General features: G+C 70.3%; 56 protein-coding genes, 1 tRNA gene and 3 pseudogenes (2 of these 60 cut by a window edge). 37 read left to right on the forward strand and 23 right to left on the reverse strand.

What is annotated here, in order from left to right; translation table 11 throughout:
• Positions 1-1,338 carry the 3' portion of a phosphoribosyltransferase gene (locus tag ABZ848_RS01190; RefSeq protein WP_360824302.1) on the forward strand. The gene continues 1,119 nt to the left of window position 1, outside the view, so only the last 1,338 of its 2,457 coding nucleotides appear in the window; the start codon falls outside the window, past its left edge; its stop codon occupies positions 1,336-1,338.
• On the forward strand, positions 1,338-2,141 hold the full coding sequence (locus tag ABZ848_RS01195; protein WP_360823259.1) for an HAD family hydrolase: 804 nt from the start codon (positions 1,338-1,340) through the stop codon (positions 2,139-2,141). The genes ABZ848_RS01190 and ABZ848_RS01195 overlap by 1 nt, the downstream gene beginning before the upstream one ends.
• Here ABZ848_RS01195 and ABZ848_RS01200 read toward each other — a convergent pair.
• Entirely contained in the window at positions 2,138-2,350 is a 213-nt protein-coding gene (locus ABZ848_RS01200; protein ID WP_360823262.1) for a zinc ribbon domain-containing protein, read from the reverse strand. The genes ABZ848_RS01195 and ABZ848_RS01200 overlap by 4 nt on opposite strands.
• Positions 2,351-2,490: 140 nt before the next feature.
• Here ABZ848_RS01200 and ABZ848_RS01205 point away from each other — a divergent pair, with 140 nt between their 5' ends.
• From ABZ848_RS01205 to ABZ848_RS01215, 3 genes are all read left to right on the forward strand, one after another.
• The gene (locus tag ABZ848_RS01205) at positions 2,491-4,533 is read left to right on the forward strand and encodes a transglycosylase domain-containing protein (RefSeq protein ID WP_360823265.1); all 2,043 of its coding nucleotides are present in this window, start codon (positions 2,491-2,493) and stop codon (positions 4,531-4,533) included.
• 123 nt (positions 4,534-4,656) lie between these two features.
• Positions 4,657-5,943 (forward strand): hypothetical protein, encoded by a 1,287-nt coding sequence (locus ABZ848_RS01210; protein ID WP_360823268.1) that lies wholly within the window; start codon positions 4,657-4,659, stop codon positions 5,941-5,943.
• Between the two features lie 83 nt (positions 5,944-6,026).
• The gene (locus ABZ848_RS01215; protein ID WP_360824305.1) at positions 6,027-7,136 is read left to right on the forward strand and encodes an amidase domain-containing protein; all 1,110 of its coding nucleotides are present in this window, start codon (positions 6,027-6,029) and stop codon (positions 7,134-7,136) included.
• Here ABZ848_RS01215 and ABZ848_RS01220 read toward each other — a convergent pair.
• Both ABZ848_RS01220 and ABZ848_RS01225 read right to left on the reverse strand, forming a co-directional pair.
• Positions 7,133-8,584, reverse strand: a complete 1,452-nt coding sequence (locus ABZ848_RS01220) for a hypothetical protein (RefSeq protein ID WP_360823271.1) — start codon at positions 8,582-8,584, stop codon at positions 7,133-7,135. The genes ABZ848_RS01215 and ABZ848_RS01220 overlap by 4 nt on opposite strands.
• A gap of 80 nt (positions 8,585-8,664) precedes the next feature.
• On the reverse strand, positions 8,665-9,447 hold the full coding sequence (locus tag ABZ848_RS01225) for a DUF4097 family beta strand repeat-containing protein (protein ID WP_360823273.1): 783 nt from the start codon (positions 9,445-9,447) through the stop codon (positions 8,665-8,667).
• A 276-nt stretch (positions 9,448-9,723) separates the two neighbouring features.
• Here ABZ848_RS01225 and ABZ848_RS01230 point away from each other — a divergent pair, with 276 nt between their 5' ends.
• Together ABZ848_RS01230 and ABZ848_RS01235 are read left to right on the forward strand one after the other, a co-directional pair.
• Positions 9,724-11,304, forward strand: a complete 1,581-nt coding sequence (locus ABZ848_RS01230; protein WP_360824307.1) for an IS200/IS605 family accessory protein TnpB-related protein — start codon at positions 9,724-9,726, stop codon at positions 11,302-11,304.
• Between the two features lie 80 nt (positions 11,305-11,384).
• Positions 11,385-11,456: transfer RNA gene (locus ABZ848_RS01235), tRNA-Val, on the forward strand.
• 124 nt (positions 11,457-11,580) lie between these two features.
• Here ABZ848_RS01235 and ABZ848_RS01240 read toward each other — a convergent pair.
• Positions 11,581-11,925 carry a hypothetical protein gene (locus tag ABZ848_RS01240; protein WP_360823276.1) on the reverse strand — a complete coding sequence of 115 codons (345 nt, stop codon included), beginning with the start codon at positions 11,923-11,925 and terminating at the stop codon, positions 11,581-11,583.
• A gap of 140 nt (positions 11,926-12,065) precedes the next feature.
• On the opposite strand from ABZ848_RS01240, the gene ABZ848_RS01245 reads away from it, so the two are divergent.
• From ABZ848_RS01245 to ABZ848_RS01260, 4 genes are read left to right on the forward strand one after another with little or no spacing between them, the layout of a single operon-like run.
• On the forward strand, positions 12,066-12,932 hold the full coding sequence (locus ABZ848_RS01245; protein ID WP_360823279.1) for an alpha/beta hydrolase-fold protein: 867 nt from the start codon (positions 12,066-12,068) through the stop codon (positions 12,930-12,932).
• A 14-nt stretch (positions 12,933-12,946) separates the two neighbouring features.
• Entirely contained in the window at positions 12,947-14,224 is a 1,278-nt protein-coding gene (locus ABZ848_RS01250) for an MFS transporter (protein ID WP_360823282.1), read from the forward strand.
• Positions 14,221-15,153 carry an aminoglycoside phosphotransferase family protein gene (locus ABZ848_RS01255; RefSeq protein ID WP_360823284.1) on the forward strand — a complete coding sequence of 311 codons (933 nt, stop codon included), beginning with the start codon at positions 14,221-14,223 and terminating at the stop codon, positions 15,151-15,153. The genes ABZ848_RS01250 and ABZ848_RS01255 overlap by 4 nt, the downstream gene beginning before the upstream one ends.
• Before the next feature lie 9 nt (positions 15,154-15,162).
• Positions 15,163-15,681: a GNAT family N-acetyltransferase gene (locus ABZ848_RS01260; protein WP_360823287.1), complete on the forward strand. Its 519-nt coding sequence runs from the start codon at positions 15,163-15,165 to the stop codon at positions 15,679-15,681.
• Positions 15,682-15,724: 43 nt separating this feature from the next.
• On the opposite strand, the gene ABZ848_RS01265 is transcribed toward ABZ848_RS01260, so the two are convergent.
• Positions 15,725-16,627 carry a 2-dehydropantoate 2-reductase gene (locus ABZ848_RS01265; RefSeq protein WP_360823290.1) on the reverse strand — a complete coding sequence of 301 codons (903 nt, stop codon included), beginning with the start codon at positions 16,625-16,627 and terminating at the stop codon, positions 15,725-15,727.
• Between the two features lie 92 nt (positions 16,628-16,719).
• Between ABZ848_RS01265 and ABZ848_RS01270 the strand changes: the two genes are divergently transcribed.
• On the forward strand, positions 16,720-16,944 hold the full coding sequence (locus tag ABZ848_RS01270) for a DUF2277 domain-containing protein (RefSeq protein WP_360823293.1): 225 nt from the start codon (positions 16,720-16,722) through the stop codon (positions 16,942-16,944).
• 44 nt (positions 16,945-16,988) lie between these two features.
• On the opposite strand, the gene ABZ848_RS01275 is transcribed toward ABZ848_RS01270, so the two are convergent.
• A complete protein-coding gene (locus ABZ848_RS01275) occupies positions 16,989-17,600 on the reverse strand; it encodes a VTT domain-containing protein (RefSeq protein ID WP_360823295.1) in 612 nt (203 codons plus the stop codon).
• 246 nt (positions 17,601-17,846) lie between these two features.
• Between ABZ848_RS01275 and ABZ848_RS01280 the strand changes: the two genes are divergently transcribed.
• Entirely contained in the window at positions 17,847-18,386 is a 540-nt protein-coding gene (locus tag ABZ848_RS01280; protein ID WP_360823298.1) for a superoxide dismutase family protein, read from the forward strand.
• 68 nt (positions 18,387-18,454) lie between these two features.
• Here ABZ848_RS01280 and ABZ848_RS01285 read toward each other — a convergent pair whose 3' ends face one another.
• From ABZ848_RS01285 to ABZ848_RS01300, 4 genes are all read right to left on the reverse strand, one after another.
• On the reverse strand, positions 18,455-18,910 hold the full coding sequence (locus ABZ848_RS01285) for a DoxX family protein (RefSeq protein ID WP_360823301.1): 456 nt from the start codon (positions 18,908-18,910) through the stop codon (positions 18,455-18,457).
• Positions 18,911-18,979: 69 nt separating this feature from the next.
• A complete protein-coding gene (locus tag ABZ848_RS01290; protein ID WP_360823304.1) occupies positions 18,980-20,866 on the reverse strand; it encodes an FAD/NAD(P)-binding protein in 1,887 nt (628 codons plus the stop codon).
• A gap of 170 nt (positions 20,867-21,036) precedes the next feature.
• Positions 21,037-22,665 carry an alkaline phosphatase D family protein gene (locus ABZ848_RS01295; RefSeq protein WP_360823307.1) on the reverse strand — a complete coding sequence of 543 codons (1,629 nt, stop codon included), beginning with the start codon at positions 22,663-22,665 and terminating at the stop codon, positions 21,037-21,039.
• A gap of 72 nt (positions 22,666-22,737) precedes the next feature.
• Complete coding sequence (locus tag ABZ848_RS01300) at positions 22,738-23,382, reverse strand: HNH endonuclease family protein (RefSeq protein WP_360823310.1); 645 nt, start codon at positions 23,380-23,382, stop codon at positions 22,738-22,740.
• 355 nt (positions 23,383-23,737) lie between these two features.
• Here ABZ848_RS01300 and ABZ848_RS01305 point away from each other — a divergent pair, with 355 nt between their 5' ends.
• Both ABZ848_RS01305 and ABZ848_RS01310 read left to right on the forward strand, forming a co-directional pair.
• Positions 23,738-24,319, forward strand: a complete 582-nt coding sequence (locus tag ABZ848_RS01305) for a TMEM165/GDT1 family protein (protein ID WP_360823313.1) — start codon at positions 23,738-23,740, stop codon at positions 24,317-24,319.
• Positions 24,320-24,465: 146 nt separating this feature from the next.
• Positions 24,466-25,134, forward strand: a complete 669-nt coding sequence (locus ABZ848_RS01310; RefSeq protein ID WP_360823316.1) for an HAD family hydrolase — start codon at positions 24,466-24,468, stop codon at positions 25,132-25,134.
• A gap of 22 nt (positions 25,135-25,156) precedes the next feature.
• Here the strand turns inward: ABZ848_RS01310 and ABZ848_RS01315 are convergent, their stop codons facing one another.
• Positions 25,157-26,101, reverse strand: a complete 945-nt coding sequence (locus ABZ848_RS01315) for a peptidoglycan-binding domain-containing protein (protein ID WP_360823318.1) — start codon at positions 26,099-26,101, stop codon at positions 25,157-25,159.
• 200 nt (positions 26,102-26,301) lie between these two features.
• Here ABZ848_RS01315 and ABZ848_RS01320 point away from each other — a divergent pair, with 200 nt between their 5' ends.
• Positions 26,302-28,350, forward strand: a complete 2,049-nt coding sequence (locus tag ABZ848_RS01320; RefSeq protein WP_360823321.1) for an MDR family MFS transporter — start codon at positions 26,302-26,304, stop codon at positions 28,348-28,350.
• A 32-nt stretch (positions 28,351-28,382) separates the two neighbouring features.
• On the opposite strand, the gene ABZ848_RS01325 is transcribed toward ABZ848_RS01320, so the two are convergent.
• Complete coding sequence (locus tag ABZ848_RS01325) at positions 28,383-28,880, reverse strand: GNAT family N-acetyltransferase (RefSeq protein ID WP_360823324.1); 498 nt, start codon at positions 28,878-28,880, stop codon at positions 28,383-28,385.
• Between the two features lie 78 nt (positions 28,881-28,958).
• On the opposite strand from ABZ848_RS01325, the gene ABZ848_RS01330 reads away from it, so the two are divergent.
• The 3 genes from ABZ848_RS01330 to ABZ848_RS01340 all read left to right on the forward strand — a co-directional run bounded on the left by ABZ848_RS01330 (position 28,959) and on the right by ABZ848_RS01340 (position 32,325).
• Positions 28,959-29,678, forward strand: coding sequence for a YafY family protein (locus ABZ848_RS01330; RefSeq protein WP_360823327.1), 720 nt, complete (start codon positions 28,959-28,961; stop codon positions 29,676-29,678).
• Positions 29,679-29,777: 99 nt separating this feature from the next.
• Positions 29,778-30,176, forward strand: a complete 399-nt coding sequence (locus ABZ848_RS01335; RefSeq protein ID WP_360823330.1) for a nuclear transport factor 2 family protein — start codon at positions 29,778-29,780, stop codon at positions 30,174-30,176.
• 88 nt (positions 30,177-30,264) lie between these two features.
• A complete protein-coding gene (locus ABZ848_RS01340; protein ID WP_360823333.1) occupies positions 30,265-32,325 on the forward strand; it encodes an NACHT domain-containing protein in 2,061 nt (686 codons plus the stop codon).
• Positions 32,326-32,635: 310 nt separating this feature from the next.
• Here the strand turns inward: ABZ848_RS01340 and ABZ848_RS01345 are convergent.
• Positions 32,636-33,031: pseudogene (locus ABZ848_RS01345) on the reverse strand (class I SAM-dependent methyltransferase); the annotation flags it as partial.
• 194 nt (positions 33,032-33,225) lie between these two features.
• Here ABZ848_RS01345 and ABZ848_RS01350 point away from each other — a divergent pair.
• Positions 33,226-33,903, forward strand: a complete 678-nt coding sequence (locus ABZ848_RS01350) for a hypothetical protein (RefSeq protein WP_360823336.1) — start codon at positions 33,226-33,228, stop codon at positions 33,901-33,903.
• A gap of 5 nt (positions 33,904-33,908) precedes the next feature.
• On the forward strand, positions 33,909-34,547 hold the full coding sequence (locus ABZ848_RS01355) for a hypothetical protein (RefSeq protein ID WP_360823339.1): 639 nt from the start codon (positions 33,909-33,911) through the stop codon (positions 34,545-34,547).
• A 13-nt stretch (positions 34,548-34,560) separates the two neighbouring features.
• Here the strand turns inward: ABZ848_RS01355 and ABZ848_RS01360 are convergent, their stop codons facing one another.
• Positions 34,561-34,968, reverse strand: a complete 408-nt coding sequence (locus ABZ848_RS01360) for a DUF1992 domain-containing protein (RefSeq protein WP_360823342.1) — start codon at positions 34,966-34,968, stop codon at positions 34,561-34,563.
• 81 nt (positions 34,969-35,049) lie between these two features.
• Between ABZ848_RS01360 and ABZ848_RS01365 the strand changes: the two genes are divergently transcribed.
• Complete coding sequence (locus ABZ848_RS01365) at positions 35,050-35,439, forward strand: hypothetical protein (protein ID WP_360823345.1); 390 nt, start codon at positions 35,050-35,052, stop codon at positions 35,437-35,439.
• 109 nt (positions 35,440-35,548) lie between these two features.
• Positions 35,549-36,367 (forward strand): hypothetical protein, encoded by an 819-nt coding sequence (locus ABZ848_RS01370; protein WP_360823348.1) that lies wholly within the window; start codon positions 35,549-35,551, stop codon positions 36,365-36,367.
• A gap of 10 nt (positions 36,368-36,377) precedes the next feature.
• Here ABZ848_RS01370 and ABZ848_RS01375 read toward each other — a convergent pair whose 3' ends face one another.
• On the reverse strand, positions 36,378-37,049 hold the full coding sequence (locus ABZ848_RS01375; protein ID WP_360823351.1) for an O-methyltransferase: 672 nt from the start codon (positions 37,047-37,049) through the stop codon (positions 36,378-36,380).
• Positions 37,050-37,114: 65 nt separating this feature from the next.
• Complete coding sequence (locus ABZ848_RS01380; protein ID WP_360823354.1) at positions 37,115-38,239, reverse strand: DUF2330 domain-containing protein; 1,125 nt, start codon at positions 38,237-38,239, stop codon at positions 37,115-37,117.
• A gap of 225 nt (positions 38,240-38,464) precedes the next feature.
• On the opposite strand from ABZ848_RS01380, the gene ABZ848_RS01385 reads away from it, so the two are divergent.
• From ABZ848_RS01385 to ABZ848_RS01400, 4 genes are all read left to right on the forward strand, one after another.
• On the forward strand, positions 38,465-40,510 hold the full coding sequence (locus tag ABZ848_RS01385; RefSeq protein ID WP_360823357.1) for a bifunctional glycosyltransferase 87/phosphatase PAP2 family protein: 2,046 nt from the start codon (positions 38,465-38,467) through the stop codon (positions 40,508-40,510).
• An 81-nt stretch (positions 40,511-40,591) separates the two neighbouring features.
• Complete coding sequence (locus tag ABZ848_RS01390) at positions 40,592-42,724, forward strand: CHAT domain-containing protein (RefSeq protein ID WP_360823360.1); 2,133 nt, start codon at positions 40,592-40,594, stop codon at positions 42,722-42,724.
• Positions 42,705-43,136, forward strand: a complete 432-nt coding sequence (locus ABZ848_RS01395) for a hypothetical protein (RefSeq protein WP_360823363.1) — start codon at positions 42,705-42,707, stop codon at positions 43,134-43,136. The genes ABZ848_RS01390 and ABZ848_RS01395 overlap by 20 nt, the downstream gene beginning before the upstream one ends.
• Positions 43,137-43,307: 171 nt before the next feature.
• Positions 43,308-43,553, forward strand: coding sequence for a CD225/dispanin family protein (locus ABZ848_RS01400; RefSeq protein ID WP_360823366.1), 246 nt, complete (start codon positions 43,308-43,310; stop codon positions 43,551-43,553).
• 71 nt (positions 43,554-43,624) lie between these two features.
• Here the strand turns inward: ABZ848_RS01400 and ABZ848_RS01405 are convergent, their stop codons facing one another.
• Positions 43,625-44,860, reverse strand: a complete 1,236-nt coding sequence (locus tag ABZ848_RS01405; protein ID WP_360823369.1) for a cytochrome P450 — start codon at positions 44,858-44,860, stop codon at positions 43,625-43,627.
• Positions 44,861-45,105: 245 nt separating this feature from the next.
• Here ABZ848_RS01405 and ABZ848_RS01410 point away from each other — a divergent pair, with 245 nt between their 5' ends.
• Positions 45,106-46,275, forward strand: coding sequence for a steroid 3-ketoacyl-CoA thiolase (locus ABZ848_RS01410; protein WP_360823372.1), 1,170 nt, complete (start codon positions 45,106-45,108; stop codon positions 46,273-46,275).
• 48 nt (positions 46,276-46,323) lie between these two features.
• The gene (locus ABZ848_RS01415) at positions 46,324-46,551 is read left to right on the forward strand and encodes a hypothetical protein (protein ID WP_360823374.1); all 228 of its coding nucleotides are present in this window, start codon (positions 46,324-46,326) and stop codon (positions 46,549-46,551) included.
• Here ABZ848_RS01415 and ABZ848_RS01420 read toward each other — a convergent pair.
• Both ABZ848_RS01420 and ABZ848_RS01425 read right to left on the reverse strand, forming a co-directional pair.
• Positions 46,494-46,706, reverse strand: a complete 213-nt coding sequence (locus ABZ848_RS01420) for a DUF397 domain-containing protein (protein WP_360823377.1) — start codon at positions 46,704-46,706, stop codon at positions 46,494-46,496. The two genes, ABZ848_RS01415 and ABZ848_RS01420, sit on opposite strands and share 58 nt — an antisense overlap.
• A complete protein-coding gene (locus ABZ848_RS01425) occupies positions 46,678-47,514 on the reverse strand; it encodes a helix-turn-helix transcriptional regulator (RefSeq protein WP_360823380.1) in 837 nt (278 codons plus the stop codon). The genes ABZ848_RS01420 and ABZ848_RS01425 overlap by 29 nt, the downstream gene beginning before the upstream one ends.
• Before the next feature lie 94 nt (positions 47,515-47,608).
• Between ABZ848_RS01425 and ABZ848_RS01430 the strand changes: the two genes are divergently transcribed.
• From ABZ848_RS01430 to ABZ848_RS01440, 3 genes are all read left to right on the forward strand, one after another.
• Positions 47,609-48,019, forward strand: coding sequence for an ATP-binding protein (locus ABZ848_RS01430; protein WP_360823383.1), 411 nt, complete (start codon positions 47,609-47,611; stop codon positions 48,017-48,019).
• A gap of 65 nt (positions 48,020-48,084) precedes the next feature.
• The gene (locus ABZ848_RS01435; protein WP_360823386.1) at positions 48,085-48,549 is read left to right on the forward strand and encodes a hypothetical protein; all 465 of its coding nucleotides are present in this window, start codon (positions 48,085-48,087) and stop codon (positions 48,547-48,549) included.
• On the forward strand, positions 48,546-49,004 hold the full coding sequence (locus ABZ848_RS01440) for a pyridoxamine 5'-phosphate oxidase family protein (RefSeq protein ID WP_360823389.1): 459 nt from the start codon (positions 48,546-48,548) through the stop codon (positions 49,002-49,004). Before ABZ848_RS01435 ends, ABZ848_RS01440 begins: the two co-directional genes overlap by 4 nt.
• A gap of 30 nt (positions 49,005-49,034) precedes the next feature.
• Here the strand turns inward: ABZ848_RS01440 and ABZ848_RS01445 are convergent, their stop codons facing one another.
• Positions 49,035-49,481, reverse strand: coding sequence for a MarR family transcriptional regulator (locus ABZ848_RS01445; RefSeq protein ID WP_360823392.1), 447 nt, complete (start codon positions 49,479-49,481; stop codon positions 49,035-49,037).
• Positions 49,482-49,550: 69 nt separating this feature from the next.
• Here ABZ848_RS01445 and ABZ848_RS01450 point away from each other — a divergent pair, with 69 nt between their 5' ends.
• A complete protein-coding gene (locus ABZ848_RS01450; RefSeq protein WP_360823395.1) occupies positions 49,551-49,919 on the forward strand; it encodes a VOC family protein in 369 nt (122 codons plus the stop codon).
• Here the strand turns inward: ABZ848_RS01450 and ABZ848_RS01455 are convergent.
• Together ABZ848_RS01455 and ABZ848_RS01460 are read right to left on the reverse strand one after the other, a co-directional pair.
• Positions 49,897-50,076 (reverse strand): annotated as a pseudogene (locus ABZ848_RS01455) (hypothetical protein); the annotation flags it as partial. The gene ABZ848_RS01450 and the pseudogene ABZ848_RS01455 overlap by 23 nt on opposite strands.
• 61 nt (positions 50,077-50,137) lie before the next feature.
• Positions 50,138-50,593: a hypothetical protein gene (locus tag ABZ848_RS01460; protein WP_360823398.1), complete on the reverse strand. Its 456-nt coding sequence runs from the start codon at positions 50,591-50,593 to the stop codon at positions 50,138-50,140.
• A 143-nt stretch (positions 50,594-50,736) separates the two neighbouring features.
• Here ABZ848_RS01460 and ABZ848_RS01465 point away from each other — a divergent pair, with 143 nt between their 5' ends.
• From ABZ848_RS01465 to ABZ848_RS01480, 4 genes and pseudogenes are all read left to right on the forward strand, one after another.
• Entirely contained in the window at positions 50,737-51,759 is a 1,023-nt protein-coding gene (locus tag ABZ848_RS01465) for a D-isomer specific 2-hydroxyacid dehydrogenase family protein (RefSeq protein WP_360823401.1), read from the forward strand.
• Entirely contained in the window at positions 51,752-52,795 is a 1,044-nt protein-coding gene (gene vanA, locus ABZ848_RS01470; protein WP_360823404.1) for a D-alanine--(R)-lactate ligase, read from the forward strand. Before ABZ848_RS01465 ends, vanA begins: the two co-directional genes overlap by 8 nt.
• Positions 52,792-53,415, forward strand: a complete 624-nt coding sequence (vanX, locus tag ABZ848_RS01475; protein WP_360823406.1) for a D-Ala-D-Ala dipeptidase VanX — start codon at positions 52,792-52,794, stop codon at positions 53,413-53,415. Before vanA ends, vanX begins: the two co-directional genes overlap by 4 nt.
• Positions 53,415-54,044 (forward strand): annotated as a pseudogene (locus tag ABZ848_RS01480) (Mur ligase family protein); the annotation flags it as partial. The gene vanX and the pseudogene ABZ848_RS01480, both read left to right, overlap by 1 nt.
• Positions 54,045-54,075: 31 nt before the next feature.
• Here ABZ848_RS01480 and ABZ848_RS01485 read toward each other — a convergent pair.
• A protein-coding gene (locus ABZ848_RS01485; RefSeq protein WP_360823409.1) for a peptidoglycan bridge formation glycyltransferase FemA/FemB family protein crosses the window boundary here: on the reverse strand, positions 54,076-54,312 show its 3' portion. The gene runs 909 nt beyond the window's last position; 237 of the gene's 1,146 nt are visible here — the last part of the coding sequence; its start codon lies off the right edge, out of view — the gene reads right to left on this strand; it ends in the stop codon at positions 54,076-54,078.

Raw genomic sequence — 54,312 nt, forward strand, 5'->3', positions numbered from 1 at the left:
GGCCCCCGCTACGCGTACAACGTCGCCGGCGCCGACTTCGACGCGGTCGTAGCCGTCGTCGACTCGTCCGCGGACACCCCCGAACTGCACGCCCCGGACGGCCTGTTGGCCCAGCTGGCCGCCCACACCCCGCACGTCCTGCTGGCGGTCATACCGTCGTACGTCCCCGAAAGGCCCGCCATGCTGCCCGAGCCCCTCCGCGGCCCAGCCTTCTCCTCGTACGCCCCCGAAGAGGTCGGCTGGCTGCTCCAGGATCTCTCGGACGTGACCCTGGAGGCGCCGACCGAGGAGCGGGAGGAGGCCATCCAGAGCGGCGGCGCGCACTACGCGGAGTCGCTGCCGGTGGAGTACCAACCCAGCGAGCAGTACCAGGAGTTGTTCCACGCGGCGCTGGAGACGACGGCGACCCGCCTCGCGCAGGCGGTCGGCGCCGTCACGGAACTCGTGCTCGCGGAGAGATCCCCGCGCCCCGTCCTCGTCTCCCTCGCCCGCGCCGGCACCCCCGTCGGCGTCCTGATGCGCCGCTGGGCCCAGTTCCGGCACGGGCTCGACCTGCCGCACTACGCCGTCTCGATCGTCCGCGGCCGCGGTATCGACGCCAACGCGCTGCGCTGGCTGGCCGCCCACCACGACCCGCGGGACGTCGTGTTCGTGGACGGCTGGACCGGCAAGGGCGCGATCACCCGTGAACTCGCCGACGCCGTCAAGGAGTTCGAGGCCTCCGACGGAGTCACCGGCTTCGACCCGGAGATCGCGGTACTGGCCGACCCGGGCTCGTGCGTGCGGACGTACGGCACCCGCGAGGACTTCCTCATCCCCTCGGCCTGCCTCAACTCCACCGTGTCCGGCCTGATCTCACGCACCGTCCTGCGCTCCGACCTGGTCGGCCCGCACGACTTCCACGGCGCGAAGTTCTACCGCGAACTCGCCGGCGTCGACGTCTCCGTGGAGTTCCTGGACGCCGTCGCCGCCCGCTTCCCCGAGGTCGTCGAGGCGGTCGACGCGCAGGCCAAGGAGCTGCTGTCCGGCGACCGCGAGCCGACCTGGGAGGGCTGGGCGGCCGTCGAGCGGATCAGCGAGGAGTACGGCATCCACGACGTGAACCTCGTCAAGCCGGGCGTCGGTGAGACCACGCGGGTGCTGCTGCGCCGGGTGCCGTGGAAGATCCTGGCGCGGGCCGGGGCGGGCGCCGACCTGGACCATGTGAAGCTGCTGGCCGAACAGAGAGGCGTACCGGTGGAGGAAGTGGCCGAACTGCCGTACACCTGCGTGGGGTTGATCCACCCCCGCTTCACGCGCGGTGCGACGGGTGCCGACGGCAAGGCGGTGAACGTCTGATGCCGGTGCTGGTGGCGAGCGACCTCGACCGTACGCTGATCTACTCCGCGGCGGCCCTCGCGCTGACCATGCCGGACGCGCGGGCGCCGCGGCTGCTGTGCGTCGAGGTGCACGAGAGCAGGCCGCTGTCGTACATGACGGAGACGGCGGCGCAGCTGCTGACCGACCTCGGCGACGCGGCGGTCTTCGTGCCGACGACGACCCGGACCCGTAAGCAGTACCAGCGCATCAACCTGCCGGGCCCGGCCCCCAAGTACGCGATCTGCGCGAACGGCGGCCATCTGATGGTGGACGGCGTGTCCGACCTGGACTGGCACGCCCAGGTCACGACCCGTCTGGCCGAGCAGTGCGCCCCGCTGGACGAGATCCGCGAGCACCTGCTGGCCACGGCCGACCCGGAGTGGGTGCGCAAGCACCGGGTCGCCGAGGACCTCTTCGCCTACCTGGTCGTGGAGCGCGAGCTGCTGCCGGAGGAGTGGGTCAAGGAGCTGGCGGTCTGGGCGGAGAACCGCGGCTGGACGGTGTCCCTGCAGGGCCGCAAGATCTACGCGGTCCCGAAGCCGCTGACGAAGAGCGCGGCGATGCGGGAGGTGGCCCGCAGGACGGGAGCCGAACTCACGCTGGCCGCCGGCGACTCCCTGCTGGACGCCGACCTCCTCCTGGCGGCGGACCGGGGCTGGCGCCCCGGCCACGGCGAACTGGCGGACGCGGAGTGGACGGCCCCGGCGCTCACGGCACTGCCCGAGCGGGGAGTGCTGGCGGGGGAGCGGATCATCAGGGAGTTCCTGAAGGCGACGCGCTAGCCGCAGCACCCTCCACCACAGCACCCGCCGCCGGCCTTCGGTGCCGCGGCGGGTGCGTCGGCCGTGCCTCCCACCGCCACGGTGGACAGCAGCTTCACCGTGTCTCCATGCCCGGCAGGGCAGTTGGCGGGGTCGGAGGACTCGGCCATGGGGCGGCTCAGTTCGAACGTGTCGCCGCAGGTCCGGCAGCGGTATTCATAGCGAGGCATGCGACCAGGTTAGCGGCGCCCCACGGCCGCGAGTGTGATCCAAGTCTCAAGGCCGCCATGTTCCTTACTGATCGGTATGTGATCGTTCCTGTCGGATTTGGGTGTGGAGAACCTGCGAAGATCGTTGATATTTTTCGAGCGTGACCGGGACAGCACAGCCCAGTGGCCGGCCGGCTGACCACCGCCGCCCACGCCGCCGCAGGGCGGCACCCAAGCGGTCCCCCTGGAAGTCCTTACGGCAGCGTCTCGCCCCCGCGTTACGCCGCTTACGCCCCGCCTACCCCCGCCCGGACAGAACCGGCCCGCGCCGCTGGCTGCCCTCCCCGCGCCAGTGGCTCGGCGGCTTCCTGGGCGCCGTGGGCCTGCTGGCCCTCTTCCTCGTCGGCGCCTACGCCGCCACCGACATCCCGACGAACCTCAACAGCTACGCCACCCAGCAGGACAACGTCTACTTCTGGTCCGACGGCACCCCGATGGCCCGTACCGGCTGGGTGCAGCGGCAGGCGATGCCGCTGAAGGACATACCCGAGGACGTCCGCTGGGCCGTGCTCGCCGCCGAGAACGAGAGCTTCTACTCCGACCCCGGCATCTCGGTGAAGGGACTGACACGTGCACTCTGGCGCACGGTCGGCCAAGGGGACACCGAGGGCGGCTCGACCATCACCCAGCAGTACGTCAAGAACGTCTATCTGACGCAGAACCAGACGGTCAGCCGCAAGTTCACCGAGGCGATGATCGCCCTCAAGCTCGACAACCGCATGAGCAAGGACCAGATCCTCGAGGGCTACCTGAACACCAGCTGGTTCGGCAGGGGCACTTACGGCATCCAGCGCGCCGCCCAGGCCTACTACGGCAAGGACGTCACCCACCTGAACGCCAGTCAGGCCGCCTTCCTCGCCTCGCTGTTGAAGGGCGCCGGCCTGTACGACCCCACCCTCTCCAAGGCCAACCACAAGCGTGCCGTGGAGCGTTGGTCCTGGACGCTCGACCGGATGGTGAAAATAGGCAAGCTGTCGGCGGCCGAGCGGGCGACGTACAAGACGTTCCCCGAACCGCTCAAGTCGGCCCGCACCTACGACACCGGCAAGCAGAGCGACTACCTCGTCGAACTGGCCCAGCAGTACGCCAAGAAGGCCGCGCACATCTCCGACAAGCAGTTCGACCTCGGCGGCTACCAGATCTACACGACCTTCGACCGCAAGCGGGAGACCGCGCTGACGGACGCCGTCGCCAAGGCCCGCAAGCAGGCGAAGAAGGACGCCCCGAAGCTCGCCGAGACCGCCCACTACGGCGCCGCCTCCGTCGCCACCGACGGACGGATCCTCGCCGTCTACGGCGGCCCCGACCACCGTACGCAGGGCTACAACGAGTCCAACGCCAGTACCGTGCAAGCCGGTTCGGCCTTCCTGCCGTTCGTCTACGCCGCCGGACTCGAACACGGCGTCCGCAAGACACGCTCCGGACCCACCACCGAAGTCACCCCGCAGACCTTGTACGACGGCGACGACGGCGTGCCCGTGACCACGCCCGAGGGACCGTACTGGGACCGCAGCGGCAAGGTGGTCACCGCGCACAACGACGGCGAGAAGTCGTACGGGCAGATCGCCCTCGGCAAGGCGCTCGCCCAGTCGGTCAACACGCCGTTCATGCAACTCGGCATGGACACCGGCCTCGACAAGGTGAGCGCGACCGCCGAGGCGGCCGGGCTGCTCGAATCCAGCATCGGACCGCAGGTGCCCGCGCTCTCCCTCGGCAACTCCACACCCAGCGCCATCCGGATGGCCAGCGGTTACGCCACCTTCGCCGCCGAGGGCAGACACACCGAGCCGTACTCGGTGCGCCGTATCACCCGCAACGGCGCCACCGTCCGGCTCGCCACCCCCACCGCCCGGCGGGCCGTCACCGCCCGGGTCGCCGAGCAGGTCTCCGCGGCCCTGACCGACGCCCTCAACAGCGCCCACCCCACCGTCGCCACCCCGACCGCGGCCGGGAAGTCCGGCACCACCGCCGACGACACCGCCGCCTGGTACGCCGGCAGCGCCGACTCCGTGTCGACCGCGGTCGTCGTCTACCGCATGGACCTCGCCACCTCCCTGGAGCCGCTGCCGCTCAAGGGACTCGCAGGAACGTCCGACGACGGCGTCCCGTACGCCGTCTGGTCGGGCGCGATGGGCCTCGGCTGACCCCCGGGACCCGATGGGGCTCCGGCTGACCCCGGGACCCGATGGGCTCCGGCTGACCCCCGAGGCCCGCACCCCCCACCACCCCCCTCGCAGATTGAGCACCGCATGCCCCACGAACACCGCATGCCCGGACCTCGCCCCAAGCAGCCCACCGGCCGGCGCCGCAGAGCGCCGACCCGCCGCCCCGCCCGCCACGAGGTCCGCACCCTGACCGCCCTGCTCGTGGTCGCCTCGGTCGTCGCGGGCTTCCTCGTCCTGACCCGCCCGGACGACACGGCACCCGCCGCCGCCACCCGCGCCGGCGCCTCGCCGAAGCCCAAGGCCTCCGCCTCCTGGGACGGCAGGACGAAGATCCTCGGCGACGGCTCCACCTCCTACACCGGCCCCCAGCCCGGGCAGTTGAAGCCGGAGCCGCTCAAACGCGGTGAGAAGCCGCCCCAGTTCGTCGTCTTCTCCTGGGACGGCGCACTGGAGGGCAGCGACCATCTCTTCTCCCACTACCGGGAGTTGGCGAAGAAGTACGACGCCCACATGACCTTCTTCCTCACCGGCATCTACCTTCTGCCCAAGAGCAGGAAGACCCTCTACGACCCGCCGCAGCACAAGCCCGGCTCCGCCGCCATCGACTACCCCACCGACGAACACATCCGCACCACCCTGGAACAGCTCCGCCTGGCCTACGAGGACGGCAACGAGATCGGCACCCACTTCAACGGCCACTTCTGCGACACCAAGACCAGCGGCAAGTACTGGAGCGTCGACGACTGGAAGCAGGAACTCGACGAGTTCTACTCCCTCGTCGAGAACTGGAAGACCAACACCGGCTTCACCGACATCCCCGCGCTCCCCTTCGACTTCAAGAAGGAGGTCACCGGCGGCCGCGCGCCCTGCCTGGAGGGCCAGAAGAACCTCCTCAAGGCCATGAAGAGCTACGGCTACCGCTACGACGCCTCCTCCACCGGCGACTTCCAGATCTGGCCCGCCAAGAAGGACGGCGCCTGGAACTTCCCGCTGCAGCTGCTCCCCTATGAGGGCGGCAAGTACCAGGGCCTGTCGATGGACTTCAACTTCCTCTACAACCAGTCCGACGGCGAGACCGACGGCAACCCCGCCGACTACCCCCAGTGGGAACAGCAGACCGTCGCCTCCTACATGGCCGGCTTCAACCGCGTCTACTACGGCAGCCGGGCCCCGCTGTTCATCGGCAACCACTTCGAGGACTGGAACGGCGGCATCTACATGAAGGCCGTCGACCAGATCGTCAAGAACGTCTGCACGAAGAAGGGCGTCAAGTGCGTGTCCTTCAAGGAACTGGCCGACTGGCTGGACGTGCAGAAGCCGGAGACCCTCGCGCGACTGCGCAGTCTGGACCCCGCGCAGTCGCCCGACTGGTCGACGGTCGTGCAATGAACCACCCCCCACTCCAAGGAGAAAACCCCGTGAGATCCAGCAAGTTCCTTGCTGTCAGAGGCCGTTGCACGGCAATCGCCGCGATGTCCCTCTCCGCCGCGCTGCTTCCGCTGACCGCGGCCCACGCGGCGGCCCAGGCACCGGCGCCCGCCCTCACCGCGGCCACCACCGACGCCTTCGGCCGCATCGCCGACTCCGTGCTCAGCGACCGTACGGCCGCGTTGGTCGAGGGAGCCGCGCCGAGCCTGTCCGCCGCCTCCGCCGTGAAGGCGACGGGCGGTGTGCGGGTGGCCGCCGACCTGGCCAAGTCCGAGGCCAGCGCGGTGACTTCACTGCACGGAACCCGCTCGCGGCTCGCCGCGCTCGGTGAGGCCTACACCGACGGCGACACGAAGGTCACCGTCGACAGCACGCGCCTGCGGGGGCGTACGGCCACGGTCCTGGTCACCGAGGCGACGACACTGACGTACGCGAAGATACGCGGCGACGAACCCGCCACCACGGGGTTCACCGCGCACCACGAACTGGTCTTCACCGCGGCGGCGGACGGTACCTGGCAGCTGACGCGGGAGCGGATCACGGACCGTGGGCCGCGGCCGGTCAACGAGCCGGTCGCCGTGACCGCGGCGGCGCCGGTGCGGCCGAGCGCCGTCATCGACGCGCCGAAGTCCGCGATCACGTATCCCGCGCCGGCCAATCCGAAGAACCTCGGGTCGGGGACGACGTACAACTACGCGGCGATGGCGACGTACGCGGAGAAGTACTGGAAGAACTACAACACCGCGTACCGGCGTTACAACAACGCCGGGGGTGACTGCACGAACTACCTCAGCCAGTCGCTCTACGCGGGTGGGTGGAAGCAGGTCACCAACTCCCGTGAGGACTACGACACCTGGTACTCCGTCACGTCCGGTGAGTCCGACACCTGGATCGGGGTGAACGAGTGGTCGTGGTTCACGCAGACCGCCAAGAGGACGAGCGCGCTGGCGAACGCGTATCAGATGGACGTCGGTGATGTGTTGCAGGTGGACTTCGACAAGGACGGTGCGAAGGACCACTCGATGATGACGACGTACCGGAGTTCGAGTGGGGTGCCGTATCTGACGTACCACGACGCGGACACGTATCGGCGGTCGCTGTCGAGTCTGATCGCCTCGTATCCGAACTCGGCGTACTACGCCTACCGGAGCTAGGGCGTTGCCGATCCGCGTGACTCGCGGATCTGCGCGACCACCCCGGCCACCGTCTGCCGTACCGCTTCCGTCTCCGTGAGGAAGTGCCAGTAGTCGGGGTGGCGGCCCTCCAGGGACGCGATCGCTCGGTCGAGCCGTGCCACGGAGTCGTCCAAGGGGCGCGCGTGGCGCGGGTCGGGCGTCGAACGGCCCGTCATCGCAAGGCGTTGGGCGTCCCGGATCGCGAACCTCGTGCGGTCGATCTCCTGTTGGGGGTCCTTCTGGACGGCGTTCAGGCGCTGCAGGCGGTCGCGGGCCGCCGACACCGACTCGTCCGTCGTGTTGAGGAGGGCCCGCACCGTCGACAGCAGTGACGTCGCGTCCGGCCAGCGCTGGGCGTCCCGCGCCGACTGGGCCTCCTTCAGCTTGAGTTCGGCCTGGCGGACGTTCTCCGCGGCCTGGTCCGGGACATGCTGGAGGTCCTGCCAGCAGGCCGCGGAGAAACGACGGCGCAACTCGCTGAGGATCGGCTCGACCTGGCCGGCCCGCGTGGTGAGCGCCTGCGCGCGGGTGCGCAGCGACACCAGGCGGTGGTCGATCTCGGCGGCCCGCTCCGGCAGCCGCCCCGCCTCCACCCGGATCGCCTCGGCCTCCCGCGCCACCCGCTCGGCCCGCTCCAGCGTCTGCGGCACACCGTGCTTGCCCGCGCCCTGGTTGAGCTTGGTCAGCTCCGGCCCGAGGGCGGCGAGACGGGCGGCGAGGTCGTCCGCCCTGAGCTCCGTCTCCCGTACCGCGTCCAGCGCGTTCGACGCGGCGAGCAACCCCTGCCGCGCACGCTCCACCGCGGGGGCGAGCCGGGCCAGCTGGGTCTCCGCCTTGCCGAGCAGCGGGCCGAGGCTGTCGCCGAAACGGTCGAGCTCGCGCTTGACGTTCGTGAGCTCGTCCTTGGCCCGGGTCAGCTCCGTACGCGCGCGTGCCGCGACCGAGGCCTCCAGGTCGTCGCGGTCGAGGTCATGGGAGTCGACGGCCTCGATGTAGTGGCCGCTGGCCTCGTCGATACGGCGGCCGAGCGCCTCGAAGTCGGAGACGGCGCGGCGCGCGGCGGGCGAGTCGTCGACGGCCGTGATCGTCTCTATCGAGATCCGCAGATCGCGCTGGGCGGTGTCCAGCTCGTAGAACGCGGCCGCGGCGGCGTCCTTCGCGGCCTGCGCCTCGGCCCGCTGACTCTCGGCACGCCCGCCGAACCAGCGCCGGGTGCCACCACCGGCGAACGCGGCGGGCAGCGCGAGCGCGGCGACGAGGGGGAGGGCGGCGAAGAGGGTGACGGTGTCCTTGAGCGCCTGGCGGTGTGCGCGAGCCGGGCGGTGTCCGGAAGCCCGGCTGCCTGCGCGCGCCCGACGGCCTGCGCGCGCTGTGCGCTCCGCGCGCGGCACCAACGGCGAGTACGGCTGCGAAGGTGTCGCCGTCACATCCCTCTCCCGTGCTGTCATCCGTCCTGGCCGGTGGTTGTTTCATTCTCCCACCCGGAGAGGACGAACACACGGGCCGGTCAGTTCGCGGTGCCGACTGTGACTTTTCCGTCGCTCGTACGGGCCGTCACCACGTGTGAACTGGAGTCGGAACGGGGAACGGACACGTCCACCGACCCGTCGCCCGTCTCCGTGGTCACCCGGTACGTGGCCTTGGGCAGGGCGATGGTGACGGAACCGTCGTGACTGCGGGAGTCGACGAGGTCGGGTACGGCGCCGAGTTCGAGGTGCACGGACCCGTCGCCGGTCTCGGCGCGCACCTGCCGTGACTCGACGTCGGCGTGCACGGAGCCGTCGCCGGTGTGCAGCGTCAGCGGCCCGCTGGAGTCGGTGACATGCACGGACCCGTCGCCCGTACGAATACTCAGCGCGTCCTTGAACCCACGCGCGCGTACGCTCCCGTCCCCGTCCTCCACCTCGACCCTGACTCCCCGGGGCACCTCGATCCGGTGCTTGGCGGAGCAGTCGGCGACGACACCGGAGCACTTCATCCGCAGGGTGAGCCGGTCGTCCTTCATGGACCAGGTGACCTCGGGGTCCTTCCCGACGGCCACGGAGCCCTGGAACCACCGGGTGACCTCCACCTTGCCCGCCGGGTTCCCGTCCGCGGCGACGATCTCCAGCGCGGAGTCGTCGGAGTCGACGGTGAGCGTCCGCCCCTCAAGCGCGAAGCTCCGATGATCGGGATCCTTGTCGTCCCCCGCGGACGCGCCACACGCGCTGACACCCCCGACGAGCACGACGACCCCACCCACGGCGAGACCGACACGAGCGCCGACACTACGACTGAACACACGAGCCATGACGATCTCCCCCTGAGCCCTGAAACTGTTTGCGAAGCCTCTTAGACCGACCGTAGGGACCCGCCCCTCGCGGGGGGATCCGGGCCGCTCCCGGATCCGGGGTGGGGATAACCCCCGATACCGATGTCAGGGACATGAGTTCTTCGGTCGAATGAGTGACCTTTGGGGGCGGTCGTCGTTGGATGTGATGAAAGGATCTTCGGAGCCTGTGGGGAGGGAAGAGTGGGCGGGCTGCGGGAGTTGGCGCCGTCGTTCGTGGTGCCCGGACCGGCCGGCATGGCGATCCGGACCCGGTTGCGGGTGTCGGCGGCGGATGCGGCGGTGCTGACCGAGGTGGGTGTGTTCCTCGGCTCCCTGGCGTCGAGGGATCTCGCTGTGCGGTCCCGTCAGGGACTCGAACACGATGCCGCTTCATGGGCCGAGCGGAAGCGTGAGCTGTCCAAGGTCTCGTCGGCGCGGTGGGCGGGCAGCCTCACGAAGGCGACGCACGACCAGTGGGCTCTGGCGAGGCGTGGTCAGGGAGCCGAGGCTGCGTGGCTGCGGGGAGAAATCACCCGGATCGAGGCCAGGCTGGCGAGGCCGCTCGGAGCCAAGGTGGACGAGCGCGCCGGGCTGGTGCGCGGCTGTGCCACACGAGCGGAATGGCACGCCAAGTCCCGACGTCTGAGCGACCTGAGGCACAGGCTGAACGCGTTGGAGGCCGACCGGGCGGCTGGGCGGGCGCATGTGGTGCGCGGCGGCAAGAGGCTCGCGCGTCTGAGTCACCACGTGGACGAGGCCGGGCCGAGCAGGCAGGCGTGGCGAGACCGGTGGCGGGCCGCCCGTATGTTCCTGACAGCCGACGGCGAGTCCGGCAAGCGGTACGGGAACGAGACCATTCGCATCACGGACGCCGGACAGCTCTCGATCAGGCTCCCGGCCGCCCTGGCGCACCTCGCCAACGCCCCGCACGGACGGTACGTGCTGGATGCGACCGTGACCTTTCAGCACCGGGATTCGGAGTGGCGGGACCGGATCGCCGGGAATCGGGCGGTCGCGTACCGAATTCACCTCGACTGCCTGCGTGGCCGCTGGTACGTGACTGCTTCCTGGCAGCGCTCGCCCATCCCGCTGGTCCCGCTCGAAGCTGCCCTGTCCCGCGGTGTGGTCGCCGTGGACATGAACGACGACCATCTCGCGGCCTGGCACCTGGATGTGCACGGCAACCCGGTCGGCGAGCCCCGGCGCTTCTTCTACGACCTGTCGGGCGGCGCGTCCCATCGGGATGCCCAGATCCGTCACGCACTGACCCGGCTGCTGCACCACACCCGCCGCACGGGGGTCGCGGCGATCGCGCTCGAGAACCTCGACTTCACCGAAAGTACATCCAGGGAGCGGCACGGCCGCAACAAGCGGTTCCGCCGTCTCGTCTGCCGCTTTCCCACCGCGCGGCTCAAGGCCCGGCTCGTCTCGATGGCCGCGGAACAGAACGTGGCCGTCGTCGCGGTGGATCCGGCGTACACCTCTCGATGGGGCGCGCAGCACTGGCAGCAGCCCCTGAGCACCAAGACCCGTAGGACCACTCGCCACGACGCGGCAGCCGTGGCGATCGGACGGCGCGCCCTCGGGCATCCGATCCGGCGACGGACGACACCGCCCCGTATCCACCAGAGAGATGGATACGGGCATCGGACCGCCCAGGCCGGCCCGGAGTCCCGGAGGCGTGAGGGACCCTGCCCCCGTGTTCCCGGACCACGGACAGGATCCGTGCAGCCCGGGCATGGAGCGAAAGCAGGCGACCAGTGTGCCCAACACCACTCGGGGCACACGGCTGAGCGGCCGTCCTGGAAGCAGGACGCAGTCCCCCTCAGTCCCTAGGAACGGCTACACGTCCTGCCTGCCTGCGAAACGGGTTTGCAGGACAGTGCCCCGGGCCATGTAGTCTGTCGACCTGTCCCGGGTGCGTAGCTCAGTGGTAGAGCGCCTGCCTTACAAGCAGGATGTCGGCGGTTCGAAACCGTCCGCGCCCACCGTGTGAAGCAACGAGCGAGCGGCCCTCCGGAGGAATCCGGGGGCCGCTCTTGTGCATGGGGTCGTGCCGCCGCCCTTGGGGGGTGTGCCGCCGTTGTTCGCCTGGTCTGTGGGACGGAGCTGTCACTCAGAGCGACCGCTTCCGTCTCCGTGTGCATGCTTCAGGCTCATCCGGGCCTTCACCCGGTCTGCGGACGTGAACTCCGTCCAGAAGCGGTGGGTCGTGACGAAGACCGCGAGTTCGTGTTCGCGGCGGCGGAGTTTTTCGACCTCGGCCTGTTCGTCGGGGGTCCAGCCGGGGGACGCGGGGCGTTCCACCTTGCGCCAGCCGCCCGTGTCGCTGAAGCCGTCCAGGGGCTCGACCGACCAGGGCAGCCGCTTGAGCAGGGCCGACAGCTCGGCCCGGACCTGATGCAGCTCCTCCTGTCCGGCCAGGAGGTCGCTCGGGAAGTCGTAGGTCGTCGCCACGCCGCAATGGTACGCCTGTTCGAATTTGGGATGCGAGTTTCTTCCCGGGGTTCATGCGAACGAGTGCGGGCCGGCACCGCCACCGGGCGCCCCGGGAAACCCCGTTGAGGCCCCTCGTGATCTCTCCTAGGTTGGCGCGCGTGACGATCGAGGTGCCCTACCAGCCGCTTCCGATTCAGCAGCGGGACGTGCGCTACGCCCATGGCCCCGACTCCGCCGCGCAGCCCGGCGTGCCCGTCGGCGAGACGATCGAGTTCGAGTGGGACGACAGTGCCGTCTACCCGGGAACGTCACGGAAGTTCTGGGTGCACGTGCCCGCGCTGTACGAGCCCTCGGAACCGGCGTCGCTGATGGTGTTCCAGGACGGGTGGTGGTACCTGGACCCCGAGGGCGAGGTCCGCGGCGCGGTCGTACTCGACAATCTCGTCCACCGCGGGGACATCCCCGTCACCATCGGCGTGTTCGTCGACCCCGGGGTCTTCCCGGGCGCTGAGCATCCCAAGAACCGCAACACCGAGTACGACGCCTACGACGACCGGTACGTGCGCTTCCTCCTCACGGAGATCATCCCCGAGGTCACCAAGCGCTACTCGATCGCCGAGGATCCCGACCGCTGGGGCATCTGCGGTGGCAGCAGCGGCGGGAACTGCGCCTTCACCGCGGCTTGGCTGCGCCCGGACAGGTTCCGCCGGGTGATCGGGTACCTGTCCAGCTTCACGCAGATGCCGGGCGGCAACCCGTACCCCGAACTCATCCCCCGCGTCCCGCGCAAGCCCCTGCGCATCTTCCTCCAGGCCGGCCATCGCGACCTGCGCTGGAACGAGCCCGAATCGAACTGGCTCGCCGCCAACCTCCGTGTCGCGGCCGCCCTCGCGGAAGCCGGCTACGACTTCCGCCTCGTCCTGGGCGACGGCGGCCACAGCCCCAACCACGGCGGAGTCCTGCTCCCCGACGCCCTCCGCTGGCTGTGGCGCCCGGACGACCACCCGAGCCGGCCGGCGACTTGAGGGGCAGAGCCCCTGTGCCACCCTCCAGCCTGTGGCGTGACCGCGACTTCCGTCGGCTCTGGTTCGGCCAGACCGCCTCCCAACTCGGCGAACAGACAAGCCTGGTGGCGCTGCCGCTCTTCGCCGTACTGACCCTGCACGCCGGTGCCGGCCAGTTGGGCGCCCTGCGCGCGGTGGGGCAGGCGCCGATTCTGCTGCTGTCGCTCCTCGCCGGGGTGTGGGTGGACCGGTGGCGCACCCGCACGCTGATGACGGCGACGGACGCCGGCCGGGCCCTGGCGCTCGGCGCCGCCGCCGTGGCCGGCCTCCTCGGCGTGCTCGGTCTGCCCGCACTGCTCGCGATCGCCTTCGCCGTCGGTGCGCTGTCCGTGTTCTTCGACGTGGCCTATCAGGCGTCCCTGGTACGGCTCGTGGAGCGCGATCAGTTGGTACGGGGCAACAGCGCGCTCGAGGGCAGCCGGTCCGCCGCGCAGATCGCCGGCCCCGCGCTGGGCGGCGCTCTGGTGTCCACGTTCTCGGGGCCGATCGCCGTCGCGTCCGGCGCGGTGTTCTTCGCGCTCTCGTTCCTTTCGATACGGCGCATCGGTCGCCGTGAATCCATACGGCAGCGCTCCGAGCGTCGTCCCCCTCGGCTCTGGCCGCAGATCCACGAAGGTCTCCGCTTCGTCGCCGCCGACACCTCGCTCCGTACCGTGTGTCTCGCCTCCGCCGCCTTCCAGTTCTCCTTCTCGGCCGTGATGACCGTCTATCTGCTCTTCCTTCCACGGGACCTGCACCTGTCGGGCACCGCCGTCGGACTGGCACTCGCGGCCACGGGACCGGGCGCGCTCCTCGGCGCGCTGCTCGCCGCCCGCCTGCCGGGCCGCTTCGGGTACGGCGCCGTACTCGTGTCCGCGGCGGCACTCGGCGACGGCGTGTTCCTCTTCGTACCCGCGCTCCACGGCCCGTCCACGGCGACCCTGGCCGCACTCCTCGCGATCAACTTCGTCTTCGGGACCTTCGGCCAGCTCGTGAACGTCACGGTCATGGCCGTCCGGCAGACCGTCACACCCGACGGCATGCAGGGCCGCGCGGCCGCCACGATCAACTTCGTCGGCATGGGGATGACCCCGCTCGGCTCGCTGCTCGGCGGCTTCCTCGCGGAAGCGTGGGGGACGCGCGCCAGCCTCCTGGTGGCGGCCGTGGGCATGCTGCTGTCGCCGGCCCTGATGGCCCTGTCCCCGCTCGCCCGCCTGGGACGGTCGATCGTCGCGATCGGCGGATCACTGTCGGGATACCGTGGCTCCGCATGACCCACACCGAGATCGAGATCACCGCAGAACTGGTCCGGGATCTGCTGCGCGACCAGCACCCGGACCTCGCCGGTCTCCCCGTGACGCTCGGCGCGCGCGGCTGGGACAACCAGTTGTGGCGGGTCGGCGAGGATCTCGCCGTTCGGCTGCCGTGGGCCACCCTCTCCGCCGACGAACTGCTCCGCAAGGAGCACGCATGGCTGCCCGCCCTCGCCCCGCACCTTCCCCTGCCGGTTCCCGTCCCGCAGCGCCTGAGCGAGCCCTCCGAACGGTTTCCGCGGCCTTGGATCGTCACCACCTGGGTGCCGGGAACGCCCGCCGACCGCGCCCCCGCCACCCGTGCCGCGGAGGCCGCCGACACCCTGGCCGCCTTCCTGACCGCCCTTCACCGGCCCGCCCCCGAAGGGGCCCCGGCCGGGCGCGGACGTGGTGGGTCGCTGGGCGACAGTGCGGAGGGGTTCGCGGGGCAGCTCGCCTCGGCCGTCGAGCTGGGGCTGCTTCCCGACCCGGACGCCGTCCGCGCGGTCTGGGAGGACGCCGTCGCCGCGCCCGAGTGGGAGGGGCCGGCGCTGTGGCTCCACGGTGATCTGCATCCCGCCAACGTCCTCACCGACGACGGCACCTTCTGCGGCGTGATCGACTTCGGCGACCTCTGCGCGGGCGACCCGGCCTGCGATCTCGCCGCCGGGTGGATCCTGCTGCCGGACGGTGCCATCGACCGTTTCTACGACGCCTGCCTGCCGACCGCCGACTCCGCGACCCGGCGTCGCGCCCGCGGCTGGGCGGTGCTGCGCGCCCTCAGCGGCATCCTCATCGGGGAGGCCGGTGTGCGGGGCCGTCCCGGGGGCAAGCCCAGCTGGGGCCCACCGGCCCGCACCTCACTGGGCCGTCTCATCGCAGACGGTCGCGTTGTCAGACCCGGGTTCTAGTGTGGCGGTATGGACGGCACGGAAGCGGAACGGGTGCGGTTGGTTGCCTGGTCGGAGGGGGACTTCTGGCTGTTGCAGCGGAACAACAGCCCTGAGATGACGGAGCACTTGGGCGGGCCGGAGAGCGAGGAGAAGCTCGCCGCCCGGCATCTGCGGTATCAGGAGGTGGAGCCCGGGCGGATGTATCGAGTGGAGCTCGCGGAGAGCGGCGAGACCGTCGGCTCGATCGGGTTCTGGGAGAAGGAGTGGCGGGACGGGACGGTGTGGGAGACCGGGTGGGGAGTGCTGCCCGAGTTCCAGGGGCGGGGGCTCGCCGCGGCGGCGGCCCGCGAGGTCGTACGGGCGGCACGCGCGGCGGGGCTGCACCAGTACCTGCACGCGTTCCCGGGCGTCGACCACCCCGCGTCGAACGCCGTCTGCCGCAAGGCCGGCTTCACCCTCCTCGGACCGGTCGAGTTCGAGTACCCGAAGGGCCACTGGGCCACGTCCAACGACTGGAGAGTCGATCTGCGGGCGGCGGCCGGTTGACGCCTGGCGTGCGAGGTGCCAACCGGCCGGTGGAGCAACGGTGTTACCTACCGCCGTCCGCCAACTCCCGCATCACCCGCGCCGCCACCGGCACGCTCACCCCGTGCCGTTCCGCCGCGCGCAGCAACGCCCCGCCGATCGCGTCCAGTTCGAGTGGTCGGCCCGCCTCCGCGTCGCGCTGCATCGACGACTTGGTCCGGGGCGGGAAGGCGTCGTAGCGGGCCAGGGCCTGGGCCGGGTCGGACGGGCCGCCGGAGGCCTGGCTCACCGCGGCCGTCTCCGCTACGAGCGCGGTCAACTCGTCGCGGTGCAGGGTGCGGACGTCGCCCAGGGGGAGCGCGTACCGCGTCGTGAGGAGCGCGAACGGCGCGAGGAACGACATCTTGGCCCAGAGCGCCGACGTCTCGTCGTCCAGGACGCGGGTCGTCGGGCCGGCGGCGCCGAGGGACTGTGCCAGGGCGTCGAGACGGGCCCGGTCCACCCCGTCCCCGGTCAGGTCGATCTCCGCGAACGGGCTGCCGTGCTCGATCACCCCCGCCGCGACCCGGGTCGACTCAACGCGGATGACGGCGGGGGCGACCAGGTCGGCCCGGTAGCGGGCGCGCAGGGTCGCGGGGTGTTCGACGCCGTTCAGGAACGGTACGAGGAGGGCGTCGCCCAGCGCGGCCGGCGGCACGCGGTCCAGCGCGTTGTCCAGGGCCGTGTGCTTGACCGCGACCAGGCACGCGTCGACCGGCTCACGCAGCTCGGTGTCCGCCTCCACGCGCGCGGTGAAGTCGCCGAACAGGCCGCTGCGGACCCGGATCCCGTCCGTGCGGAGCGCGTCCGCGGTCTCCTTGCCGGACAGGCAGATCACCCGGTGACCGGCCCGCGACAGCAGCGCCGCGAGCAGGCCGCCGATGCCGCCGGGGCCCAGGACGGCCACGGTGGGTTCGTCGTTCGCCATGATTCTCTTGTCCCTTCGTCGGTCGGCCCCTGACGGTGGCCGCCTCGGAAAGGATCATCGCAGGCGCGGGGGAGTTGGGGGAGACTGGTCTCATGTGCCGGAGCATCAAGACCCTTCGCCCGCCCGCGTTGCCCGAAGAGGCGACGGAGGAAGAGATCAGGGCCGCGGCCCTGCAGTTCGTGCGGAAGGTGTCCGGCTTCCGGGCGCCGGCCGCGCACAACCGGGAGGTGTTCGACCAGGCCGTGGAGGCGATCGCCGAGGCCACGGCCGAGCTGCTCACAGGGCTGGAGATAAGGGGCCAGAAGGCGTCCGCGTGACCAGAAGGCGTCCGCGTGACCTGAAGGCATCCGTGTAACAGGCGTTACGACGCCTTCGCCGGCCGGCGCATCACGTACGCCGCCCCCGCCCCCGCCCCGAACAGCGCCAGCACCGACACCCCGGTCGCCAGCCACGTCGTACCGAGCCACTGGCCGCCGTAGTAGCCGAGCGCCACGCTGTACACCGCCCAGGTCAGGCCCGCCAGCGCCGACCAGGGCAGGAAGTCGCGGGCCCGGCGGTGGGCCGCGCCCGCGCCGAGCGAGACGACCGAGCGGCCGGCCGGGGCGAAGCGGGCGAGGATGACCAGCGCGCCGCCGCCGCGGGCCAGGGCCGCGCCGAGACGTTCCTGCGCGGAGGTCAGCCGGCGGGAGCGGGCGATCGCGCGGTCCAGGCGGGCGCCGCCGCGCCAGGCGAGGCGGTAGGCGACCAGGTCGCCGAGGACCGAGGCCGTGGCCGCGCACAGCGTCAGCGCGATGATGTCGGGCACCGCGTGCGGCACCTGGCCGGTCGCCGAGCCTGCGGCCGCCGCCGTGGCGGCCGTGATCACCAGTACGCCGCTCGGCAGCACCGGCAGGAACACGTCGAGCAGCACCGACATCGCCACCATGGCGTAAATCCAAGGGCTGCCCGTCAGCGACCCCACACTCTCCAGCACCACGACTCCCCGTGAACTCCCCCGTTGGCCAGACCGTGCCGCGACGTCGCGGGGGAGCGGCAGGGGCGGCCAGTAACAGCCATACAGCGTACGCCTGGGGTGTGACAGCAGTTTCATGGGGGGCGCGTGTGATCGGCACAGGACGTTCACCCGGCTGCCGTCTCCCGAGCGGCGGGGCCCGCCGCAGTCCCGTAGCACGGAAGAGGGGTGACGAGTCGAGCACACGACGTGAGGAACGGTGGACGAATGGTGGCAGGAATATGCGCGGGCGCCGTCGCGGCGGCCGTGCTGGCGGCCGGCACCGGCGGTGCCAACGGCTACTGGATGCGGACGGACGCGCACTTCGCGCCGCCGACGGCTCTCGTGCCGTCGGCCGCGGTGACGTACGACATGGCACTGGTCCCGGCGGCCGCCTGGATCGAGGTGAGCCAGCGGACCGAGGAGAGCGGCGCGACGACGGTGAAGCTGCGGGTCGACGGGCTGAAGCCCGGGCACGAGTACGGCGTCCATGTGCACCAGAAGCCCTGCGCCGCCGACCCGGCCGCCGCGGGCGGGCACTACCAGCACGAGAAGGGCACGGACGAGGCGCACGTCAACGCGGCCAACGAGGTCTGGCTCGACTTCACCGCCGACGACCACGGCGCGGGCGCGGCGAGCGTCCGCCACGACTGGGGCTTCCGGCAGGGCGAGGCATCCTCGGTCGTCATCCATGACATGCCGGGCACCCATGGCACGCGGGTCGCCTGCTTCACGGTCCCGTTCGGCTGGACCGCCGGGGCCTCGTAGGGCAGGCGTCTCCTGAGACGCGAAGGGCCTTCCCCCACCTTCGGGGGAAGGCCCCGCTCATGCCCGGATCAGGCCGCGACCGGCGTTTGGTCCGCCGCGCGTCGCTCCTCCGCGGACGTGCGCCTGGCGAGCAGCCGGTCCAGGCCGAACGCGCCGGAGCCGGTGAAGACGAGCAGCAGGAACGTCCAGCAGAACAGGACGGACAGCTCGCCGCCGTTCTGGATCGGCCACAGCGCGGCCTGCTGGTGGACGTCGAAGTACGCGAACGCCATGGAGCCGGAGGCGACGAACGCGGCGGCCCGCGTGCCGAGGCCGAGCAGTACGAGCGTGCCGCCGACCAGCTGGATCACGGCCGCGTACCAGCTGGGCCAGGTGCCGGCGTCGATGGTGCCGCCCTGGGTGCCCGCGGCGCCGCCGAGGACGCCGAAGAGCGAGGCGGCGCCGTGCACGGCGAAGAGCAGGCCGACGACTATGCGCAACAGGCCGATCACGTACGGCTGAGCGGTATTGAGACGAGCGGACATGTGGGGGTGCTCCTTCGGCTTTGTCGGTGGGGGCGGCGGTACCGAATGAGCGATCCACGTTAGGTCTGCCTAATCGATGCTTGCAAGTTCAACATCCGGCCATCGGGAAGCTTCCGCTTCCGGTTCCGTTTCCCGCGTCGCCGCACGTAGCAGCGCCCTCGCCACCGCATCCGCGTCCGAAAGCGTGACCGAATCCACGCCCGGGCGGGCTCCCGCCGCGGTCACCCAGTGCACCCCCTCCGTCGGCACCCCGAACGCGAACCTCCTTGGGTGCGCTCGCCCTTGACGGTCCATCAGGTTGTACGGCCGCTGCGTCACGTCCAGCCCGCCGGTCTCGTAACCGTCGACGATGTGCGGCCGGCACTGTCCCGTCCGCAGCAGCCGGGCGAGCAACTCGTCGCCGGTGGTGCGCAGATCCGGTTCCGGAAGACGGGCCTCTATGAGAGTCGTCACCCGCACCTCCGAGCCCGGGACCTCGGGGGAGCGGGCCAGCCAGGCCCCGTCGCCCTCCCGCACCTCGACGCGCGGCCCGAGCACCTCCACCACGCCCGCCTCCACCAGCGCGGTCAGCTCCTCGATGCGGCGCCGGGGCGGGCCGATGGACAGGAAGGCGTTGAGCGGGGTGTACCAGCGGTCCAGGTGCTCGCGCCGGGAGACACCGGCGAGGCCGCCGTGGTCGACGATCAGCCGCAGCTCGTTGCGCAGATCGCGCAGCACGTCCAGGGCCGCCTTCAGCGGGCCGGCCACATTGCCGAGGGCGGCCTGCGCCGCGTCCTTGCGCAGATACGACAGCAGCCACTCCCGCCACCGCCGGGGATGCGCGAACTCCCCTTGCGTATACGGCCGGGAGACCCGCTCCCAGCTCCAGCGGTCACCCTCGGACACCCCGAACTCGTCGAGGACCAGCGCCTCTTGGGGATCCCCGTGCGGGACGGAGAGGAAGAGGTCGGCGAGGTCGGCCCGCCCGGTGAGCGCCGTGTAGTAGACGGTCTCCACCTCCTTCGCCACCAACGGCCATATCTCGCCCAGGAAGTCGGGCGCCTCGCCGGAGTCCGCGCGCTTGCGGAAACCGGCGATCACCTCCGGGGTCAGGACGAGCGGGCGGTGACGGCCGTACGGGCCCTTCGCGTTGTCGCCGCGCGCCTGGTACGGGATGCCGCGCCGGGAGCCGGCGTACAGGCGGGGCTCGCGGCCGGAGGGGACGTACCGCAGACCGCCCGGACCCGGCACGAACCGGCCGCCGCGGCCCGTCGTCAACAGGGCGGTGTGGTCGAAGAAGTTGAGGCCCAGGCCGCGCAACAGGACCGGTTCGCCGGGGGATATGGGGGTCAGGTCGAGGTCGGCCGGGTTGGCCGGCGGGAAGTGGAGCAGGCCGTGGCGGTCGGCGTGAGCGGCCGAGCGGCGGGACGCCGGGTCCGGGGCCGTGGGGAGGTGGCCCTGGGCCAGGACGACGCCGGACAGGCCGTTGAGGGTGCGGCCGTCGTCCAGGGTGAGGGTCTGCCGGCCGTCGGAGGCGTCGTCCAGCCGTACCGCACGCGCCCGGTGGGTCACCACGCGCACGCCGGGCGGGGCCTCCCGCACCACCCGGGCGAAGACCCACTCCAGGTACCGCCCGTAGTGCGCGCGGGTCGGGTACTCGTCCGCGCCCAGCTCACCGCCCGCCCACTCGTACAGGCTCGGCCCCGGCAGGATCGGGCCCGAGCAGTCCACGCTGTCGTCGGTGAACAGGGTCACCTGGCAGGCCACCGTGTTCATCAGCAGCTCGGGCGACTGCGTGCTCCGCCACACACTGCCCGCACCCGGCGGCGCGGGGTCGACCACGTGCACGGTCAACCGCGCCCCGGGCGGGAGGAGTTCGGGGACCGAGGCGCAGAGGCGTTCCAGCACGCTGGTGCCGCGTGGGCCGGCGCCGACCAGAGCGAGGGAGACGGACGGCTGCTGCGGCGGTGCGGACAAAAGGGGGACTCCCGTGCGTGTGGGGCGCTTGGCAGTGAACCGCCCGGCGGAAGCGGACGGTCCGCCTCATCATGCCGTCGGGCGTAACAGAAGCCAACGCGAGCCCCAGGAGGTGGCACAGGTCTCAGACACCGCACTGGTCACTCATGTGGTGGTAAGACACTTGTCACTCATGCGGTGGTGAGAGTGGACTCCTCCACCGTCTTCAACGCGCCGTTCGCCCGCGCCTGCTCCAGCCGCAGCCGCGCCGAGCGCCCGCGCAGGGTCAGGGTCATGAGCTGGTTGCCGAACCAGGGCCCGCCCGTCTTGCGCCACTTGACCGCCGTCGGCGCGCAGCGCCCGTGCCGGGCGAACCGCCGCCCCAGCGCCCGGGCCGCCGCGCTCCAGCCGAAGCGGAAGCCGAGCCGTATCGCGAGCGGGATGGCGTTGTGCACGGGCGAGCAGGTCAGCTGGAGCACGCGGGCGTCCGGGGCGCCCGTCGGCCAGACCGGCTCGGCCACGTACGCGTGGTGCACGTCCCCCGACAGCACCAGCACGCTCGCCGGCGCCTGCGGCCCCGTACCCGCCTCGGCGATCAGCGCGGCCAGCTCGGCGAAGGAGGCCGGGAAGGCCGCCCAGTGCTCCAGGTCCGCCCGCCGCCGCAGGTCCTCCCCGAACCGCGCCCAGCGCGCGCCCCGGTCGCCGCGGCACAGGGCCGCGTTCCACGCTTCGGCGTCGTGCACGAGATGGGGCAGCAGCCAGGGGAGTGAGGTGCCTATGAGGAGATGGTCGTACGACCCCGGCCCCTCCAGCGCCTGCTCGCGCAGCCACTCGGCCTCGCCCGGGTCGAGCATCGACCGGGCCTCCTCGTCGAGGACACGGGCGGCCCGGGTGTCCACCATCAGCAGGCGTACGCGGCCGAAGTCGCGCCGGTAACTCCAGCGCACGGAGGCCGGGTCGGCGTCGGCCTTGCAGGCGAAGGCGCGCAACTCGTCGGTGCCGTCGGGGAGTTCGCGCACGGCCGCGTACAGCGGGTCGGCGGACAGCTCGGCCGGGGACAGGTTTCCCAGGTGCTGGTGGACCCAGTACGACATCAGGCCGCTCAGCAGCCGCTCGCGCCACCACGGGGTGGCCCGCATGTCGGCGAGCCAGGCGGCGGAGGTGTTCCAGTCGTCGATGACGTCGTGGTCGTCGAAGATCATGCAGCTCGGCACGGTGGACAGCAGCCAGCGCACCTCGGGGTCGAGCCAGGACTCGTAATAGAGGCGGGTGTACTCCTCGTAGTCGGCGACCTCGCTGCCCGGCGGGTCGCTCAGGTCCCGGCGCGCGGCCAGCCAGCGGTGGGTGGCGGCGGAGGTCTCGTCGGCGTACACCTGGTCGCCCAACAGCACGAGCACGTCCGGCCGTTCACCGTCCGGGTCGGCCGCGATGCGCGCGGCCAGGGAGTCCAGGGCGTCCGGGCCGACGGGGTCGGCCTCGTCCGCGGGCGGGGCGGCCCAGCGGCAGGAGCCGAAGGAGACGCGGACGGCGTCGTCGTCGCCCGGGGTGCGGATGACGGAGGCCGGGAAACGGGAGTCGGGCGGCGGCCAGACGGGGGTGCCGTCGAGGAGGACGTCGTACGAGGTGGTCGTGGCCGCGGTCAGACCCTCGACCTGCACCAGCGCGTAGTGATGGCCGGCGACCTGGAAGGTGCGGGCCTGCCCACCGGCGCCGTCCGCGCACCGCACCTCGGCGGCACACGGGCGGCTCGCCTCGACCCACACGGTCGCGGACGAGCCGTCGACATACCTCAGCACGGGCCCCAGGCGCAGTTCTGCCATGATCCCCCTCCTCCGTCGCCCCGTACGGTACGGAACGACGGAGGTGGGTGGGGAGGTTCCGTTACTGAATCGTCAGCAACTGGCGAGGTAGCTCGTCAGCGCGCTCTTCTCGGCCGTGTCGACCGAGAGGTTGTAGTAGTACTTCACCTGGACCCAGGCGCGGACGTACGTGCAGCGGTACGAGGTGAGCGACGGCATCCAGGTGGCCGGGTCCTGGTCGCCCTTGGACTGGTTGACGTTGTCCGTCACCGCGAGCAGCTGCGGGCGGGTCACGTCGTTGGCGAAGGCCTGGCGCTGCGCGGTGGTCCAGTTGCGGGCGCCGGAGTCCCAGGCCTCGGCCAGCGGGACGAGGTGGTCGATGTCGACGTCGGAGGCGGCGGTCCAGGTCGCGCCGTCGTACGGCGAGTACCAGCTGCCGCTGGTCGCGACGCAGGCGGAGTCGGTCACGACGCCCGAGCCGTCCCGCTTGAGGATGTACTCACGCGTGTTGCAGGTACCGCTGATGGTGATCCAGGTCGGGAACAGATCGCGGGCGTAACCCGTCCTGACCTCCGTCGCCACGGTCAGCGAGGCGAGGTAGGTGCGGGCGGTGGCGGCGCTGACGGGGGTCGGGAGCGCGGCGGACGCGGTCGGACCGTTGAAAAGTCCGATGGAAGCTATGAGTCCGGTAAGAGCCGCGAGTATGCTGAGCCGTCGACGCGCGTAGAACTTCGGCATTGCGAACTCCCTTGGGGTGTGGGGGCGTTGGAGTGCGAGCGATGGAATGCTCGCGGGCCCGTGTTTCGGGGAGGTGAGTGTTCGGTAAGAAGCTAGTGACGCGTACATGACACGACAAGGTTCACGGTCGAACTTTCTCTCGCGTACAGTTGACGGCGTACGAAGGGGAGTAGCTCTTCGCCGGACCGTCGACATACTGCTCAGCTCGTCTGAGCCGGCGCCCGGAGGCGGGTCCCTAGCGGACCTCGCCAGCGAGACCTTCGGCAAGCAGTGCACTGACCGTGTGCTGCCCTGCCGAGGTGTCCGCGCACAGGAACGCACTCTCGGCGGGGCAGCCCCGACCGATTGAGGAACCTTGATCAGCATCACCGTCACGGCGCTCGTCTTCGGCGTCGTCTTCCTCGCCGAGCTGCCGGACAAGACCGCGCTCGCCGGGCTCGTGCTCGGCACCCGCTACCGGGCCTCGTACGTCTTCGCCGGCGTCGCCGCCGCGTTCACCCTGCATGTCGTGCTGGCCGTCGCGGCCGGCAGCGTGCTGACCCTGCTGCCGCAGCAGGTCGTGCACGCGGTGACCGGTGTCCTCTTCCTCGGCGGTGCGGCGATGCTGCTGTTCAAGAAGGACGACGGCGACGAGGAGATCCGCAGGCCCGAGAACCAGTCCTTCTGGAAGGTCGCCGGGGCCGGGTTCATGCTCATCCTGGTCGCCGAGTTCGGGGACCTGACGCAGATCATGACGGCGAACCTCGCGGCGCGTTACGACGACCCGCTCTCCGTCGGCCTCGGGGCGGTGCTGGCGCTGTGGGCGGTGGCCGGGCTGGGCATCGTCGGCGGGAAAGCGCTGATGAAGCGGGTGCCGCTGGCCCTCATCACCAAGATCGCCGCGCTGCTGATGACGGGGCTCGGGGTGTGGAGCCTGTGGGAGGCGATCACCGGCTGAGCTGAACGGTCGGTGAACCTTTGTTCAAGCCGGTGGCGGATGTCGGGCCGATTTTGTACCGTGGAGGAACAAAGTGGCTCCCGTCCGTTTTCCCTGACCGGCGGACGGGGCCGCCTTGTCCCTTCCTCCGCGCCTTGGAGCTGCCGATGACGGTCACCACCGTGCCCACCGTCCTGACCGCCCGCGCCCTCCTGCTGGACATGGACGGCACTCTCGTGAACTCCGACGCCGTCGTCGAGCGCTGCTGGCGGCGCTGGTCCGAGCGGCACGGGCTGGACGCGGACGAGGTGATGAAGGTCGTGCACGGTCGGCAGGGATACGCGTCGATGGCGCTGCTGCTGCCGGACCGGCCGATGGAGCAGAACCACGCGGACAACGCCCGCATGCTGGCCGAGGAGACGGCCGACGTGGACGGTGTGGTGCCGATCGCCGGGGCCGGGGAGTTCCTCGCCTCGCTGCGGGGGCTGCCGCATGCGCTGGTCACGTCGGCGGACGTCCCGCTGTCCACGGCCCGGATGGCCGCGGCGGGGCTGGAGCTGCCGGAGGTGCGGGTGACCGCGGAGTGCGTGGGGGCCAGCAAGCCGGATCCCGAGGGCTTTCTGAAGGGGGCCGCCGAACTGGGGGTCGATCCGGCCGACTGTGTGGTGTTCGAGGACTCCGCGGCGGGCATCGCGGCGGGGCGCTCCGCGGGGATGCGGGTGGTGGGGGTTGGGCCGCGGGCCGACTTCCACGAGCCGGACGTGGTTGTCCGGGATCTGACGCAGGTGCGGGTGGAAGCCGGCGCGGACGGGTGGATCCGGCTGTACGTGGGCTAGGTGGGAAGGACCACCGTCGTTTTCACGGCTCCGTCGTCTCCGACTCCAGATGTGCCCGTGTCTCCAGGTCGTACACCCCGTACTCCTCGACCTGGATTCCCCGGGCCTGCTGGTATCTGGTGACCGCGTCCTCCACGCCCTCGTTGTAGTGGCCGCTCGCCTTCCTTGTGTAGAGGCCGAGTTGGGTCAGGCGGAGTTCCAGTTCCTTGACCTCGTCGCCGCTGTCGCCGCGGCGCAGGACCGGCGGCGCGGTCTGGCGGTCGTTGTCGGTGGCCGTGACCGTGCCCGTGGCGGTGACCGTCGGCGGGGGCTGGGTCGGGGTCGGTGAGGTGGACGGGCTCGGTGAGGCCGTCTGGGACGGGGATGCCGAGGCGGAGGCCGTGGCCGACGGTGTTTGCGAGACCGGCGGGGGTGTGGCCGCCGATGCCCCGTCCCCGGACCGTGATGCGGACGGCTCGCTCGGTGACGTGTCCGGGACGCTTGCCCGTATGTCGTCCGGGAGTGCCGTGTCCCGGGCCGGTGTCCGGTAGGAGAACAGGCCGCTCGCCAGGCCGGCCGCGGCGACCACGGCCACCAGGGCCCCGCCGGCGCCGAGCAGGACCGTGCGGCGGCGACGGATGCGGGGGCCGACGCCCGGTTCGTCGTTCCCCGCCTCGCCGTAGCTGCTCTCGCCGGGCTCGAACAGCCGTAGATCCTGCGTGCTGGGCTCGGTCGCCCCGGCTCCCGTGATCGCCCGCAGCGGCATCGTCGCCTCGGCGGCGGCCACCGAGGCGTCGTGGGCCGCCCCGTCGAGTTCGACGTACGGGCGTATGCGCAGCGGGTCGAAGTCCTCCGCCGCGGCCGCCTGGGCCTCACGCGCGTCGCGCAGGGCCTCGGACGCCCGCTCCGTGCAGCCGCACGACGGGGTGTTGTCGGCCGCTCTGGGCGCACCGCACTCCGGGCACATGTGACCTTTCGGTTCTGTCACGCGTTCGTCCCTCCCTCCGCGCTCCCCTGGCGCCTGTCCGACGAACTCCAGAGATTATGCAGATCTCCTTCACCCCGTCTCCCACAAGCCCCCGGAATAGCGGATTCCGCGGGACTCGACGGGCCAAAACCGGTCACTCCACCCACGATGGAAGATGGACCGGGACGGTCCGTGACCCTTGGGGAGCCTTGGGAGGCCTCATGGCAGGGGATGCGCCCGCGGTGACCGGGCACCGGCAGGAGGCACGGGACCCGCACGTGCCCAGGAACGTCCTCGTCTCGATCGGCGCCCTGCTGCTCGGGATGCTGCTCGCGGCCCTGGACCAGACGATCGTGTCGACCGCGCTGCCGACGATCGTCAGCGACCTCGGCGGCCTCGAACACCTGTCGTGGGTCGTGACGGCGTATCTGCTGGCCTCGACCGCCGCGACCCCGCTGTGGGGCAAACTCGGCGACCAGTACGGGCGCAAGCGGCTCTTCCAGATCGCCATCGTCATCTTCCTCGTCGGCTCCGCGCTGTGCGGAATGGCCCAGAACATGGGCGAGTTGATCGCCTTCCGGGCCCTGCAGGGGCTGGGCGGCGGCGGGTTGATGGTGCTGTCCATGGCGATCGTGGGGGACGTCGTCCCGCCACGTGAACGCGGGCGCTACCAGGGGCTGTTCGGAGCCGTGTTCGGGGCGACCAGCGTGCTCGGGCCGCTGCTCGGCGGGCTGTTCACCGAGCATCTGAGCTGGCGCTGGGTCTTCTACGTCAACCTGCCCGTCGGCGTCGTCGCGCTCGCCGTGATCGCCGCCGTCCTGCGCATCCCGCGCAAGGGCACCCGGCACGTCATCGACTACCTCGGCACCTTCCTCATCGCCTCCGTCGCCACCTGCCTGGTCCTCGTCGCGTCCCTGGGCGGGACCACCTGGGGGTGGGGCTCGCCGCAGATCGTCGGACTCGCCGTGCTGGGCGTCGTACTGGCCGTCGCGTTCGTGCTCGTGGAGCGGCGGGCGGCCGAACCCGTCCTCCCGCTCAAGCTGTTCACCATCCGCACCTTCACGCTCTCCGCCGTCATCAGCTTCATCGTCGGCTTCGCGATGTTCGGCGCGATGACCTATCTGCCGACCTTCCTCCAGGTCGTCCAGGGCGTCTCGCCGACCATGTCCGGCGTGCACATGCTGCCGATGGTCTTCGGCATGCTGATCTCCTCCACAGTCTCCGGCCAGATCGTCAGCCGGACGGGGAGGTGGAAGGTGTTCCCCGTCGCGGGGACCGGCGTCACCGCGCTCGGCCTGCTCCTCCTGCACCGGCTCGACGAGCACAGCTCCACGGCCGAGATGAGCACGTACTTCTTCGTCTTCGGCCTCGGACTCGGCCTGGTCATGCAGGTGTTGGTGCTCATCGTGCAGAACGCGGTCTCGTACGAGGACCTCGGCGTCGCCACCTCCGGCGCGACCTTCTTCCGCTCGATCGGCGCCTCCTTCGGCGTGGCGATCTTCGGCACGGTCTTCGCGAGCCGCCTCGGCGACAAGCTGACGGACGCCTTCCGGGGCGCCAGACTCCCCGCGGGCTTCTCCGTGGACGCGCTCAAGTCCGATCCGCGCGGCATCGGTTCACTCCCGCCGGCGCTGCGCGCACCCGCCCTGCACGCGTACGCGCAGTCCATCACCGACGTCTTCCTGTACGCCGCCCCCGTCGCCCTCCTCGGCTTCGTACTGGCGTGGTTCCTGAAGGAGGACCGGCTGCGCGGGTCCGTCACCGCGCCCGACCTCACCGAGACGCTCGCCAGCAACCCCGTCCAGCGGTCCTCGTACGACGAGGTGTGCCGTGCGCTGTCGTTGCTGGGCACCCGGGAGGGCCGCCGCGCGATCTACGAGAAGATCACCGAGCGGGCGGGCTACGACCTTCTTCCGGGCGCCAGTTGGCTGCTGCTGCGGATGAAGAAGTACGGCTGGGTCGAACCCGGCGTGCTCGCCGAGCGCAGCGCCGTCCCGCTGAACGTCATCCTCGCCGCCGCCCGCCAGGTCGAGGAACGCCGGCTCGCCACCCGTGAAGGCCTCGACCTCGTACTGACCGACACCGGACGCGAGGTCGCCGACCGCCTCGCGCAGGCCCGTGAGGACTCCTTGGCGGAGCTGCTGGGCGACTGGTGGGGCCCGGACCGCCCGACCGATCTCGCCCAGCTGGTACGGCAGTTGAACGACGAGCTGTGCGGCTCGGAGAGGGAACAGCCGCACGACAACGGGCCGGTGGCCAGGCTGACTTGAGCAGGACCGGACCCGACCCGCCCGGCTGGGGATCAGTCCGGCAGATCCTTGCGGAACCAGTGCTCGGCGTACTTGTCGTCGTTGTGCGGCCCGGTCTCCGTGTAGCCGAGGCGGGCGTACAGGGCGCGGGCCTCCACCAGGTCGCTGCGGGTGTCGAGGACCACTTGGCGGGCGCCCAGGTCGCGGGCGGCGGCCTCGGCGGCGCGTACGAGGAGCGGGGCGCCGCCCTTGCCGCGCATCTCCTCGTACACGAACACCCGGGTCAGCTCGGCGGTGTCGCCGTCCAGCAGCCGCACGCCCGCGCTGCCGGCGGGCTCACCGCCGTACCGCGCGACCAGCAACCGGCCGGAAGGCGGGGCGAGTTCGTCCCCAGACCGGGCGGAGATCTCGCGCTCCAGCTCGGCCGGGTCGGTGCGCCGGCCCTCGTGCAGGAGGTACCAGCGGTCGCTGACCTCCGTGTAGTACGCCCGCCAGAGGGCGGTGGCCGCGGGGGAGCCGACGGGTTCCGGGGTGACGGTCCAGTTGCTCATCCGGTCATTCTGCGGAGACGGCGGGCCGGGCACGCAACCGAATATGCGTGACCCCGGGAATTGCGCAGACTGGTCGGTATGAACCGCACCGACCGGCTCTACGCCCTGGTGGAGGAACTTCGGGCCGCCGCGCCCCGGCCGCGCAGCGCACGTGCGCTCGCCGCCCGCTTCGAGGTGAGTGTGCGGACCGTCGAGCGGGACCTGGCGGCGCTCCAGCAGTCCGGTGTGCCGGTGTACGCCGAGCCGGGCCGGCGCGGCGGCTATGCCCTGGACCGGCAGCGGACCCTGCCGCCGCTCACCATCACGCCCGCAGAGGCCACCGCGCTCGCGGTCGGACTGCACGCGCTCGCGGGGACGCCGTTCGCGGCGGACGCGCGCAGTGCGCTGCAGAAGGTGCTCGCGGTGATGCCCGAACGGGAGCGGGCGGCCGCCGCCGAGATGACCGGCCGGGTCCAGCTCCTCGTACCGCCGGCCCGGACGGCGCGGTCGGCCGAGCCCGTCGTACCGGCGCCGCTGCGGGAGGCGCTCACGGCGGGGCGGGTGCTGCGGCTGGAGTACACCGACGCGGAGGGCACGCCGACGACGCGCGAGGTCGAGCCGATCGCGTTCCTCGGCGGCGAGGAGCACTGGTACCTGGCGGGCTGGTGCCGCCTGCGGGAGGCACCGCGCGGGTTCCGGCTGGACCGGATACGGGCGGTGCGGGCGCTGGAGGAGCGGGTGCCGGAGCGGCCGGTCGACCTGGCCGAGCTCGACACGCTGGGGTCGGACCTGGTTCCGCTGGGCGAGTTCGGGGTGTGACGGCAATCACCGACATAGGGGTGTCGCGTGCGCGGCCGAGGCTGGAGGTGTTCCCGACCGACGGACTCCTCACCGACGTACGAGCGAAAGGCGGCACCGATGACCACGGCCATCACCCTCACCCCGGAGACCGGCAGCGCCCTCGTGGACCGCTGGACCACCCTCTGGAACGGCGACTACACCGACCCCGACACCTTCCTCGCCCCCGACTTCCGCATCCGCTTCGGCAGCAACCCCGAAGCCTCCGGCACCGACGGCATCCGCGGCCCCGCCGCCATCGTCGACATGATCGCCGGCCACCGCACCACCCACCCCGGCCGCCGCTACGCCGTCGACGGCACCCCCACCGTGGACCCGCGGCTCGGCCGCGTCGCCGCCTGCTGGCACGTGACCCGCCCCGACGGCACCCAGAAGAGCGGCATCGACCTGTTCGAGGTGGTGGACGGCCGGATAGCGACGGTGTGGTCGGTGACGGGGGTACGCAGGTTCGCGCACTGAGCGGTGTTCCGCCGAGCCCGTACCGGTTGGCCGTGGTGCCGTCACCAACGTACTCGGCGCCCGCGAAGGTCACGCCATACTCATCTGCGTGACCCGACAGCGACGGCCGTGGCGTATACGACGATTCCTCATATTCACTGTCGGCATTGTGGTTTGCGCTGCGCTCGGGATGTTCTTCCTTCACGAAGGCCGGGCGCAGTCCGATCAATGGGCGAGCATCCTGGGCCTGTTCCTCAACATCGCTGCGATCCTGCTGACGATCGACGCCACCCTGGGGGTGCGAAACGGTGTGGCTACCCGGCAACAACGCCCCGCCGACCAGTACCTGGAAAATCTCGCAGCGGCGGCAGCGGACGGCTATGCGGCGGAGGGCGCGGTTCGGCGGCTGCAGGATCCTGACCTGCTGCCGGTTGACTGGCAGCTCGCCGACCGCGACCTGATGGACCATCCGAGCAACATCTGGCCGGATGCAGACGTCCAACCGCCGAGCATGCGGTGCACGCCGTCGCTGTCGGTGCTGGAAGCGTACCTGCAGGTACCAACCGGCCGCTTGGTCGTGCTCGGCGACGCGGGCTCGGGCAAAACCGTCGCCGCGTTGACCTTCGCCGTCGAGTCACTCGCCGTCCGCATGCCAGGTGAGCCGGTACCGGTTGTGCTGCCCGCAAGCACCTGGGACCCGGACAGCCAGGACTTCCGCTCGTGGATCTGCGGTCGGCTGGTGGAACTCGATCCACGGCTGTCGGAGTTGGACGACGACGGCATTTCCTGGGCGCATCGGCTGGTCCACGGTCGGGGTGTCCTGCCGGTGCTCGACGGCCTGGACGAGCTGCCGACCCGGGTCAAGGCCGACGTACTGCGCAACCTCAATGCTGTGCTGTACCGCGGCGAGCACATCGTCATCACGTGCCGCACGGAGCAGTACCGCGCAGCGACAGAGGCCGGAGATGTGCTGACCGGGGCGGCGGTCATTGGGCTGCAACCGCTACGCCTCGAGACCCTCGCCGCGTATCTGCCGCGAACGACACGGCCGGACGGCAGCCTGGGCTCGGGCACCAAGTGGACTCCTGTACTGCAGCAACTCAGCGACCATCCTGACCTGCCGGAGAGCCGAAGCATCGCAACAGTCCTGTCCAATCCACTCATGGTTTGGCTCGCCCGAGTCCAGTTCAGCGACACCGACGCCGATCCGGCACAACTGCTGCGACCCGAGTTCCGCGATCCCCACGCCTTGCGTCAACACCTGCTGGACGGGCTCGTAGCCGCCGCGTACGCGGACCCGGGCCGACACCACCCGCGTCGGCTGTCTGCCCCGAAGGCGGAGCGCTGGCTGGTCCACCTCGCCGCGCACCTGGCCCGCAGCGGCGGACAGAACCTGAGCTGGTGGCGGTTCGCGGACGGTATTCCCCTGCGTGGTGTGCGCGTGGCACTGACACTGGCTGCGACCGTGCTGTCGGCGGTCGCCGCGACGATCGTGCTCAGCGTGGATGCCGGGCAGGGGCGGGGGCTGTTTTTCGGCTGCCTTTTCGGAGTCGTCGTCGGAGCGGCCGTCTGGCTCATCCCATGGCTGCGTCACCTTCCGCAGCCGACGGCCGTGGGACCGACGACGCTTGCGCAGGGCCTTCGGCAGGTCGGCCGGATCCTCGTCGTGGTTGTCATCCCGATCGGCGGCGCCGTCATCGTCAATATCGCCACGGTGCACCTGTCTGCAGAGACATTGGTGTCGATCTTCACGGCGTTCGGGACGGTGCTGCTCGCTTTCGTCGTCGCCCCCGTCGAAGCGGAACAGGCCGTTGATCCGCAAAGGCTGCTCAAGGCGGACCGGATCTCGGCGATCACACAGGGGTGTCTGATCGGGTTCGCCGCCGGCCTGCTCGTGACAACCGCCGCATGGTCCGCTCTCCCGACGGCTGCCACGCTGGCCATGGGCGCTGCCGCCAGTGTGGCGAGCGGACTCGTTTGGTCGATCGTGGGTTCGGCATGGGGACGCTTCGCGCTGATGCGGTTGTACTGGTGGGGCACAGGGCGGCTGCCTCTGAGGCTGATGACGTTCCTCGTCGATGCGCACAGCCGTGGAGTCCTCCGCCAGGTCGGCGCCACCTATCAGTTCCGGCACGAGCTGTTGCAAGCCCGCCTCGCGACCCGTGCATGACCTTCGCGAACCGTTCAGCGCGTCTGATCCCGCGGTCGTAGCAAAGGTCGCGAACTCCCTTGAACAGGGATTGCTGTACGGGCGTCGTATCCGGATCGGGCAGTGCGGTGAGTCGGTGTAGCAGCTCCGCCATCTCCTCCGGGGCGGTCTGTGCGCACCACGGTATGCGGCCCGCCTCGATCACTTCCCGCCAGCGGCGGGGGCTGCGGCCCTGGCCGGTGCCGGGGAAGGACGTCTCGGCGGCGAGAGTCAGGCCGTGGTCGGCGGCCTGGGGCAGGAGGCGGGTGGAGTGGTCGGGTGCGTGTCGGCGGCGCACGTCCGCCGTGATGCGGGCGATGTCGCTGGCGTCGGCGAAGTACGCGTCGTCCTTGTCGACCGTGGTGATCAGGACCCCTCCCGGCCGCAGCACCCTGGCCGCCTCGGCCAGCACCGCGGCGGGATCTGGCAGCAGGTGCAGCAGCCAGACGAGTACGACGGCGTCCACGCTGCCCGTCGCGAGCGGCAGCCGTGTGGCGTCGCCGCGCACCACGCTGCCCGGTAGCCGCCGGGCGGCCACGCCGAGCATGCCGGGGGAGCGGTCGACGCCCAGGAGCGTGCGGTCCGGCCGCAGCAGCCTCCTCGTCACGATGCCCGTGCCGCATCCGATGTCCCGGAGCTTGCACGGGCCCGGCGGCAGCAGCTGTTCCAGGGCGTCCGCCGCGGCCATCGCTCGTGCCTCGCCGCCCCGCGAGGCGTTGTAGTCCCGGGCCTCACCGTCGTAGTCCAGTACCTGTGGCACCTGTCGTCCCCTCCCCGTGCCCACAACAGCCTCCCCACCTCCGCCCGGGCAGTTTGGGCGGGGGCCCGCTGGCAACCCGGTCGGGGAACCGGCCCGTTGGGCCGACCCACCGGAAGGTACCCATGTCCACAGGCATGATCATCGCTCTGATCGTGATCGTGGCGGTCGTGGCCCTTGTCGCGGCCGCCTTCGCCCAGCGTGCCCGGGGCCCGCGTGGCGGCCGGGACCTCAAGCGTCGATTCGGACCCGAGTACGACCGGACGCTGGCCCGGCACGACGGGGACGCCAAGGCCGCCGAGCGCGAACTGGCCGAGCGGGTGGAGCGGCACGGGGCGCTGCGCGAGACGCCGCTCGACGCCGGGCGCCGCCACGAGTTCGAGCAGCGCTGGACGGCCGCGCAGGAGCGGTTCGTCGACTCGCCGCGGGAGGCCGTGGCCGACGCCGACCGGCTGCTCTCGGAGATCGCCGCCGCGCGCGGCTTCCCGGACGGCGGCCAGTACGAGGAGCAGCTCGCCGCGCTCTCCGTCCACCACGCCGACCACGTCCACGGCTACCGGCACGTCCACCGCGTCGCGCGCGTCGGCGTGAGCGGGAACGACGGCGACCGGGCGGACACGGAGGAGCTGCGGGAGGCCATGGTCGAGGCCCGCGCCCTCTTCGAGGACCTCACGGCCCCGAACCGCCACGACCGCCGCGAAGACGGCTCCGGGACGACCGCCGACGCCCGCACCGACGGCCACAAGGAGAGCCGCGGCCATCTGCCGTGGGCCCTCAACCGACGTCACGCGAAGGGGAGTTGAGTGACATGACGGACATGACGACCGGCCCCGCGGGGCCGGGCAGGCACGGCGACGACGACAAGGCGAGCGGGCGGACGGTGGCACCGACGCCCCCCGAGGCGACCGAGGACGAGGCCGGCACCGGCAACACCGCCGGCAAGGGTGTGGGCAGCCGTACCGGCGTGTCCACCACGCCCGAGGAAGCCGCCGACAGGCGCACCGGCCGCCCGGTGGCACCGACCCCGCCGGAGGCGGCCGACGACCGGGCGACAGGCAGTTCCGAGGTACCCGGCGCACCCACCGGCAAAGGGTCCGGCCACACCATCGCGCCCACCCCGCCCGCGGTGACCGAGGAAGCCGCCGGTCCGGGCAGCCGCCCCGCCGCCCGTCTCCTCCCCCACGACGAATGCGACAAGCTCGAGCTCCGGCTGCGCAACGCCGTCTCCGGGTTCGTCGACGGGCCCCAGGACGCCGTCCGGGAGGCCGATCAGGTCGTCGAGGAGATCGCCGGCCGCTTCGCCGACGCGGTCACCCGGCGCCGTCGCGCCCTGCGCACCTCCTGGCAGGACGGCGGCCGCTCCGTGCCCGAGCACCCCGACACCGAGCAGCTCCGCCTGGCCCTCAGGGACTACCGCGAACTGGCCGAGCGGCTGCTGCACAGCTGACCCACCCACCTCGCTACGACGCCGGCCGCCGCTCGCGCCACTCCCGTACGACCTCTTCGACGTCGTACGGCTTCATCCCGAGCGGCGGACCCGGCGGCGGCTTGAACATCATGTCGCGGATCTTGACGTTCACGTCCGTGATGATCTTCCGCGCGATCCGCTCCGAGGGCGCCGCGTACGCCGCGGTCAGCGCGTCCTCGGCTTCCTTGCGCAGCGCCAGCGTCGGCGGCAGCACCGACAGTCCCTCGCGGGCCATCTTCTGCTTGATCCACCACAGTTCGTCGTACGACGTGTCCGTGCCGGCGGGCAACGGCTTGCCCGCGCCTGACAGTTGGGTGAACTCTCCGCGCGCCTCGGCGTCCCGGATCTGCTTGTCGACCCAGGACTCCCACGGCACACCCGGTGGCTTTCGCTCGGTCATGACTTCATTGTGCCGGACGTGACCTGGCCGGGCGATTTATCATGCGGCGGCTGTGTAGGCACACTTCAAGAGGAGCAGCACGTGCTCGAACTGACCATGGCCACCGTGTCCGGGGAAGAGGGGGCCACGGCAGGCATGCAGATGGCCGACGCGCCCAGTGAGCCGGGCGCCGTGCTGCGGATGGGGCGGGACAAGTCCGTGTGCCGTCTGGTCTCGCCGGACGACTGGCTGTTCGTGTCGAGGGTCCACCTGGAGTTCCTGTGCGGCCCGGAGGGGACCTGGCAGGTGACCTGGCTGCGCGGCTCGCAGCCCGAACCGTCCTCCGAAGTCCGGCTCGTCGTCGGGGAGTACGCGCAGACGCTCCCTTACGGCGGCACGGTCGCGCTGCCCAGGGGCGGCAACGGCGAGATCGTCGTCCGCGACCGCACCGCCCCGCGAAGCGTCAACGTCGGCTTCTACCACGAGTTCTGAGGATCCGCCGCCCGCTCCGAACCCGTCGAACGTGAGTTTTCCGTCATGGCAGACGGGCAACTTCACCTGGGAGCATCGTGATCCATCGGGCGGACGGGGGGAAAGCGGCATGACCACTGCGCACAGACGGGTTCGGGCGGCCGTGATCGTCGCGGCGGTGCTGGCGGCCGCCGGCTGTTCCGGCGGGAGCGGTGACGACGACGCCGCTGCCGGCCCCTCCGCGACGACGACCGCGGCGGCCCCGGCCGCCACCCCGTCGACCGCCTCGCCCACCCCCGTGGTCAAACCGTCGGACGTCTACCCCACCAACGCGGACGGCTGCCACCCGAACGCGAAGTGGAGCACGGCGAAGGGGGTGGACTGGGTCGACTTCGGACAGATCGGCACGCCCGCCCTGGGCCCGGGAGAGGTCCGTTTCCCCAAGTCCATACCCGGCTTCGACGGGCCCCTGTGCGACCGGGTGACCGTGCAGGTCCAGTACTGGCGTGTCAACTACCGCCCGTCCTCCGCCACTTCGGCCGCCGACCCTCTTTCGAACGAGGTGGACTACGACTACGTCCTGCAGCCCCTCAAGCGCAGCGAACTGAAGATCGACGGCCGCAAGGTCCACGACGTGAAGCCGCCGAAGGGCTTCGCCTCGGCCAAGGCGAGCCCCTGCGACGGCTTCCTGGAGGCGATCTACGTCGGCGCGCCGCTCAAGGACCGCGAACTGCCGACCAAGATCGACACGGGTGACACGCTGTTGGGCGACACCGTCACCTTCCCCACCAAGCGCGTGGTCGACTACCACGTGTTCGCACCGTCCGGGCCGGGGCTCTGCGACGACAACGGCGTCCCCACGGCGTCCCCCGCACCCTCCGACCCGTTGTCCGGTTTCGGGCTGTCCACGCCGTCCTACCCCGCCTTCGACCTCACCCCGAAGAGCTGAGCGGCCGGGGCTACGCCAGCACGCGCGCCAGCGCGAAGCCGTCGTGGCCCTTGCTGCCCACGGTCTGCAGCGCCGTGCCGGTCAGCCTCGGGTGGCTGCCGATCAGTTCGATCGCGGCACGGCTGCCCACCACGTCCGGCGAGGTGCTGTGCGCGTCGGCGACCCGGCCCTGCCGTACGACGTTGTCCACGACGATCAGGCTGCCCGCGCTGGTGAGCCGGAGCGCCCACTCCAGGTAGTGCGGGTTGTTGCTCTTGTCGGCGTCGATGAAGACCAGGTCGAACGGGGCCGGGTTCTCGTCGGCCAGCTTGGGCAGCGACTCCAGGGCCGGGCCCACCCGCACCTGGACGAGTCCGTCGAGGCCCGCCCGCGCGATGTTGCGGGTGGCGACCTCGGCGTGCTTGGCGCTGTACTCCAGGGAGATCAGCCTGCCGTCCGCGGGCAGGGCGCGGGCCAGCCAGATCGTGCTGTAGCCGCCGAGGGTGCCGATCTCCAGGATGGTGCGGGCGCCCTGGATCTGCGCCAGGAGGTGCAGGAACTTGCCCTGGGACGGCGTGACGGCGACGTCCGGCAGCCCGGCCGCCTCACTGTCGCGCAGCGCCGCCTCCAGCACCTCGTCGTTCGGTGCGAGGTGGGTGGTGAAGTAGTCGTCGACGTCGTCCCAGGTCCGAGACTCGCTCATGCACCTGTGCCTTTCGGATGGCTGGTTGAGGCTTCTCAGCTACTTACAGCTTCTAACTAGCCAGGCTAACGAACATGCGGGCCGTGCGCGGCGTGCGCGGCCGCCGGCCGCCGAGCGCGTCGTACGACGAAGACCGCACCGGCCGTGACGGCCGCCGCGAGCGCGCCGACGACCGTCAGCAGCCACACCGGGACGCCCGCCACCAGGCGCAGGTGGTCCTCGTAGATGACCTGCTGGAACGGCGTGTCGGCGGACGCCCGGCGCAGTACGTGGTCGCCGGAGATCGCCGAGGGGGTCGGGAACTCCTGGCCGATCGCCGTGAGGAACGGCGCGCCCGCGGCCAGCTCGGCCAGCGGGCCTGACTTCGCCGTGACGCGCCCGGCGAAGGTGACCCGGGGCCGGGAGCCGCCGATCGCCGAGCTCGGCTCCATGCGGTGCGCGGACAGGACGTACAGGCCGAGGGACTGCGCGGTGGTGGCGAGCCGGGACAGGCGCATCGGGTAGACCGGCTGCCGGGAGGCGAAGGTGAGGTGCAGCGGGTCGAGCGTGCCGTTCAGGGCGGTGCCGGCGGTCTCGGGGGCCAGGCGGACGGCGACGTACTCCCAGCGGCGGTCCACGTACGGCTGGAGGGCGCCGGCGAGGCGGGGCGGCATGGTGAAGCCGTTGGTGCCGAGCCAGCCGTTCAGGGCGGCCGGGTCGGTGGCGGTCAGCCGGGCCACGTCGAAGGGGCCGAGCTTCTGGCGGCCGACCACGCCGACGCCGGACGGTGCGACGCCCGCGCCCCGCGGGCCGGCGACGCTGTCGCGGCCGGTCGTCAGCGGCCAGTCGCCGGTCTGCGGCCAGAAGTAGTAGCGGTCCCGGCGGACGGGGGCGGTGGCGGCCTGGAGCTGGGTGAACAGCTTGGGGTCGGCCAGCTGAACGGTCGCGCGGTGCGGGACCGGCATGATCCAGGCGGCCTGCTCGGCGTCGCCGTCCACCGCCAGGCTCATCACGATCTGCTCCCGGCTCCCGTCCCAGCGCACCACGGACTCCTCGCGGCCGACGCTGACGCTCTGCGCCGCGCCCGGGATCAGCGCGCCGCAGCCGCAGGCGTAGGCCGGTGCGATCAAGGAACCCAGTTGGACTGTCAGAAGGACCACCAGGATCGTCGCTAAGCGCGCCCGCGCCCATTTCCGCAGGAAACCGGCCATACCCCGCACCCTCCGTGGTCCCATGGACAGGTCTTCCGACGTTACGCAGGTGCCGGGCGGCGCGTGGCGATTCGGATGTGATCCATCTCGCGTCCCGCCGAGGCAGGCCAACCTCCGGCGCACTATCGTCGTCGAAACAAAAGGAGGACGGACGTCAGGTGAAGGCGCGGTAGCCTGCGTCTCTCTCAGGGGGCTCAAAGCAACGGGGCGGGAGGCCGACGAGGCGTGGCGAACGTGGAGCACAGCGGGGGACCGGCGAAGGCCTTCGGGGCGACGGCCGTCGGCACGGTCAGGGGACGCCTGCGCGTGGCGCGGCTGGGCCTGTGGCTGGTCGCGGCGGTCCTCGCCGTACGGCAGGTGGCCGTCGTCCTCGGCACGCCCAGGGGAGAGCGGCTGACGGACCTGGAGACCTGGGTCGGCCCGAACGGCGTCCTGCATGTGAAGGGCTCGCTGTACGACTCGACGAAGTTCACCGGCACGCCCTTCGGCGGTCTGGTCATGAAGCCGCTCACCCGGGCGGCCGAGCAGGCGCTCGGCTGGGGCTGGACCTTCGGCACGCTGCTGCTGGTGGCCGCCCTCGGCCTGGTCGTCGCCCGAGCGCTCCCGCAGCCGGTCAGCCGGCGCACCTCGCTGCTCGCCGCGCCGGTCGCGATCAGCCTGCTGATGCTGTCGCTGCCGGTCCGCAACACCCTCTGGCTCGGCCAGACCAGCATCATCCCGGTGCTGCTCGTCCTGGTCGGCTGCTTCGTCTGGCGCGGCGAGCGCACCAGCGGCCTGCTGATCGGCCTCGCCGCCGCCCTCCAGCCGACCGTGCTGCTCTTCGCGCCGCTGCTGTGGTTCACCGGCCGCAAGCGGGCCGCGCTGTCCACCGGGGTCACCTTCGCCGCGTCGACGGCGCTCGCCTGGGCGGCGATGCCGCACGACTCGTACACCTACTGGGTGCACCACATGGCGGGCACCGGTCTCGGTGGACCGGCCGACGACCTCGCCAACCAGTCCCTGCACGGCGCGCTCCTGCGCCTCGGCCTGACCGGCCCGCTGGAGATCGGCCTCTTCTTCGCGCTGGGCACGGCCGTCGCGGTCCTCGGCGTCCGCCGGGCCGTGCACTACGCCCGCGACGGCCAGCTGCTGCTCGCGGTCGCCATCACCGGCTGCGCCGCGATCGCGGTCTCGCCGACGACCTGGCAGCACCAGCTCCTGTGGGTCCTGCTCGCGGTCGTCGGGCGGGTCGGCAAGCGCGCGTCCGACCGTTACGTCTGGCCGGTCGCCGTAGTCCTGGTCATGACCCTGCCGGCGAAGATGATGCTGCCGAACATGTCGGCGATGGACCCCCTGCGCGACAACGTCGTCCTGCTCGCCGCTCTCGCCGCGGCGACCGTCGTCCCGTTCCTGTCCCGCACCTCGCCGTACTACCGGACGCCGATCCCGACCGAGTACGCGGACCCGGTCCCGGCCCGCCTCAGGCACGTACCCCTCCTCCCGTTCCTGCGCCGGGTCCTCACCCGCCCGAACCTCCTCCTCGAACTGCTCCTGATCCGCGTCACGTACGCCGCGTACCAGAAGGTCAGACTCGCGGCGACGGGCGGCTCGAACGAGGCGGGGCGGACGCGGGCCGAGCACCACGGCCACCAGATCCTCGACCTCGAACGCTTCCTGCACATCGACGTCGAGCACTGGGTCAACCACGCGGTGGTGAAGGTCGACTGGCTCCGCGGCTTCTTCGACTTCTACTACGAGTCCTTCCACTTCGTCGTCCCGCTGTCCGTCATGGCCGTCCTCTACTGGCGCCGCCCGGTCGACTACCGCTGGGCCCGCTCGGCCCTCGGCTTCGCCACGCTCCTCGCCCTGGTCGGCTTCTGGCTCTACCCCCTGGCCCCGCCGCGCCTCCTGCCCGGCCTCGGCATCATCGACACGGTCCACGGCGTCCAGGACTTCTCCAAGCCGGACTACGGCACCCTCACCGCCCTCACCAACCAGTACGCGGCGATGCCGTCCCTGCACTTCGGCTGGTCGCTGTGGTGCGGAGTGGTGATCGCGATCATCGCGCCCAAGTGGTGGATGAAGGCGCTGGGCCTACTGCACCCGTTCTTCACGGTCTCGGCGATCGTGGCAACGGGCAACCACTGGGTGCTGGACGCGGTGGGCGGGGCGGTGGTGGTGGGCGCCGGGTTCGGGCTGGCGTATGTGTTCCAGGGGCCGCGGGCGCGGAGTGCCGCGGCTGCCTCGGCGAGCAGTGAGCCCGCGTTGGTGAAGGACGGGGCACCGGGCTGACCCGACACCACCGCCCGGCAGCCGAGTGGACGCCCCGAAGTATCGGGTGTGCACTGGAGTTGGGGGGTCGGAGGTGGCGGGATGGAAGGTCTGCCGTTTCGGCTCGACATCATCGAGAGCGACACTCAGTGGATCGTCAGATGCTCTTCTGAGTGCGGCGAAGCGAGCGTGCGGGTACCTCCTCCCTATTCGAAAAGTGAGCTGAAAACAGCGCTGGCCCAGGTGGAGCTCTCCCTGGCGAAGTCGTACAGCATAACCATCAAGCGTGGAACGTCGGCACCGGAGAAGTCGGTCCGGGAATTCGGGAGGCGTCTCACGGAATCTATTCTGCAGGGTGCGATAGGTGTCCAGTTCGAACTCTGCAAACGTCGTGCCAAGACGGATAGAAAGCCGTTGCGCGTGCTGTTGCGACCAGACGGTCCGCAAGTATGCCGTATTCCGTGGGAGTATATGGTCGATCCGTCTCGCGGTGATTATCTTGCCCTCAGTGTGCCGATTGTGCGAGCCCTTCAGCTCATGGATCCGATATCCCCGGTACCTCTTTCCCTTCCGCTCCGGGTGCTCGGAATGTCGGCTGTCCCGAGTGATCTACCCGAACTGGACGAGAAAAAGGAACGAGACCGGATCGCGCATGTGTTCCAGCAGCAAGGCTCGGACAAGGTGGATGTCCACTGGCTCCCCGGAGACCGGTGGCAGGACCTCAGGCAGGCGCTGCAATCCGGTACGTGGCACGTGCTGCACTGCGTCTGTCACGGTGGATTCGACGAGGAGAACGGGACCGGATACATCCAGCTTTCCGGCGCCGGCGGGTCTGCGATGCGCGTCGCGGCCGAGGATTTTCAGCGGCTGATCGGAGCCAGCCCGCATCTGCGCCTCATCGTGCTGAACGCCTGTGAGTCCGCGGTGAGCGGATCCGGTGACGTCTTCTCGAGTACCGCCGCCGCCCTCGTACGAGCGGGAGCACCCGCTGTTGTGGCCATGCAGTACGAGATCACCGACGAGGCCGCCTTCGTCTTCGCGTCCTATTTCTACGAGCGGATCGCCGAAGGATTCCCGGTCGACCGGGCGGTGATGCTCGCCCGAGACGAAGTCAAGATGAGTCTGGGCACCCTGGAGTGGGCCACACCGGTCCTGTTCCTCGCGTCGGACACGACCCAGATCTTCACGTCTGGGCCGAAGGAGCCGCGCGAGCCGCCGACCACCCCGAAGCGGCCGTCGTCCACGTCGTCCAAACAACCGCCACCCCCGCCACCACCCCTGCCACCGCCCCCGGAAACTCCCCATGGGACCGTCATCGCCGAATCCGGCCCCTGCCTCCACCTCGTACGAGGGCCTGGCGATCTGCTCGCCGTGGCCTGCGACGACGGTGTGGTCCGGGTCTTGGAGGGACGGAAAGGGGAACTGGCCGCCCAGTGCCTCCCTGTTCGGGGCGGGCACCCGGTGTGCCTGGCCTGGAGCCCCTGGCGGCGGCATGTGGCCAGCCGGCACGACGACGGCACCGTTGTCGTGTGGGACCTGCAGACCGAGACGCCCGCGCTCGTCTTCGACGTCGGGGGGAGAGGTTCCGCCCTCGCCTTCAGCGCGGACGGTCGCTGGCTCGCACTCACCGTGCAGAACCGCGTCGAGATCTACGACACGCACGGCGTCCGGGTGCGGGACCTGCCCGTCTGGCCGGCCCCCGTATGGGCGGCGAAGAACTCCCGCCGTACGGCGCCGGAGAAGGTCGCTCTCGGGTACCTCGGCTTCACCCCCGGGGACCGGGCTGTCGTCGTGGCCTGCAGCGACGGTCCCGTACGGCAGTTGGACGGGCGGGGAGACTCCGTCGTGGAATGGCGACACCCCCAGCCGATTCTCTCCCTCGCCTACACCGAGGACTGTCTCGCGACCGGCTGCCGGGACGGGCAGGTGCGGCTGTGGAGCTGGGACGGCCGGCAGCTGTGGCGCAAGGCCGACGGCCGGCCCGTCCTCCAACTGGCCTTCTCCGTAGACCGCCCGGCGCTCGCCGTCGCCGACGACCGAGGCGGCGTCGCCATCCGGAACCTGCACACCGGGACCGCGTTCTTCGTGGGGAACATCGCCGGCTGGCCGGTGGGGCTCGGCTTCCTGGACGACGAGGGGCTGGTGACCGCGACCCGAACCGGGACGATCGAGCGCTGGTCGGTGCCCGACTGGATGGCCGAAACGGAGACGCACCATGACCGACGTAGAGGTTGAGATCTTCTGGCCCTCTGCTCTGCCCTCCCATCCCGCCGAAGAGGGGCAGGACCTGCTGCGAGCGGCGGGCATCGACACCACCTGCATGCTCGTCCCGACGCGGAGAGGAACGTCGGAGTTCGTGCACGTACTCGTCATGACCGCGGCCCTGGAGCCGTTCCTGCGCACCCTTTTCCGGAAATTCGCGGAAGAGGCCCATGTGGGGCTGAAGAAGTTCACTCAGCGGCTGCTGAAGCCCGCCGCGGAGGAGGGGCCGGCACCTCGGGGGCTGGTTTTCGAAATGCCTACGGGCGGGCGGGTCACATTCACCCCGGACCTCCCCGAGCAGGCGTACAAACAGGCGGTCGGCCTGGATGCCCGGGACGGGCGCTGGACCTGGGACGCCAGTAGCGCCATGTGGGTTCCGAACTGAAACGGTGCAGTCGAAGGAGGGAATTCGGCCATGGCGGACTCCGAGAAATGGGAGCAGGGGACGCCTTGGGAGGGACGTCCAGCACAACCGCGCGCCAAGCCGCCGCAGGAGGAGTTGTGGCAGGGCAGGCAATTCAGCGACCATGGGAGGGCCCCATCATTCGCGACCCCCATGACGGCCCCCCGTACTTATATGGTGCCGGCCGTCCTCGTCACAGTCCTCTGCTTCCTGCCGACCGGGATCGCCGCCATCGTCTTCGCGGCGCAAGCCGGGTCCAGGACCTCGGTGGGCGACTTCCAGGGAGCCGCGGAGGCGTCACGGAAAGCCCGGATACTCGTCTACACGAGTGTGGGGATCGGTGTCCTCTTCTGGCTGTTCGTCATCATCGGCGCGGCCAGTGGTTCCTCCACGTCCTGACGGGTAACGGCCGCTTGAGCGGGCCGACGGCGCCGGGAGGCCGTCGGCCCGGGTCAGTGGGGGGAGTTGCTTCAACTCGTGGTTACCTGGAGGTGTTTGACGCCGTTGATCCAGGAGCTGCGGAGGCGGTCGGGGGTGCTGACGAGGGTCAGGTTCGGGAGCGCTTCCGCTATCGCGTTGAAGATCAGGTCGATTTCCAGGACCGCCAGGGACTTGCCGAGGCAGTAGTGCGGGCCTCCGCCGCCGAAGCCGAGGTGGGGGTTGGGGTCGCGGAGGATGTCGAAGGTGTCGGGGTCGGTGAAGACCTCGGGGTCGTGGTTGGCGGCGGCGTAGAAGATGCCGACGCGGTCGCCCTTCTTGATCTGCTTGCCGCCGAGTTCGAGGTCCTGCGTCGCCGTGCGCTGGAAGGCGTTGACGGGGGCGGCCCAGCGGACGATCTCCTCGGCCGCCGTCTCCGGGCGCTCCCGCTTGTACAGCTCCCACTGCTCCGGGTGGGTCAGGAACGCGTGCATGCCGTGGGTGATGGCGTTGCGCGTGGTCTCGTTGCCCGCCACCGACAGCATCAGCACGAAGAAGCCGAACTCGTCGGAGTTCAGGTTCCCTTCGTCCTCCGCCGCCACCAGCCTCGTCACGATGTCCTTCGCCGGGCACTGCTTGCGGTCCGCGGCCATGTTCATCGCGTAGGCGATCAGCTCGGTGGCCGACTCGGCGCCGACCTCCTCGGTGATCGCGTACTCCGGATCGTCGTACGAGATCATCTTGTTGGACCAGTCGAAGATCTTCGCCCGGTCGTCCTGCGGGATGCCGATCAGCTCGGCGATGGCCTGCAGGGGCAGTTCGCAGGCGACCTCGGTGACGAAGTCGAAGGAGCCGGAGCGGGCGCGTGCCGACTCGGCGATGTCGTGGGCGCGGCTGCGCAGCCGGTCCTCCAGTGCCCGGATCGCGCGCGGGGTGAAGACGCGCTGCACGATCTGGCGGACCCGGGTGTGCTCCGGCGGGTCCATGTTCAGCAGGATCAGCCGCTGCGCGTCGATCGCGTCGCGCTCGATGTGCTCGCCGAAGCGGATGATCGCCGTGTTGAGGTACGACGAGAACAACTCGGGGTGCGTGGACACGTACTTGACGTCCGCGTGCCGGGTGACGGCCCAGTAGCCCTCGTCCCCGAACCCCGCCGCGCCCGCGGCCTGGGGGATCCAGCGGACCGGTTCGGCCCGGCGCAGCTCGGCGAACTCCGGCAGGGGCACTCGGGCGTGCAGCAGATCGGGGTCGGTGAAGTCGAACCCGTCGGGCAGAGCTGGACAGGACATGGGCGACTCCGGCGTGCGTGGCTTCGATTCTGACGGTCCATCAGGAACCAGGTTGCCGTGAAGGTAGTAACGGGTTCTACAAGAGGCAAGGGGTACGGCGCACCCAATTGCATGCACGACCCTTGCGGTTATGGACGTTCAGTCAGCAGACTCCTTGCAGAACTAGAACACGTACTAGTTCAGCGTGGCGGGGCCGGCCGGGACGCCCCCGCGCCGCGCGGGTACCCGAGGAGAGGACCTCCCCCATGGCCGCGGAACCCGTGATCGTCGAAGCCGTACGCACCCCCATCGGCAGGCGCGGCGGAGCACTCGCCAACCTGCACCCCGCCTATCTCCTGGGCGAGACCTACCGTGAACTGCTCGGCCGCACCGGCATCCCCGCCGACGCGGTCGAACAGATCGTCGGCGGTACGGTGACCCACGCCGGCGAGCAGTCCATGAACCCCGCGCGCACGGCCTGGCTGACCATGGGCCTGCCGTACGAGACCGCCGCGACGACGGTCGACTGCCAGTGCGGCTCCAGTCAGCAGGCCTCGCACATGGCCGCCAACATGATCGCGGCCGGCGTCATCGACGTCGGCATCAGCTGCGGCGTCGAGGCGATGTCACGCGTTCCACTGGGGTCGGGCTCCAAGCACGGCCCCGGGAAGCCGTTCCCCGACGAGTGGAACGTGGACCTGCCGAACCAGTTCGAGGCGGCGGAGCGCATCGCCCGTAACAGGGGCCTGACGCGGGAGAACGTCGACTCGCTCGGCCTCATCTCCCAGGAGCGGGCGGCGATCGCCTGGTCCGAGGAGCGCTTCAAGCGGGAGACCTTCGCGGTCCAGGTCCCGACCACGGAGGACGAGCAGCGGGCCGGGCAGGGCATGTGGCGCCTGGTGGACCGTGACGAGGGCCTGCGCGACACGTCGATGGAGGCGCTGGCCGGCCTCAAGCCGGTCATGCCGACCGCCATTCACACGGCGGGCAACTCGTCCCAGATCAGCGACGGCGCGTCGGCGATCATGTGGGCGTCGAAACGGATGGCGCGGGCGCTGAAACTGAAGCCGAGGGCGCGGATCGTCGCGCAGGCTCTGGTGGGCGCCGACCCGCACTTCCACCTCGACGGACCGATCGACGCGACGCGCGCGGTGCTGGGCAAGGCGGGGATGTCGTTGCGCGACATCGACGTCGTCGAGATCAACGAGGCGTTCGCGTCGGTGGTGTTGAGCTGGGCGCAGGTCTTCGAGCAGGACCTGGAGAAGGTCAACGTGAACGGCGGCGCGATCGCGCTCGGGCATCCGGTGGGCGCGACGGGTGCGCGGCTGATCACCACGGCCCTCCATGAACTGGAGCGCACGGACAAGGAGTTCGCGCTGATCACGATGTGTGCGGGCGGCGCGCTGGCCACGGGCACGATCCTGCAAAGGCTGTAGCAGACAAAGGCAGTAGACAGTCAGGACCCGGGCTGGTCAACTTGCCCGATGCTGATCAACCTGATCCTCCGCGTCCTGCCCTTCTACATCCGCGACCCGCTGATCATCGCCATCTGCGCCTTCTTCACCGGCCTGGCCTTCTACTGGTTCGTCACGGCAGGAGGCCTGGGCCGGCTCGGCGTCGGGCTGATGTTCCTGGCGGTGGGAGCGCTGCGGGTCTACTTCTTCCGCAAGGAGTGGAGATCGCACCGGGCGGCGAAGGAGGTGACGAACTGACGGAAGGCGTCGGGCCGGAAGGACAGCACCGGCCCGGTCACGTTTTTTGAGTCGCGGACGGATACGGCGGTCGGGGCTTCGGCGACTTCGAGGCATTCGCCGCCCTGGTCGCCGCTGTAGCTGGACTTACGCCACTGGGTCGCCTGGTTCTCCATAGCGTTCCTCCATCACCCGCCGGATCAGCTCCGCCGAGTCCCTGAGGGAGAGCGCGGCGGCTTGCAGATGATCGTAACGGAGTGAGCAGTCCTTGACGGTGTCCGGGTTCGCGGTCGGATGCCCGTTGCTGTAGCCCTCGGTATAGACGATGGTCGGGTCGCTCGCGAACCGGAAGACGGTGAATGAGCCTTGGGAACCGGCGTGTGCGCCTGCCGAGAACGGGAGCACCTGGACGTTGATCCGCGGGTTGTTCTCGAAGCTCAACAGGTGGGCCAGTTGGCCGCGCATGGTCTCCGTCCCGCCGACCTCCTGGTACAAGGCGCCCTCGCTGATGACCATCCAGAAGACCGGCGGCTCGTCCTTCTCGAAGATGCGCTGCCGGGCCAGTCGTACCGCGGTGCGGTCGTCGAGGTTCGTGCGGTCGAGGGCGCCGAGGGTGGCGCGTGCGTACGCGTCGGTCTGGAGGAGGCCGTGGATCATGCCCATCTGGAACGTACAGATCTCGACGGCCCGCGCCTCCAGCTCGGCCACCTGCCTGAACCACGCCGGAAGTTGACTGCGCATCACCAGCTCGACGAGCCGCGACAACGCGCCGCCCGTCTCCAGTGCCGCGTCGGCTCGCTCGCTGAACTCCAAGGTGGGGAGCTTGCGGGCGGTCTCGATCTGGCCGATGAGGGAGCCCGTGTAGTTGAGGATGTCGCCGAGTTGGCGTTGGGTGAGGCCCGCGGCCTCGCGGTAACGGCGTAGCTCGTAGCCGTAGTAGTCGAGGGGCGAGGCGCCCGGGTCGAGGGTGTTGATGTGGGTCACGTACGGCCCCCTCGTGCAGTCGGCTCCGCGTACATCGCGACGGGTTGTATTCACCCTATGGCCCAGCGTAGTTGTGCCAGGTCACGATCGTCCCGTGAACCCATACTTTCCCCCCACCTACCGCCTGAGTCTCACGGTCGGCGCCCACTCGGCCCGCCACATCCGCCGTATCGTCCGCTCGCTGCTGGACGAGTGGGACCTGCCGGAGCTGACGGACGCGGTGGAACTCGGCGTGACGGAACTGGTCGCCAACGTCGTACGGCATGTGCCGGACCGGCGGTGCGTGCTGCTGGTGCTGCGGCAACTGGCCGGGGTGCGGGTGGAGGTGACGGACGGCTGCCCTCGACTCCCGTCCGCGAGGGCCGAGTTGGGGGCGGAGGCCGAGGGCGGGCGCGGGCTGCTCCTGCTGGAGGCGGTGGTGGACAAGTGGGGGGTGTCGTTGGCGGGGGCCGGGGGCGGGGGCGGGGGCGGGAAGACGGTGTGGTTCGAGTGCGGGAAGCCCTGACCGGAAGGGTGCGCCGATGAGTTCCGCCCGCCGCTGCGGTCTGTCTTGGTGAGGAGGTGTTCGCGGTGGACACGACGGAACGGCGGGAAGCGCTGGCTCGGCTGGACGTGCTGGTCGGTGAGTGGGTGGTGGAGGCCGAGTTTCCGGGACCGGCGGCGCCGCCGCAGGGCCGCTGCGTCTTCGAGTGGGGCCTGGACGGAGGCTTCCTGGTCCAGCGGATGCAGGCGCCGAATCCGGCCCCCGACAGCATGGCGATCATCGCGGTCGCCCCGGAGACGGGCGGGTACACGCAGCACTACTACGACTCGCGGGGAGTAGTGCGCCTGTACGCGATGACCTTCGCCGATGGCATCTGGCAACTGCTGCGCGAGCGGCCGGACTTCTCGCCGCTGGCGTTCCGGCAGCGGTTCGTCGGAGAGGTGGGGGAGGGCGGCGATGTCATCCGCGGGGCGTGGGAGCGGGCGGAGGTGGACGCGGCGGCGCCGTGGGAGCGGGACTTCGTGATGACGTACCGCAGGAGTGGCGCATGAGCCGGGCCGGGATGGCGCGTGGCGTCGTCGACACGAACCGTTACATGGTGCTGGCGACCGCCGACTCGGAGGGCCGCCCGTGGAGCTCTCCCGTCTACTTCGCTCACGTCGGGTACCGGGAGTTCGTGTGGGTGTCCTCGCCGGAGGCCCGGCATTCGTGCAACATCGCGGTGCGGCCGGAGGTGGGGATCGCGATCTTCGACTCGTCCGTGGCGATCGGGACGGGGCAGGGGGTGTACGTGTCCGCGGTCGCCGGGGTGGCCGAGGGGCCGGACGCCGAGCGGGCGATGGATGCGTTCTCCCGGCGGTCGCTGCTGCACGGGGGGCGGGCGTGGACGCTCGACGACGTCCGGGGCGGCAGCGGGATGCGGCTGTACCGGGCGGTGGCGGAGGAGTACTCGATCCTGGCGAAGGACGGCGGGCCGGACCACCGGGTCCGGGTGGAGCTGGCCTGATCGACAACCCTGTCGACTGCCGCGCGGGGATCAACTGCCGCGCAGGGAACGGACCATGCTCTGCAGGATCCGGAACGCCTCCGCCTGCTCGGGTCCGGTCAGGCCGGCCAGCATTCTGGCCTCGACGGACCGGACGGCCGCGCTCGCCTGCTCCAGGCTGCGCCGGCCGCGGGGGGTGAGCCGCGTGGGGAGGGCCTTGCCGACGGGGGCCTGCTCGGGCCTGGTCACGTAACCGTCGCGTTCCAGGGACTGGAGCAGCACGTTCATCGTCTGCCGGGTCACGAAGGCGCCGCGCGCGAGCTCGGAGTTCGACAGGCCGGGGCGTTGCGCCAGGAGCTCCAGGCAGGAGTAGTGCGTCACGTTCATGCCGAGCGGGCGCAGCACTTCCTCCATGGCGGCGCGCAGGGCGCTCGACGCTTCCTTGAGCAGGTAGCCCAGTGACGTCTCCAGGTCGACGCCGACACCTTCTTGACCCATGTCAGCATTCTGACATAGCGTGCTGCGTGTCAGAAAACTGACATGAGTTCCCTGCGAAGGAGCGTCACCATGCCCGCCACCGGCCCCGACTTCATCTCGCTCCAGGTACGCGACCTCGACGCGTCGCAGGCGTTCTACGAGCGCTACCTGGGCCTGGTCCGCTCACCGGCGGGACCTCCGCACGCCGTGGTCTTCGAGACGAAGCCGATCGCGTTCGCGCTGCGGGACGTCATTCCCGGCACGGACCTCGCGTCCGTCGCGCAGCCCGGCATCGGCACCGCGATCTGGCTCCACGCCACGGACGTCCAGACCATCCACGACGCGCTCACCACCGACGGCCACACCATCACCTCCGCCCCGATCGACGGCCCCTTCGGCCGAACGTTCACCTTCGCGGACCCGGACGGCTACCGGATCACGCTGCACGACCGCGTTTGACCGGGCGGTGCGGTATGGGCCGGTAGGTGGGCTCTTGGGTGCGGCCGTCGAACGTCCGGCTCTCGATCAGTTCGAGGTCGAAGTCGTCCGCGCCCTCGAAGATCAGGTCGGTCCCGGTCCGACCGCTGATCACGGGGAAGACGGTCACCTGGAGGCGACGGCAAGGCGGTTGTCAAGCATGCCGAAACTCATCGCCCCCTGTTGTCTCGGGCTGACCTCTACCCCCACGTGGCCGCGAGATCGGCAGCGACGACGAGGACTGAACCGCACGTGAAGGAAATCTCGTGCGACATGCCTGACGGATGCGGAAGCACTTCGTCCAACTGCAGGGCGCCCAGGCGAGGGAGCATGCCGTCGGGGTCCTGGGTGTCCACGCGGAAAGACTGGACGTCCGAGTAGCGGATACGCAAACCGCCCTCGTGCTTCCACTCGTTGGGGATCAGGGAAAATTCGAGAGTGATTTCCCCTTGATCATCGGCGAGCGTTGCTTGGCTCAGCTCCAGATCCTTGACACACCGAGCGGCTCGAAAATCGTAGTGTTCCGGGTGGGCGGCAAACGCTGCCGCGCCGGGGGGAAGGCTGTCAGAGAGCTGCGGGAGGGCCTGCAAGTAATTCTGTGGATCCAGGTGGTATCCGTACCGATCCTGCAATGACTCCACACGCACGTACTTCACTTGGGCCGCCCTTGCGTCGACAAGTCGATCGGTGAATCGAGAGGGTAGCCGACGCGGTCAGGCTACTACTGACGAGTAGCATATCGTCGCCGTATCGGAAACCGCATACGTGCCTGCAACACCCTGCCCCCTTGACTACGGGCATGACCTACAGCGAACCCGTACGAACTGCGGTCCGTCGTAGCCGATCGCTTGGAGCCTTAACCGGAATCACGGTCTACGGGTGCGAACCGGACGAGGCCGTTCTGTTCCGGGAGTTGGCGCCCCGTTTTGGTGTTGTGCCTACCATTACTGAAGCGGGCGTGTCCGAGGGTAATGCCGGGCTGGCCGTTGGGAATCGGTGTGTCAGTGTTGGTCACAAGGCGCGGATATCGGACTCCGCTCTCCTTGCTCTGAGTCGCGCCGGTGTTGCCTACATCTCCACTCGGAGTATCGGATTCAACCACCTCGACGTGGAGTACGCGGCCAGTCTCGGCATCTCCGTTGAGAATGTCTTTTACTCGCCCGACAGCGTCGCCGACTACACGTTGATGATGATGCTGATGGCGGTACGGAACGCCAAGTCCACCGTTCGGCGTGCGGATGTTCATGATTACCGGTTGCACGGGGTGCGCGGGAAAGAGTTGCGTGATCTGACCGTTGGGGTTGTCGGGACCGGGCGCATCGGGGCGGCGGTCGTCGGCAGGCTTCGGGGGTTCGGGTGTCGAGTGTTCGCCCACAGCAACCGGGCCAATACCGATGTCGAATACGTTTCCCTCGACCAACTGCTGCGACTCAGCGACATCGTCACGCTCCATACGCCGCTCAACCGCGAGACGCGCCACCTCCTCGACCGTCGGCGCATCGGGCAGATGAAGCGCGGTGCCTTCGTCGTCAATACCGGGCGCGGTTCACTCATCGATACCGAGGCTCTCGTGGTCGCCCTGGAAAGCGGCAGGTTGGGCGGTGCGGCCCTCGATGTCGTCGAGGGGGAAGAGGGGATCTTCTACGCCGACTGCAGAGGCGCGCGTATCGACAGTGAACACCTGCTGCGGCTCCAGGAAATGCCCAACGTGCTCATCACTCCGCACACCGCCTACTACACCGACCGCGCCCTGCGCGACACCGTCGAGAACTCCATCACCAACTGTCTGAAATTCGAGAGTGGGGAACAGAAGTATGGATAAGTTGAGGGTTGGGATTGTATTCGGGGGGCGTTCCGAAGAACACCCCGTCTCCGTCAAGTCCGCGCAGGAAGTGGCCAAGAACCTCGACCTCGACAAGTACGAACCGTTCTATGTCGGGATCACGAAGGGCGGTGCCTGGAAGCTATGTGAGCGTCCGGGGGCGGAGTGGGAGGACGGTGGGGGGCCTACCGTCGTGCTGTCGCCGGACGGTGGTGGCGTGCGTGGACTTCTCGTCCTGGAGCAGGGGCGTTACGAGACCGTCGGCCTGGACGTCGTACTGCCCGTCCTGCACGGCAAGTTCGGTGAGGACGGCGCTATGCAGGGGCTGTTGGAACTCTCCGGTATCCCGTACGTGGGATGCGACATTCAGAGTTCTGCCCTGTGCCTCGACAAATCCCTCACCTACGTCGTCGCCCGCAGCAAGGGAATCGCGACGCCGAACTTCTGGACCGTCACGCCGGACGAGAAGATCGACGGCGACTGGTTCAGTTATCCCGTCTTCGTCAAGCCGGCCCGTTCGGGGTCGTCATTCGGTGTCAGCAAGGTGTCCGCCGCGGAAGAACTGCCAGGTGCCATGGACATCGCGCGGAAGTACGACTCCAAGGTGCTGATCGAGGAAGCCGTCGTCGGCGACGAGGTCGGATGCGCCGTACTGGGGAACGGGACTGACCTGACCGTCGGCGAGGTGGACCGGATCGCCCTGTCCCACGGCTTCTTCAAGATTCACCAGGAGGACGACCCCGAAAGCGGCTCCGAGAACTCGACTCCCATCGTTCCCGCCGATATCTCGGCGACTTCGCGTGCGCTCGTCCAGGAGACGGCCAAGGACGTGTACCGCGCCCTGGGATGCGGGGGGTTGGCGCGCGTGGACCTGTTCCTCACGGCTGATGGGGAGGTTGTCCTCAACGAGGTGAACACGCTCCCCGGCCTGACCTCCTACAGCCGTTATCCGCGCATGATGGAAGCCGCCGGGCTGCCGTTCGCCGAAGTGATCGACCGGGTGGTGTCGTTGGCGTTGGCGAGGGCGGGCCGATGAACGACGACTTCGTCTTTCTGGACGAGTTCGTACCCGGCGTGCGCTGGGACGCCAAGTACGCCACCTGGGACAACTTCACCGGCAAACCGGTGGACGGATACCTGGCGAACCGGATCGTCGGCACGAGGGCCCTGTGCGCGGCCCTCCGGAACGCGCGAGAGGAGGCCGCCTCCCGCGGCTTCGGCCTGCTCATCTGGGACGGTTACCGGCCGCAGGGCGCCGTGGACCGCTTTCTGCGCTGGTCGCGGGAGCCGGAGGACGGCAGGACGAAGGCACGGCACTATCCGAACATCGACCGCGCCGAGATGTTCGAGAGTGGGTACGTGGCTGCCCGGTCGGGTCATAGTCGTGGCAGCACCGTCGATCTGACCATCTATCACCTGGAAACCGGTGAACTCGCCCCCATGGGCGGCGGCCATGACCTGATGGATCCCATCTCTCACCACGGAGCGAAGGGAATCGCGCGAAACGAGGCGGCGAACCGTCGGTATCTCCGTTCCGTCATGGAGAGTTGCGGGTTCAGCTCCTACGACCGCGAGTGGTGGCATTACACCCTCAAGGACGAGCCCTATCCGGACACCTACTTCGATTTTCCCGTCGCGCTGCTGGGCAGGTCCTGATGATCCCGCTCCGCCTCGCCGAGATCGCCGCGGCCGTCACGGGGACGGTCGCGGGAGACGGAGACAGCGATGTGACGGTGACCGCGCCCGCCGTGCTCGACAGCCGGCAGGCCGAGCCCGGCGGCCTCTTCGTCGCCCTCGCCGGCGAGCACGTCGACGGCCACGACTACGCCGGTCAGGCCGCCCTGGCCGGCGCGGTCGCCGTGCTCGGCTCCCGGCCCACCCCACTTCCCACCGTCGTCGTCGGCGACGTACAGCGCGCGCTGCAGGCACTCGCCACCCACGTCGTCGCGCGGCTGCGCGACGGCCTGACCGTCGCCGCTCTGACCGGCTCCCAGGGCAAGACCGGCACCAAGGACCTGCTGGCAGCCGTACTGAAGAGCGCAGCACCGACCGTCGCCACCATCGGCTCGCTCAACAACGAGCTCGGCGTCCCGCTCACCATGCTGCGCGCCGACGCGGCCACCCGTTTCCTCGTCCTGGAGATGGGCGCCCGCCACGTCGGCGACATCGCCCAGCTCACCGCTCTGGCCGCGCCCGACATCGCCGTCGTCCTGAACGTCGGACAGGCCCACCTCGGCGAGTTCGGGTCACGCGCGGCCATCGCCACGGCCAAGGGCGAGCTGGTCGTGAGACGCGTATAGGTCGTGAGATGCGGGCTCACCGCCCGCGTCGTCTCATGAAGAGGTCGAAGGCCCGGTAGATCGTCGGCCGCAGCGGCAGGTCCCACTCGCCGACGTACCGCACGGCCCGACCGCCGGTGCCGGCCTTGAACTGGATCAGCCCTACGTGCGGGTCGTCCGCGTCGAGGGTGGACGTGATGCCGCGCAGGTCGTAGACCTCGCAGCCGGCCGCCAGCGAGTCCCGGATCATCGCCCACTGGCACGCGTTGGAGCC

The organism is Streptomyces sp. NPDC047081 (assembly GCF_040643775.1).
In the GTDB taxonomy this organism is placed as follows: Bacteria; Actinomycetota; Actinomycetes; order Streptomycetales; family Streptomycetaceae; genus Streptomyces.

What these genes read in the sequence shown, in the direction of transcription:
- ABZ848_RS01195 (WP_360823259.1), top strand. Translation starts at nt 1,338, where the DNA reads ATGCCGGTGCTGGTGGCGAGCGACCTCGACCGTACGCTGATCTACTCC.
- ABZ848_RS01200 (WP_360823262.1), bottom strand. Translation starts at nt 2,350, where the DNA reads ATGCCTCGCTATGAATACCGCTGCCGGACCTGCGGCGACACGTTCGAA.
- ABZ848_RS01210 (WP_360823268.1), top strand. Translation starts at nt 4,657, where the DNA reads ATGCCCGGACCTCGCCCCAAGCAGCCCACCGGCCGGCGCCGCAGAGCG.
- ABZ848_RS01215 (WP_360824305.1), top strand. Translation starts at nt 6,027, where the DNA reads ATGTCCCTCTCCGCCGCGCTGCTTCCGCTGACCGCGGCCCACGCGGCG.
- ABZ848_RS01225 (WP_360823273.1), bottom strand. Translation starts at nt 9,447, where the DNA reads ATGGCTCGTGTGTTCAGTCGTAGTGTCGGCGCTCGTGTCGGTCTCGCC.
- ABZ848_RS01230 (WP_360824307.1), top strand. Translation starts at nt 9,724, where the DNA reads ATGGCGATCCGGACCCGGTTGCGGGTGTCGGCGGCGGATGCGGCGGTG.
- ABZ848_RS01255 (WP_360823284.1), top strand. Translation starts at nt 14,221, where the DNA reads ATGACCCACACCGAGATCGAGATCACCGCAGAACTGGTCCGGGATCTG.
- ABZ848_RS01260 (WP_360823287.1), top strand. Translation starts at nt 15,163, where the DNA reads ATGGACGGCACGGAAGCGGAACGGGTGCGGTTGGTTGCCTGGTCGGAG.
- ABZ848_RS01265 (WP_360823290.1), bottom strand. Translation starts at nt 16,627, where the DNA reads ATGGCGAACGACGAACCCACCGTGGCCGTCCTGGGCCCCGGCGGCATC.
- ABZ848_RS01270 (WP_360823293.1), top strand. Translation starts at nt 16,720, where the DNA reads ATGTGCCGGAGCATCAAGACCCTTCGCCCGCCCGCGTTGCCCGAAGAG.
- ABZ848_RS01280 (WP_360823298.1), top strand. Translation starts at nt 17,847, where the DNA reads ATGGTGGCAGGAATATGCGCGGGCGCCGTCGCGGCGGCCGTGCTGGCG.
- ABZ848_RS01285 (WP_360823301.1), bottom strand. Translation starts at nt 18,910, where the DNA reads ATGTCCGCTCGTCTCAATACCGCTCAGCCGTACGTGATCGGCCTGTTG.
- ABZ848_RS01295 (WP_360823307.1), bottom strand. Translation starts at nt 22,665, where the DNA reads ATGGCAGAACTGCGCCTGGGGCCCGTGCTGAGGTATGTCGACGGCTCG.
- ABZ848_RS01300 (WP_360823310.1), bottom strand. Translation starts at nt 23,382, where the DNA reads ATGCCGAAGTTCTACGCGCGTCGACGGCTCAGCATACTCGCGGCTCTT.
- ABZ848_RS01310 (WP_360823316.1), top strand. Translation starts at nt 24,466, where the DNA reads ATGACGGTCACCACCGTGCCCACCGTCCTGACCGCCCGCGCCCTCCTG.
- ABZ848_RS01320 (WP_360823321.1), top strand. Translation starts at nt 26,302, where the DNA reads ATGGCAGGGGATGCGCCCGCGGTGACCGGGCACCGGCAGGAGGCACGG.
- ABZ848_RS01325 (WP_360823324.1), bottom strand. Translation starts at nt 28,880, where the DNA reads ATGAGCAACTGGACCGTCACCCCGGAACCCGTCGGCTCCCCCGCGGCC.
- ABZ848_RS01330 (WP_360823327.1), top strand. Translation starts at nt 28,959, where the DNA reads ATGAACCGCACCGACCGGCTCTACGCCCTGGTGGAGGAACTTCGGGCC.
- ABZ848_RS01335 (WP_360823330.1), top strand. Translation starts at nt 29,778, where the DNA reads ATGACCACGGCCATCACCCTCACCCCGGAGACCGGCAGCGCCCTCGTG.
- ABZ848_RS01350 (WP_360823336.1), top strand. Translation starts at nt 33,226, where the DNA reads ATGTCCACAGGCATGATCATCGCTCTGATCGTGATCGTGGCGGTCGTG.
- ABZ848_RS01355 (WP_360823339.1), top strand. Translation starts at nt 33,909, where the DNA reads ATGACGGACATGACGACCGGCCCCGCGGGGCCGGGCAGGCACGGCGAC.
- ABZ848_RS01360 (WP_360823342.1), bottom strand. Translation starts at nt 34,968, where the DNA reads ATGACCGAGCGAAAGCCACCGGGTGTGCCGTGGGAGTCCTGGGTCGAC.
- ABZ848_RS01370 (WP_360823348.1), top strand. Translation starts at nt 35,549, where the DNA reads ATGACCACTGCGCACAGACGGGTTCGGGCGGCCGTGATCGTCGCGGCG.
- ABZ848_RS01375 (WP_360823351.1), bottom strand. Translation starts at nt 37,049, where the DNA reads ATGAGCGAGTCTCGGACCTGGGACGACGTCGACGACTACTTCACCACC.
- ABZ848_RS01380 (WP_360823354.1), bottom strand. Translation starts at nt 38,239, where the DNA reads ATGGCCGGTTTCCTGCGGAAATGGGCGCGGGCGCGCTTAGCGACGATC.
- ABZ848_RS01390 (WP_360823360.1), top strand. Translation starts at nt 40,592, where the DNA reads ATGGAAGGTCTGCCGTTTCGGCTCGACATCATCGAGAGCGACACTCAG.
- ABZ848_RS01395 (WP_360823363.1), top strand. Translation starts at nt 42,705, where the DNA reads ATGACCGACGTAGAGGTTGAGATCTTCTGGCCCTCTGCTCTGCCCTCC.
- ABZ848_RS01400 (WP_360823366.1), top strand. Translation starts at nt 43,308, where the DNA reads ATGACGGCCCCCCGTACTTATATGGTGCCGGCCGTCCTCGTCACAGTC.
- ABZ848_RS01405 (WP_360823369.1), bottom strand. Translation starts at nt 44,860, where the DNA reads ATGTCCTGTCCAGCTCTGCCCGACGGGTTCGACTTCACCGACCCCGAT.
- ABZ848_RS01410 (WP_360823372.1), top strand. Translation starts at nt 45,106, where the DNA reads ATGGCCGCGGAACCCGTGATCGTCGAAGCCGTACGCACCCCCATCGGC.
- ABZ848_RS01415 (WP_360823374.1), top strand. Translation starts at nt 46,324, where the DNA reads ATGCTGATCAACCTGATCCTCCGCGTCCTGCCCTTCTACATCCGCGAC.
- ABZ848_RS01420 (WP_360823377.1), bottom strand. Translation starts at nt 46,706, where the DNA reads ATGGAGAACCAGGCGACCCAGTGGCGTAAGTCCAGCTACAGCGGCGAC.
- ABZ848_RS01440 (WP_360823389.1), top strand. Translation starts at nt 48,546, where the DNA reads ATGAGCCGGGCCGGGATGGCGCGTGGCGTCGTCGACACGAACCGTTAC.
- ABZ848_RS01445 (WP_360823392.1), bottom strand. Translation starts at nt 49,481, where the DNA reads ATGGGTCAAGAAGGTGTCGGCGTCGACCTGGAGACGTCACTGGGCTAC.
- ABZ848_RS01450 (WP_360823395.1), top strand. Translation starts at nt 49,551, where the DNA reads ATGCCCGCCACCGGCCCCGACTTCATCTCGCTCCAGGTACGCGACCTC.
- ABZ848_RS01465 (WP_360823401.1), top strand. Translation starts at nt 50,737, where the DNA reads ATGACCTACAGCGAACCCGTACGAACTGCGGTCCGTCGTAGCCGATCG.
- vanA (WP_360823404.1), top strand. Translation starts at nt 51,752, where the DNA reads ATGGATAAGTTGAGGGTTGGGATTGTATTCGGGGGGCGTTCCGAAGAA.
- vanX (WP_360823406.1), top strand. Translation starts at nt 52,792, where the DNA reads ATGAACGACGACTTCGTCTTTCTGGACGAGTTCGTACCCGGCGTGCGC.